51 protein-coding genes and 2 pseudogenes are annotated in these 52603 nt (G+C 30.2%); 38 read left to right on the top strand and 15 right to left on the bottom strand.

Annotated elements, in window-relative coordinates:
• Window positions 1-196 precede the first annotated feature (196 nt).
• The 5 genes and pseudogenes from kdpF to AJ887_RS06615 all read left to right on the top strand — a co-directional run bounded on the left by kdpF (window position 197) and on the right by AJ887_RS06615 (window position 6684).
• A pseudogene (gene kdpF / locus AJ887_RS09920) lies at window positions 197-384 on the top strand (K(+)-transporting ATPase subunit F).
• 9 nt (window positions 385-393) lie between these two features.
• Window positions 394-2085 (top strand): potassium-transporting ATPase subunit KdpA, encoded by a 1692-nt coding sequence (gene kdpA, locus AJ887_RS06630; RefSeq protein WP_070210739.1) that lies wholly within the window; start codon window positions 394-396, stop codon window positions 2083-2085.
• 9 nt (window positions 2086-2094) lie between these two features.
• A complete protein-coding gene (kdpB, locus tag AJ887_RS06625; RefSeq protein ID WP_070240534.1) occupies window positions 2095-4140 on the top strand; it encodes a potassium-transporting ATPase subunit KdpB in 2046 nt (681 codons plus the stop codon).
• Window position 4141: 1 nt separating this feature from the next.
• On the top strand, window positions 4142-4750 hold the full coding sequence (kdpC, locus tag AJ887_RS06620; RefSeq protein ID WP_070240533.1) for a potassium-transporting ATPase subunit KdpC: 609 nt from the start codon (window positions 4142-4144) through the stop codon (window positions 4748-4750).
• Window positions 4751-4752: 2 nt separating this feature from the next.
• Window positions 4753-6684 carry a sensor histidine kinase gene (locus AJ887_RS06615; RefSeq protein WP_070240532.1) on the top strand — a complete coding sequence of 644 codons (1932 nt, stop codon included), beginning with the start codon at window positions 4753-4755 and terminating at the stop codon, window positions 6682-6684.
• Here the strand turns inward: AJ887_RS06615 and uvrB are convergent.
• Window positions 6679-8652: an excinuclease ABC subunit UvrB gene (uvrB, locus tag AJ887_RS06610; RefSeq protein ID WP_070240531.1), complete on the bottom strand. Its 1974-nt coding sequence runs from the start codon at window positions 8650-8652 to the stop codon at window positions 6679-6681. The genes AJ887_RS06615 and uvrB overlap by 6 nt on opposite strands.
• Before the next feature lie 153 nt (window positions 8653-8805).
• On the opposite strand from uvrB, the gene AJ887_RS06605 reads away from it, so the two are divergent.
• The 4 genes from AJ887_RS06605 to AJ887_RS06590 are packed head-to-tail and all read left to right on the top strand — an operon-like array spanning window position 8806 to window position 11537.
• A complete protein-coding gene (locus tag AJ887_RS06605; RefSeq protein ID WP_002852327.1) occupies window positions 8806-9036 on the top strand; it encodes a hypothetical protein in 231 nt (76 codons plus the stop codon).
• Complete coding sequence (locus AJ887_RS06600; RefSeq protein ID WP_002854947.1) at window positions 9026-9268, top strand: hypothetical protein; 243 nt, start codon at window positions 9026-9028, stop codon at window positions 9266-9268. The genes AJ887_RS06605 and AJ887_RS06600 overlap by 11 nt, the downstream gene beginning before the upstream one ends.
• Entirely contained in the window at window positions 9265-9702 is a 438-nt protein-coding gene (locus AJ887_RS06595) for a type II secretion system protein (RefSeq protein ID WP_070240530.1), read from the top strand. Before AJ887_RS06600 ends, AJ887_RS06595 begins: the two co-directional genes overlap by 4 nt.
• Window positions 9684-11537 carry a primosomal protein N' gene (locus AJ887_RS06590; RefSeq protein WP_079860895.1) on the top strand — a complete coding sequence of 618 codons (1854 nt, stop codon included), beginning with the start codon at window positions 9684-9686 and terminating at the stop codon, window positions 11535-11537. The genes AJ887_RS06595 and AJ887_RS06590 overlap by 19 nt, the downstream gene beginning before the upstream one ends.
• Before the next feature lie 9 nt (window positions 11538-11546).
• Here AJ887_RS06590 and AJ887_RS06585 read toward each other — a convergent pair.
• Window positions 11547-12942, bottom strand: a pseudogene (locus tag AJ887_RS06585) (DUF2972 domain-containing protein).
• Between the two features lie 145 nt (window positions 12943-13087).
• Between AJ887_RS06585 and ispG the strand changes: the two are divergent.
• Window positions 13088-14161 carry a flavodoxin-dependent (E)-4-hydroxy-3-methylbut-2-enyl-diphosphate synthase gene (ispG, locus tag AJ887_RS06580; RefSeq protein ID WP_070240528.1) on the top strand — a complete coding sequence of 358 codons (1074 nt, stop codon included), beginning with the start codon at window positions 13088-13090 and terminating at the stop codon, window positions 14159-14161.
• Between the two features lie 29 nt (window positions 14162-14190).
• Here ispG and flgH read toward each other — a convergent pair whose 3' ends face one another.
• Window positions 14191-14889, bottom strand: coding sequence for a flagellar basal body L-ring protein FlgH (gene flgH, locus AJ887_RS06575; RefSeq protein ID WP_002876962.1), 699 nt, complete (start codon window positions 14887-14889; stop codon window positions 14191-14193).
• Between the two features lie 89 nt (window positions 14890-14978).
• On the opposite strand from flgH, the gene pta reads away from it, so the two are divergent.
• The 3 genes from pta to AJ887_RS06560 all read left to right on the top strand — a co-directional run bounded on the left by pta (window position 14979) and on the right by AJ887_RS06560 (window position 18246).
• Window positions 14979-16484: a phosphate acetyltransferase gene (gene pta, locus AJ887_RS06570; protein WP_074497387.1), complete on the top strand. Its 1506-nt coding sequence runs from the start codon at window positions 14979-14981 to the stop codon at window positions 16482-16484.
• A 13-nt stretch (window positions 16485-16497) separates the two neighbouring features.
• Window positions 16498-17685: an acetate kinase gene (locus AJ887_RS06565; protein ID WP_070240526.1), complete on the top strand. Its 1188-nt coding sequence runs from the start codon at window positions 16498-16500 to the stop codon at window positions 17683-17685.
• Between the two features lie 69 nt (window positions 17686-17754).
• Window positions 17755-18246: a hypothetical protein gene (locus AJ887_RS06560; RefSeq protein ID WP_070240525.1), complete on the top strand. Its 492-nt coding sequence runs from the start codon at window positions 17755-17757 to the stop codon at window positions 18244-18246.
• On the opposite strand, the gene AJ887_RS06555 is transcribed toward AJ887_RS06560, so the two are convergent.
• Window positions 18234-19154 carry a hypothetical protein gene (locus AJ887_RS06555; protein WP_052949662.1) on the bottom strand — a complete coding sequence of 307 codons (921 nt, stop codon included), beginning with the start codon at window positions 19152-19154 and terminating at the stop codon, window positions 18234-18236. The two genes, AJ887_RS06560 and AJ887_RS06555, sit on opposite strands and share 13 nt — an antisense overlap.
• Window positions 19154-20086 carry a 16S rRNA (cytosine(1402)-N(4))-methyltransferase RsmH gene (gene rsmH / locus AJ887_RS06550; protein WP_044780523.1) on the bottom strand — a complete coding sequence of 311 codons (933 nt, stop codon included), beginning with the start codon at window positions 20084-20086 and terminating at the stop codon, window positions 19154-19156. The genes AJ887_RS06555 and rsmH overlap by 1 nt, the downstream gene beginning before the upstream one ends.
• A 164-nt stretch (window positions 20087-20250) precedes the next feature.
• Between rsmH and AJ887_RS06545 the strand changes: the two genes are divergently transcribed.
• The 5 genes from AJ887_RS06545 (at window position 20251) to flgG (ending at window position 26043) form a co-directional block, all read left to right on the top strand.
• Window positions 20251-21741 (top strand): peptidylprolyl isomerase, encoded by a 1491-nt coding sequence (locus tag AJ887_RS06545; RefSeq protein WP_070240524.1) that lies wholly within the window; start codon window positions 20251-20253, stop codon window positions 21739-21741.
• A complete protein-coding gene (gene ftsA, locus AJ887_RS06540) occupies window positions 21738-23126 on the top strand; it encodes a cell division protein FtsA (RefSeq protein WP_079860894.1) in 1389 nt (462 codons plus the stop codon). Before AJ887_RS06545 ends, ftsA begins: the two co-directional genes overlap by 4 nt.
• A gap of 15 nt (window positions 23127-23141) precedes the next feature.
• Window positions 23142-24254, top strand: coding sequence for a cell division protein FtsZ (gene ftsZ, locus AJ887_RS06535; protein ID WP_002921956.1), 1113 nt, complete (start codon window positions 23142-23144; stop codon window positions 24252-24254).
• Between the two features lie 155 nt (window positions 24255-24409).
• Window positions 24410-25222 carry a flagellar hook-basal body protein gene (locus tag AJ887_RS06530; RefSeq protein ID WP_070240522.1) on the top strand — a complete coding sequence of 271 codons (813 nt, stop codon included), beginning with the start codon at window positions 24410-24412 and terminating at the stop codon, window positions 25220-25222.
• Window positions 25223-25251: 29 nt separating this feature from the next.
• Window positions 25252-26043 (top strand): flagellar basal-body rod protein FlgG, encoded by a 792-nt coding sequence (flgG, locus tag AJ887_RS06525; protein WP_002852142.1) that lies wholly within the window; start codon window positions 25252-25254, stop codon window positions 26041-26043.
• Between the two features lie 65 nt (window positions 26044-26108).
• On the opposite strand, the gene glnA is transcribed toward flgG, so the two are convergent.
• Window positions 26109-27539, bottom strand: a complete 1431-nt coding sequence (glnA, locus tag AJ887_RS06520) for a type I glutamate--ammonia ligase (RefSeq protein WP_002854995.1) — start codon at window positions 27537-27539, stop codon at window positions 26109-26111.
• Between the two features lie 202 nt (window positions 27540-27741).
• Here glnA and AJ887_RS06515 point away from each other — a divergent pair, with 202 nt between their 5' ends.
• From AJ887_RS06515 to AJ887_RS06430, 18 genes are all read left to right on the top strand, one after another.
• Window positions 27742-28437 carry a chemotaxis protein gene (locus AJ887_RS06515; RefSeq protein ID WP_044794184.1) on the top strand — a complete coding sequence of 232 codons (696 nt, stop codon included), beginning with the start codon at window positions 27742-27744 and terminating at the stop codon, window positions 28435-28437.
• Window positions 28434-29687, top strand: coding sequence for a peptidase U32 family protein (locus AJ887_RS06510; RefSeq protein ID WP_002855167.1), 1254 nt, complete (start codon window positions 28434-28436; stop codon window positions 29685-29687). Before AJ887_RS06515 ends, AJ887_RS06510 begins: the two co-directional genes overlap by 4 nt.
• Complete coding sequence (gene purE / locus AJ887_RS06505; RefSeq protein ID WP_070240521.1) at window positions 29688-30182, top strand: 5-(carboxyamino)imidazole ribonucleotide mutase; 495 nt, start codon at window positions 29688-29690, stop codon at window positions 30180-30182.
• A 9-nt stretch (window positions 30183-30191) separates the two neighbouring features.
• Window positions 30192-30728 carry a DUF3972 domain-containing protein gene (locus tag AJ887_RS06500; protein WP_002852251.1) on the top strand — a complete coding sequence of 179 codons (537 nt, stop codon included), beginning with the start codon at window positions 30192-30194 and terminating at the stop codon, window positions 30726-30728.
• An 11-nt stretch (window positions 30729-30739) separates the two neighbouring features.
• Entirely contained in the window at window positions 30740-31603 is an 864-nt protein-coding gene (gene glyQ, locus AJ887_RS06495; protein ID WP_070240520.1) for a glycine--tRNA ligase subunit alpha, read from the top strand.
• The gene (locus tag AJ887_RS06490) at window positions 31590-32315 is read left to right on the top strand and encodes a Nif3-like dinuclear metal center hexameric protein (RefSeq protein ID WP_070240519.1); all 726 of its coding nucleotides are present in this window, start codon (window positions 31590-31592) and stop codon (window positions 32313-32315) included. Before glyQ ends, AJ887_RS06490 begins: the two co-directional genes overlap by 14 nt.
• A gap of 9 nt (window positions 32316-32324) precedes the next feature.
• On the top strand, window positions 32325-33041 hold the full coding sequence (locus tag AJ887_RS06485; RefSeq protein WP_044778942.1) for a zinc ribbon domain-containing protein: 717 nt from the start codon (window positions 32325-32327) through the stop codon (window positions 33039-33041).
• Window positions 33038-34195, top strand: a complete 1158-nt coding sequence (gene waaA, locus AJ887_RS06480; RefSeq protein ID WP_070240518.1) for a lipid IV(A) 3-deoxy-D-manno-octulosonic acid transferase — start codon at window positions 33038-33040, stop codon at window positions 34193-34195. Before AJ887_RS06485 ends, waaA begins: the two co-directional genes overlap by 4 nt.
• The gene (locus tag AJ887_RS06475) at window positions 34176-34928 is read left to right on the top strand and encodes an RluA family pseudouridine synthase (RefSeq protein ID WP_070240517.1); all 753 of its coding nucleotides are present in this window, start codon (window positions 34176-34178) and stop codon (window positions 34926-34928) included. Before waaA ends, AJ887_RS06475 begins: the two co-directional genes overlap by 20 nt.
• A gap of 67 nt (window positions 34929-34995) precedes the next feature.
• The gene (gene ffh, locus AJ887_RS06470) at window positions 34996-36333 is read left to right on the top strand and encodes a signal recognition particle protein (RefSeq protein ID WP_044778940.1); all 1338 of its coding nucleotides are present in this window, start codon (window positions 34996-34998) and stop codon (window positions 36331-36333) included.
• A gap of 64 nt (window positions 36334-36397) precedes the next feature.
• Window positions 36398-36625 (top strand): 30S ribosomal protein S16, encoded by a 228-nt coding sequence (gene rpsP / locus AJ887_RS06465; protein ID WP_070240516.1) that lies wholly within the window; start codon window positions 36398-36400, stop codon window positions 36623-36625.
• A 2-nt stretch (window positions 36626-36627) separates the two neighbouring features.
• On the top strand, window positions 36628-36870 hold the full coding sequence (locus AJ887_RS06460) for a KH domain-containing protein (RefSeq protein ID WP_002852144.1): 243 nt from the start codon (window positions 36628-36630) through the stop codon (window positions 36868-36870).
• A complete protein-coding gene (gene rimM / locus AJ887_RS06455; RefSeq protein ID WP_052859035.1) occupies window positions 36863-37402 on the top strand; it encodes a ribosome maturation factor RimM in 540 nt (179 codons plus the stop codon). Before AJ887_RS06460 ends, rimM begins: the two co-directional genes overlap by 8 nt.
• On the top strand, window positions 37399-38103 hold the full coding sequence (gene trmD / locus AJ887_RS06450; protein ID WP_070240515.1) for a tRNA (guanosine(37)-N1)-methyltransferase TrmD: 705 nt from the start codon (window positions 37399-37401) through the stop codon (window positions 38101-38103). Before rimM ends, trmD begins: the two co-directional genes overlap by 4 nt.
• Before the next feature lie 9 nt (window positions 38104-38112).
• Window positions 38113-38469, top strand: coding sequence for a 50S ribosomal protein L19 (gene rplS / locus AJ887_RS06445; RefSeq protein ID WP_002861395.1), 357 nt, complete (start codon window positions 38113-38115; stop codon window positions 38467-38469).
• A 132-nt stretch (window positions 38470-38601) separates the two neighbouring features.
• Window positions 38602-39015, top strand: coding sequence for a hydroxyisourate hydrolase (gene uraH, locus AJ887_RS06440; RefSeq protein WP_070240514.1), 414 nt, complete (start codon window positions 38602-38604; stop codon window positions 39013-39015).
• A 22-nt stretch (window positions 39016-39037) separates the two neighbouring features.
• Window positions 39038-40378, top strand: coding sequence for a class II 3-deoxy-7-phosphoheptulonate synthase (locus AJ887_RS06435; RefSeq protein ID WP_070233229.1), 1341 nt, complete (start codon window positions 39038-39040; stop codon window positions 40376-40378).
• Window positions 40375-40704 carry an ArsC/Spx/MgsR family protein gene (locus AJ887_RS06430; protein WP_070240513.1) on the top strand — a complete coding sequence of 110 codons (330 nt, stop codon included), beginning with the start codon at window positions 40375-40377 and terminating at the stop codon, window positions 40702-40704. Before AJ887_RS06435 ends, AJ887_RS06430 begins: the two co-directional genes overlap by 4 nt.
• Window positions 40705-40716: 12 nt before the next feature.
• Here AJ887_RS06430 and AJ887_RS09915 read toward each other — a convergent pair whose 3' ends face one another.
• Window positions 40717-40959, bottom strand: coding sequence for a SelT/SelW/SelH family (seleno)protein (locus AJ887_RS09915; protein WP_261008339.1), 243 nt, complete (start codon window positions 40957-40959; stop codon window positions 40717-40719).
• Between the two features lie 194 nt (window positions 40960-41153).
• Here AJ887_RS09915 and dnaE point away from each other — a divergent pair, with 194 nt between their 5' ends.
• Window positions 41154-44756, top strand: a complete 3603-nt coding sequence (gene dnaE / locus AJ887_RS06425; protein ID WP_070285011.1) for a DNA polymerase III subunit alpha — start codon at window positions 41154-41156, stop codon at window positions 44754-44756.
• A 12-nt stretch (window positions 44757-44768) separates the two neighbouring features.
• Here the strand turns inward: dnaE and AJ887_RS06420 are convergent, their stop codons facing one another.
• The 5 genes from AJ887_RS06420 to AJ887_RS06400 are packed head-to-tail and all read right to left on the bottom strand — an operon-like array spanning window position 44769 to window position 48708.
• Window positions 44769-45401, bottom strand: coding sequence for a YggS family pyridoxal phosphate-dependent enzyme (locus tag AJ887_RS06420; protein WP_002855231.1), 633 nt, complete (start codon window positions 45399-45401; stop codon window positions 44769-44771).
• 35 nt (window positions 45402-45436) lie between these two features.
• On the bottom strand, window positions 45437-46186 hold the full coding sequence (flaC, locus tag AJ887_RS06415) for a flagellin C (protein ID WP_070240511.1): 750 nt from the start codon (window positions 46184-46186) through the stop codon (window positions 45437-45439).
• A 39-nt stretch (window positions 46187-46225) separates the two neighbouring features.
• Window positions 46226-46696: a DUF4149 domain-containing protein gene (locus AJ887_RS06410; RefSeq protein WP_070240510.1), complete on the bottom strand. Its 471-nt coding sequence runs from the start codon at window positions 46694-46696 to the stop codon at window positions 46226-46228.
• A 12-nt stretch (window positions 46697-46708) separates the two neighbouring features.
• Window positions 46709-47524 carry a HemK/PrmC family methyltransferase gene (locus AJ887_RS06405; protein WP_070240509.1) on the bottom strand — a complete coding sequence of 272 codons (816 nt, stop codon included), beginning with the start codon at window positions 47522-47524 and terminating at the stop codon, window positions 46709-46711.
• Window positions 47521-48708: a M48 family metallopeptidase gene (locus AJ887_RS06400; RefSeq protein WP_070240508.1), complete on the bottom strand. Its 1188-nt coding sequence runs from the start codon at window positions 48706-48708 to the stop codon at window positions 47521-47523. Before AJ887_RS06400 ends, AJ887_RS06405 begins: the two co-directional genes overlap by 4 nt.
• Before the next feature lie 125 nt (window positions 48709-48833).
• Between AJ887_RS06400 and AJ887_RS06395 the strand changes: the two genes are divergently transcribed.
• Complete coding sequence (locus tag AJ887_RS06395; RefSeq protein ID WP_070240507.1) at window positions 48834-49019, top strand: molybdenum cofactor biosynthesis protein; 186 nt, start codon at window positions 48834-48836, stop codon at window positions 49017-49019.
• On the opposite strand, the gene mog is transcribed toward AJ887_RS06395, so the two are convergent.
• The 3 genes from mog to AJ887_RS06380 form a co-directional block, all read right to left on the bottom strand.
• Window positions 49016-49558 (bottom strand): molybdopterin adenylyltransferase, encoded by a 543-nt coding sequence (mog, locus tag AJ887_RS06390; RefSeq protein WP_044778931.1) that lies wholly within the window; start codon window positions 49556-49558, stop codon window positions 49016-49018. The two genes, AJ887_RS06395 and mog, sit on opposite strands and share 4 nt — an antisense overlap.
• 20 nt (window positions 49559-49578) lie before the next feature.
• Window positions 49579-50562, bottom strand: a complete 984-nt coding sequence (gene corA, locus AJ887_RS06385; protein ID WP_002861405.1) for a magnesium/cobalt transporter CorA — start codon at window positions 50560-50562, stop codon at window positions 49579-49581.
• 113 nt (window positions 50563-50675) lie between these two features.
• Complete coding sequence (locus tag AJ887_RS06380; RefSeq protein WP_070284955.1) at window positions 50676-52433, bottom strand: hypothetical protein; 1758 nt, start codon at window positions 52431-52433, stop codon at window positions 50676-50678.
• Window positions 52434-52603: the final 170 nt, after the last annotated feature.

Here is a 52603-nt window from a genome sequence, read left to right as displayed (position 1 = left end):
TAAATCATAAAATTAGTATTAATCAAAATATAAGCTTAACAAGGATAGAATAAATCCTATTTTAGCAGGATTTTTCCTGCTAAATTTTTCATTTGTCTTTTTATTTAATATAGATAAAAATTATAAATAAATCATAAAATTAGTATTAATCAAAATATAAGCTTAACAAGGATAGAATAAATCCTATTTTGAATCAATGAGAAAGGGCTATCCTATGGATGTTATCTTTGCTTTGCTTCTGCTTTTAGCTTTTGGTAGTTTATGGTTTTTTATCCGTTTTTGTGAAATTCAAATTAGGACACGCGGATGATATTTTTACTAGTTTTAAGCTTAATACTTGCTCTTTATTTATTTTATGCTCTATTATATCCTGAAAAATTTTAAAGGAAAAATATGCTAGAAATTTTAATAACACTGATTATAGCTTTTATATTGGCTTTAATTTTTGGAAATTATCTTTATAAAATTGCAAGCTGTAAAAAAACTATTTTTGATTTTATTTTTAATCCAATTGATAACTTAATTTATAAAATTTGTGCAATTGATAGAAAAAATATGACTTGGCAAAAATATTCTTTGCATTTAATTGCTTTTAATGCCTTAGTGGCTATTTTTTCTTTCGTGATTTTTTATTTACAAGATAAACTTTTTTTAAATCCCAATTCGATAAATTCTATGAAAGGGGATTTGAATTTAAATACTGTAATTAGTTTTATTACAAATACAAACCTTCAGCATTATAGTGGAGAGAGTGCTTTAAGTTTGCTTTCGCAAAATACAGGTATTTTACTTGCTATGTTTGTTTCAAGTGCAAGTGGATATTCTGCTTGTATGGCTTTTTGTCGTGCTTTATGTGGCATGCAAATGGGAAATTTTTATGAAGATTTTACGCGTATTATTACGCGTTTGATGTTGCCTTTAAGTTTTATTTTGGCTGTAATTTTTATCTCTGAAGGCGTAGTGCAAAACTATCACGCAAATTTTAGCGTGCTTACTTTAGAAAATAAATTTCAAAGTATTGCCACAGGTCCTGTTGCAGCTCTTGAGTCTATAAAACATTTAGGGACAAATGGGGGTGGTTTTTTTGGTGCTAATTCAAGTATGCCTTTTGAAAATCCTACTTCACTTACAAATTTTTTACAAATTTTATCCATGATGCTTATTCCTAGCGCCTGTGTTGTAGCTTTTGGATTGATGGTTTATCATAGAAAAGAAAGACAAGGTTTTGCTCTTATGGGAAAAGAAGGGGGAGTTATTTTTGGTGCAATGGGGATTATTTTTATCATTTCTTTGCTTTTAATTTATTTTAGCGAAAAAATGTCAAATCCAAATTTGGATTCTTTGGGTTTAAATGCAAATTTGGGAAATTTAGAAGGTAAAGAAATAAGATTTGGCACAGATGGTTCGAGTTTATTTAGTGCTGTAACTACTGCTTTTACTACAGGAAGCGTCAATAATATGCACGATAGTTTAAATCCTTTAAGCATCAGTGCTACTTTGTTAAATATGATGTTAAATGTAGCTTTTGGTGGCGAAGGAGTAGGGCTTATGAATATGATTATTTATGTGCTTTTAACCGTGTTTATTTGTGCATTAATGATAGGCAGAACTCCAGAATTCTTGGGTAAAAAAATAGAAAGCGCACAAATGAAGCTTATAGCTTTGGTAATTCTTATCCATCCTTTATTAATCCTTGTTTTAAGTGCATTAGCTGTTGTTTTTGCAAAAGATAGTATAAGCAATCCTAGCTTTCATGGCTTGGCTCAAATTTTGTATGAATTTAGTTCTTCGGCAGCAAATAATGGTTCAGGACTTGAAGGTTTAAAAGATGATAATTTATTTTGGAATTTAAGTACAGCTTTTGCTATGTTTTGTGGGCGTTATTTGGTTTTAATAGCTCAGCTTGCTATAGCTGGATCGCTTTTGGCTAAAAATACACAAGAAAATACTGCAAATTCTTTAAAAACGGATAATTTAACTTTTATGTTTGTGCTTGTTTGTATTATATATATTTTTGCTGCACTTACTTTTTTTCCGGTGCTTACTTTATCAAGCATTGCAGAATATTTATCTTTATGGCATTAAGGAGAGTCAATGTCTAAAAAACAAAATAAACTCATTACAAAAGAAATTTTAAATAATGCCATAAAAGGAGTATTTTTAAAATTTGATCCACGCTTTATGGTAAAAAATCCTGTTATGTTTATGGTGGAAGTTGGATTCATTCTTACTTTGATTTTAAGTATTTTTCCTACTTTGTTTAATGGAAATTCTGATGAAAGAATTTATAACATCTTAATCACTTTTATTTTATTTATAACCTTGCTTTTTGCAAATTTTGCAGAAAGTATTGCAGAAGGAAGGGGTAAAGCCCAAGCAGCTACTTTAAGACAAAGCAAAAAGGATTCTAAAGCTAGACGCATAAAAAGTGATGGCAGTGAAGAAATGCTTAATTCTAGCGAGTTAAAAATAGGTGATATAGTTTTAGTTAAAGCAGGTGAACTTATACCTAATGATGGAGAAATTATAGAAGGCGCTGCAAGTGTTGATGAATCAGCTATTACAGGTGAAAGTGCTCCTGTTATGCGTGAAGCGGGCGGTGATTTTTCTTCTGTTACAGGTGGGACTACGGTTTTAACTGATTTTTTAAAGATTAAAATTTTAGTTGGAGCTGGGGAAAGTTTTTTAGATAAAATGATCAATCTTGTAGAAGGTGCTGCGCGTCAAAAAACTCCAAATGAAATTGCTCTTAATACTCTTTTAATTGTTCTTAGTTTGAGTTTTTTGGTGGTGGTTGTAAGTTTATATCCTTTTATGCAATTTTTAGGCGTGAGTTTGCCTATTTCGTGGTTAGTAGCATTGCTTGTATGTCTTATTCCTACAACTATAGGGGGGCTTTTATCAGCTATAGGAATAGCAGGTATGGACAGGGTAACGCGTTTTAATGTGATCGCACTTTCAGGCAAAGCTGTTGAAAGTTGTGGTGATGTTGATACTATGATTTTGGATAAAACAGGAACGATTACTTTTGGAAACCGTTTGGCAAATGAATTTTATGAAGTCCAAGGTATAAGTAAAGAAGAAATGATTAAAGCTTGTGTTTTATCCTCTTTAAAAGATGAAACTCCAGAGGGTAAAAGCATAGTTGCATTGGCTCAAAAAATGGATTATGAATTAGAAGGTAATGATATTAAAGAATTTATCGAATTTAGCGCTCAAAATAGAATGAGCGGTGTGGATTTACAAGATAATACAAAAATTCGTAAAGGTGCTTTTGATGCTATAAGGGCTTATATAAGCGAAATGAATGGAAAAATTCCTAGTGATTTAGAAACTAAGGTAATGGAAATTTCAAATCTTGGTGGCACTCCTTTGGTAGTGTGTAAAAATGAAAAAATTTTAGGAGTAATTTATCTAAAGGATACAGTAAAACCAGGACTTAAAGAGCGCTTTGATGAGCTTAGAAAAATGGGCATAAAAACTTTAATGTGTACCGGAGATAATCCTTTAACAGCAGCTACTATAGCTAAAGAAGCAGGGCTTGATGGATTTATAGCAGAATGCAAGCCTGAAGATAAAATAGAAGCCATTAAAAAAGAACAAGCTCAAGGTAAGATAGTAGCCATGACAGGAGATGGAACCAATGATGCTCCAGCTCTTGCGCAAGCTGATGTAGGTATAGCTATGAACTCAGGAACTCAAGCAGCCAAAGAAGCAGCCAATATGATAGATCTTGATTCTAATCCTACTAAAATTTTAGAAGTAGTTGAAATAGGAAAAGGTTTGCTTATTACTAGAGGCAGTCTTACAACTTTTAGTATGGCAAATGATATTGCTAAGTATTTTGCTATTTTACCTGCTATGTTTAGTGTGGTTTTACCTCAAATGCAAATTTTAAATATTATGCATTTGGCTACCCCGCAAAGCGCTATTTTATCAGCACTTATTTTTAATGCTATTATTATACCTTTGCTCATACCTATTGCTATGCGTGGAGTTAAATTTAAGCCTATGAAAAGTGAGTATTTGCTTTTAAGAAATTTGAGTATTTATGGTTTAGGTGGTATGATAGCACCTTTTATAGGGATAAAAATAATTGATATTCCTACAGCTTGGATACTTAGAATTTTAGGAGTGTGATATGCTTAGAACTTTGCTTAGTTTTTTTGTGGTAATGCTAATATTGTGTACTCTTATTTATCCTTTTGCTTTAAATACAGTTGCAAAATTTATTTTTCCTTATCAATCAAGTGGAAGTTTAGTGGATAAAGAAGGTCGTCCGACTTTGGATATAAGCAAAGCGGTAGGTTCAAAGCTTTTGGGTCAAGATTTTAATAAGCCTTATTTTCTACATTCAAGAACATCTGTGTCAAATTACAATACAAGTGATACAAATGAAAGCAGTGTAAGTTCAGGTGGATTTAATTATGCTATGTCAAATCCTGCTTTAAAAGAGCGTGTGCAAAAAGATTTGCAAAAATTTTTAGATGAAAATCCGCAAATTACAAAAGAACAAATTCCTTTGGATTTGTTAAGCGCTTCAGGATCAGGACTTGATCCTCATATCAGTCTTCAAGCAGCCCTAGTGCAAATTCCTAGGATAAGTCAATCTTCAAAAATTACCAAAGAAAAACTAGAAAAAATCATTCAAGAAAATACCGAGTCTAAATTTTTAGGGATTTTTGGGGAAGAAAAGGTTAATGTTTTAGTTGTTAATATAGCTATTGCTAAAGCCATGAAAAAAGAATAAACATGCAAAGACAAAGTCCTGAACAAATTCTTAAAAAACTTGAGGTTAAAGCCAAGGAAGAAGAAAAAAACAAACTTGCAAAATTAAAAATCTTCTTAGGTTATGCTGCAGGTTCTGGAAAAACTTATGCTATGTTAAGTGAAGCTAGAACTTTAAGGGATAATGGAGTTGATGTTGTTTTAGGCTATATAGAGCCTCACGATAGACCTGAAACAATGGCTTTAACACAAGGTTTTGAAAGTATAGCTAATCTTGAAATTTCTTATAAAAATATAGTATTAAAAGAATTTGATTTAGACGCTACCCTTAAGAGGAAACCTGCTTTGGTTTTAGTAGATGAGCTTGCACACACTAATGCTAAAGGCTTGCGTAATGAAAAGCGTTTTCAAGATATAGAAGAACTTCTAAAAGCAGGGATTGATGTTTATACTACTTTAAATATACAACATTTAGAAAGTTTAAATGATTTAGTCGCTAATATCAGTAAGATAGAAGTTAAAGAGCGTATTCCTGATCGTATTTTTGATGAGGCTGATCAGGTTGAACTTGTTGATATTGAACCTAATAAGCTTTTAAAAAGAATGCAAGATGGCAAAATTTATAAGGAAAAACAAGCTAAACTAGCACTTGAAAATTTCTTTCGTCAAGAAAGACTTATAGCTTTGCGTGAGATTGCCTTAAGAAGACTTGCTTCAAGAGTGAATTTAAGAGCAAGTGAACAGAGGCTTATTAATGATGATTTAGCTTATCATACTGGAGAGCATATTTTAGTTTGTATTAATGCTTCAAATGCAAAGGTTATTCGTGCAGCTGCAAGACTTGCTTTAGCTTTTCATGCTAAATTGAGTGCGCTTTATATAAAAAATCCCAATATTAAAGAAGAAAAAGCCTTAGAAGAAAATATAGCATTAGCTAAAAGTTTTGATGCTGAAATCATTAGCGTATATGATGATGATATAGCAAGACAAATTGCAGAGTATTCAAGCCTTAGCAATGTTTCTAAAATTGTTTTAGGTAAAAATAAAGATAAAAAAAAGTTTAAAGAAGAGATTTTTGAAGCTGTTGCTAAAAAAGCACCCAATATTGATTTATATCTTGTTAATGAAAATCAAATTTCTACTCCTAAAATACGAAGTAAAAAAGGTTTTGATTTTTTAGGTTTTTTAAAAATCACAGGAGTTTTGCTTTTAGCAACTTTTATAGCTTTTGTGTTTCATAAATTTAATACTCAGCCAAGTAATATAGTTATGATTTTTATTTTAGCAGTTTTTGCTTCTTCTTTTATTTCTGATAATAAAATTTTCGCCTTTTATTCTTCTTTGGTAAGTGTCTTGATTTATAATTTTTTCTTTTTAGAACCTATTTTTAGTCTTAAAGTTCATGATAGTGGAAATATTATTACTTTTACAACTATGTTTATAGTTGGATTTTTAACAGCTGTTTTTACTAGAAGATTAAAATTGCAATCTAAAGAACTCACTAAAAGAGCTTATAGAACAGCTATTTTGCTTGAAAATAGTGAAAAGTTAGCAAGAGTAAAAAGCAAACAAGAGCTTTGGGAACAACTTGGAAATCAAGCTTTAAAATTATTAAATTTACCTATTATTATTTATCCTATAAATAAAAACAATATTTTATCGAAACCTTTGTTGTTTTTTAACGATGATAAGCAAATGTTAAAAAATTGTTTTAGTGCTGATGAGATTGCTATTGCTCAATGGGTTGCAACAAATAAAGAAAGAGCAGGTGTTTGTACAAATACCCTACCTAATGCTAATGCTATGTATTTACCTATAGAAGATGGGGAAAAAACTAAAGGGGTTATAGGTATAGTTTTAAAAGAAAAACGTCCCTTGCAAGACTTTCAGTATGAAATTTTAAGTGCTTTACTTAATGAGGCGGGAGTTAGAACAAGAGATATATTTTTATTATAAATCCCTTAATTTATTAATCTCATCTCTAATTGCGGCAGCTTTTTCAAATTCAAGTGCTTTAGCTGCTTCAAGCATTTGCTTTCTTAATTCTTTGACAAGTTTTGCTCTTTCGCTAGCTGGCATTTTTTCTAGTTTTTTACCTTTGCGATAAATTTCGCCTAAATCCTCTTCATTTTTCAAACTTTCTTCAATATGGCGTTTGACTGAAGTTGGGGTAATATTGTATTTTTTATTATAAGCCATTTGAAGTTTGCGGCGTTCATTGGTGGTATCCATAGCTTCTTGCATGGATTTTGTGATTTTTTTGCAAAAAAGCAAAACCTTACCATTGACATTTCTAGCTGCTCTTCCCATGGTTTGGATTAAACTTGTAGTACTTCTTAAAAAACCTTCCTTATCTGCATCCATAATGGCAATGAGTGAAACTTCAGGCAAATCAAGTCCTTCTCTAAGTAAGTTAATGCCAATTAGCATATCAAAAGCACCGCTTCTTAAACCTCTTATGATTTCATTGCGTTCTATAGCATCGATATCTGAGTGCATGTATTTGACTTTTATACCAAGTTCTAAATAATACCTTGTAAGTTCTTCAGCGAGTTTTTTAGTCAGCACGGTTACTAAAACCCGTTCGTTTCTTTGTATGACTTTTTTAGCCTCATCAAATAAAATTTCAACCTGATTATCACTATCTTTTAACTCTATCAAAGGATCAAGCAGTCCTGTAGGACGCATGATTTGATGAAAGATATTTTCTTTACTCAGTTCAAGTTCTAAAGGTGCAGGTGTGGCTGAAACAAAAAGAAATTGACAATTTTTATGGATAAATTCATCAAACATTAAAGGACGGTTATCCAAGGCTGAAGGCAAACGAAAACCATAATCAACCAAGGTTTGTTTTCTGCTTCTATCTCCTGCAAACATACCTCTAAATTGTGGTAAAGATACATGGCTTTCATCGACTATAACAAGAAATTTTCTATCTTTAATCGCAAAATAATCAAAAAGCGTATAAGGAGTATCACCTTCTTTAAGTCCTGTTAAATGCCTTGCATAATTTTCAACACCTTTACACATTCCTGTGCTTGTAAGCATTTCAAGATCAAATTCAACCCTTTGTTTAAGGCGTTGATATTCTACGAGTTTATTTTCATGTTCAAAATAAGCAAGGCGTTCGTTAAGTTCTGTTTTTATGTCTTTTATCGCTTGTTTTAATCTTGTTTCGCCCACGCTAAACTGGCTTGTAGGATAGAGTATGAAGCGTTTTAAATCTTTGCCTTTTTTATTTTCTAAAACATTGTAATGATACATAGCATCAAGCTCATCGCCAAAAAATTCAAGTCTTACTACTTCATCTTCATAATAAGCTGGATAAATGTCTATAATATCTCCTTGAACTCTAAAATCTGCACGATCAAAAAAATTATCATTTCTTTTATAACCCATATCTACAAGTTTTTTTAAAAGTTCTTTTTGTGAAATTTGCATACCTAGTTCAAAGATTAAAACCATGCCTATGTATTCATTTGGATTACCAAGTCCATAATTTGCCGAAACACTAGCTATGCAAACTACATCTTCATAACTTAAAAGAGAAGCAGTAGCGCTCAGTCTTAAACGCTCTAAGTCTTCATTGGTTGAGCTGTCTTTTTCTATGAAAACATCAGTGCGTGGGATATAGGCTTCAGGTTGATAATAATCATAATAAGATATAAAATATTCCACATGATTTTTAGAAAAAAAGCCTTTAAATTCGCTATAAAGTTGAGCGCAAAGGCTTTTGTTGTGACTCATGATAAGAGTAGGTATATTAAGTTCTTTAATGATATTTGCCATGGTAAAGGTTTTTCCACTTCCTGTAACGCCTAGTAAGGTTTGATATTTGTTGCCTTTTTTTATACTTTTTACTATGCCTTTTATGGCTTCTTGTTGATCAGAACTGGGTTTAAATTCGCTGGTAAGTTCTAACATTTTTCTACTTTATTTTTATTTTTGAAAAAATTTTAAAAGAAAATGCTTTAATTAAAAATTAATTGACAATAAAAACCTAAATTTAAATTTTTTTCTGCTACAATATCAAATAATATTTTCCATAAATTACAAATTTCTTAAGAAGGCAAAAATATGTTTGATGAAAAAATAATCAATACTATGACAGATAAAGTAAATGAATTAATTGAAAAGTATAACGAAGTTTGCGAAGCCAATGAGGCTTTAAGAAATGAGCTTGTAAGCGTTAAAGCGCAAAATGAAGCAAAAAGTAATCAAATCATGCGTTTAGAAGAAGAACTTAAATCTCGCAATATAGAAAGCGAAGATATTTATAAGAAAATAGAGGCTGTTCTTGGCAGATAATCTAAAACAAGTCATTGTTAATGTCAATGCAAAAGATTTCATTGTTAAGTGCAGTGAAGAATTTGCAAATTTTTTAGAAGATGATATCGCTTTGATTTCTGGCGGTACTAAAAAAATAGAACTTAAACGCTTTGTAGATGCGTTTGTTAAAAAAAGTTATGAAAATTATATTTTAGAAAGAGAACTTAAGAAACTAATAAAAGCAATCAATGAAGAACTCCCGACAAAATGAATAAAGCTTTTACTTTGCTTGAGCTTGTTTTTGTGATTTTGATTTTGGGAATTTTATCAAGCTTATTTTTATCTTTTATCGATACTACAAAAGATGAGGTTAAAATTTTAAAATTAAAAATGGACTATGAAATGCTAAGCTCAGCTCTTGCTTTAATGCGTAGTCAAATGAGACTTAAAAATTTAAATTTTCCAGAAATTTTAGATAATGCGCAAAACAATCAAGCCAAAGAAAAACTCTTTTATTGTTTAAATGATTGTGATTATTCTTTGCTTGATACGCCTATTTATTCTGATTTTAAATCTTGGATAAAAATAGGTAAAAATCACTATAGATTTGCATTAAACGCCAAAGAGATGATTGAATTTATTTATGATTCTAAAGAAGGTTTGTTAAAGTGTATAGGAAGTTCTAGATGCAAAGATTTGATATAAGATATTATGAACTTGCAATTTGTGGTTTGTATTTGGATAATTTAACTTTTCATAGTTTTGATGAAATCAAACCTTTAACACAAGTATTAGTGGATTTAAAAACTAAAAAAAACCTTAAAGCTATCGTGCTTAAAGAATGTCAAAAACCTGATTTTAAAACCGTAGAAATTAAAGAAATTACAGGGTATTTTCTAACTCCTTTGCAGTTTGAATTGGTAAATTTTATTGTTTATTATTATGCTTCAAAACTTGGTTTTGTTTTGGGATTTTTTGAAACTAGTCCTAAGTATGAATGTCAAAAAATGTTTTTTAAAGATACCCCTAAGCTAAGCAATCAACAACAAAATGCCTTAAGTTTTCTTCAAAAAGAAAATAATTCCTTGCTTTTTGCTGATACGGGTAGTGGCAAGACTGAAATTTATATTTCTTTGATAAAAGAGTGTTTAGAACAGGGTAAACAAGCTTTGCTTTTGATGCCAGAAATCGCACTCACTCCACAAATGCAAAAGCGTTTGGAAGTGTATTTTAAGGATAATTTTTTCCTGTGGCATTCTAAAATTTCAAAGAAAAAAAAGCAAGAATATTTAGAGCGTTTTTGCAAGGGAGAAGTGCTTTTAGTAGCGGGTGCAAGATCGGCTTTGTTTTTGCCTTTTAGAAATTTAGGACTTATTGTAGTAGATGAAGAACACGATAATTCTTATAAGGCTTCTAATCAGCCTTTTATCAATGCAAGAGATTTAGCACTTTTTTTGGGTCAAAAAAATAATATTAAAGTGGTTTTAGGTTCTGCAACTCCATCTTTAACGAGCTTTTATAAACAAAAAAGTTTTAGATTAAAAGGAACTTTTTTTGACAGTAAAAAACATTTTTTATATGATGAAAATGAGCTTGGTATAACACCTATGCTTTTAAGCGAATTAGAAAAAAGTTTAAAACATCAAAAACAAGCTATAGTGTTTTTACCTACAAGGGCTAATTTTAGACAAATCATTTGCAAGGATTGTGGGGAAACGATAAAATGTCCTTTTTGTTCTATCGCTATGAGTATGCATAAAAAGAAAAATGTTTTAAAATGTCATTATTGTAATTATACTTCTTTGATAGAGCAAAATTGTCCAAGTTGTAAAGGAGAAATGTTAGAAGCTAGAAAAATGGGGACTGCTGAACTTTTAGAGCTTTTGCAAAATGCTTTGCCTTTAGCAAAAATAGTAAAATTTGATAGCGATGAAATCACAAGCGTTAAAAGGCTTAATACTATTTTAAAAGACTTTAATGAAAATAAGATCGATATACTTATTGGCACCTCTATGCTTGCTAAAGGGCATGATTATCATAGTGTGGATTTGAGTGTGATTTTAGGGCTTGATGAGTATTTGTTTCGTCCTAGTTTTAGAGCGAGTGAAGAAACTTTAGCTTTAGCTATGCAAGTTGCAGGTAGGGCAGGGCGTAAAGGCGAAGCAAGAGTACTTTTGCAAACAAAAAATAGAGCTTTTTTTGAAAGGTATATAGAGGATTATGATGCTTTTTTAAAAGATGAGTTAGAAAATAGAAAAGATCTTTATCCTCCATTTAAACGCCTTTTAAGAGTTCTTATAGAAGATAAAGATCAAAAAAGTGCACAAAAACTTTGTGAAAAATTTGCTTCTCAATTTAAAAATATCAAACAGGTAGAATTGGTAGGCTATGGAATTTGTGGAGTTGAAATGCTGCATGGAAAATATCGTTTTTATTTATTACTTAGAAGTGAAAATTATAAAGCTTTAGTGGCAATTGAAAATTATATTTTGCAATTTAAAAATGTAAGCGCGGATATTGACCCTATTGATTTTGTGTAAGTAAGATAATTATTTATCTTTGTATATCTTTTCAAATTCTTTATAATATTTCCAAGAATCAATAATATGAGGATGTGTTTGTTTTAAATGATTTAGTTCATTTTCAAATATATTAAAAAAAGTGTAAATAAGTGATTTATTTTTTATAAAATAATCTATTACATCTTTTTCTTTCATCATTTTTGATTCTGTTTCATCTATGGTTATTTTAATTTGATATAAAAAATCATACAAATAATGTTTAATTGTTGAAAATAAAAGATTGTTTTGTTCTAATTGCTTAAAATCATTTTTATCAATATATACACCCATATCATTACATAGGTCGTTTTTTATAATTTCTTGTATTATGTCTATTTTTTCATGATTGATATGTTTTCTGTCTAAAATTATGGGAATGCTAGAAGTTCTATCAATATTGAAATTTTTATTATTTTTAGGAGCATTAAGATAAAAGGTGTTATTAATATCTTTAGAATTTGCATAAAGTGTAATAGGAAAAAGATAGCGAATATAACCTCTAAATTCTTTAATTTTAAATAAATCTAATTTATCTTTATGGGGGGGGGGTAAAATTAAAATTTATAGCAAGTAAATTCATAGTATCGTAGGCCTTTGATTGACGGATTTCTTCCATATCAAGATAGTATACTTTGTCTTTGTTAAAATATTTTAATAAATAAGAGATGATAAAAACTCCTTGTTGTAGTTCGTTTATATCGATTTTAATTTTATGATTTTGATGAGCAAGATAGTCAATATAATAACGCCAATCATAAGTTAGATTAAATTCAGAGGGATAGTTTCTTGAAACTTTATTCCAATCTCTTCCCCAGTTATGCTTTAAAATTCCTATTGGATCGCGAACTCCGCAAATAATTTTAGAGTTAAAATCCAATAAAGATAGATATTTATCAAAATAAGGTAGATTAATTTCTGATATATTAATAGCATATTGAGTAATCGTATTGTCATTTAGACACATGTAATTAAGACAATATCTTTCTTTGGCATCAGGCGGTAAAACCCAGGAGGCAAAACAAGTTACATCGCAACATTGATTAAGGTATCTTAAAAATGCTGCTGCTCCAACGCCATGTGGAGAAATATAGATAAATTTATAGTGTTTAGGTAGGGGTAAATTTAAATCCCAAGCTAATTCTGCACAATGTCGACTAGCATCTATTTCTATAAAATTAGGATTGATTAAAGGTGGATAAGGATGTTTTATTGATAAATATCTATCCCTAAATTCGTTAGAATTGAGCCAAGTGCAAATTGTTTCAATATTTTCCAAAACAAAGGTAAAAAATTTTTCATTATTCGAATTTTTTAAAGCTTGTAAAAGAATTTGAGCTAGGGTTGGAGTTAGGTTATTTTTTATATAGAGTAAAAGATTTTGCATATAACCTCTTTTAATTGTATTTAATTTATATATAATTCATAAATATTTAAATGTCATGAAATTTAAATATATTATCAAAAATAAACTTTAATTAAAGCAATAAAAAGTTAAAATTTGATATTAAAATTTTTCAAAGAGTGAAGTTATGGAGTATAAAAGATTTAAAACCAGACAAATCAAAGTAGGAGATGTTTTAATAGGCGGTGATGCACCCATTTCAGTTCAATCTATGCTTTTTACTAAGACAAGAGACATAGAAGCTTCTTTAGAGCAAATCAATCGTCTTTATTTTGCAGGAGCAAATATAGTGCGTTTGGCGTGCTTGGATATGGCTGATGCAAGGGCTTTAAAAGAGATTAAAGCTAAAAGTCCTTTGCCTTTAATTGTAGATATTCATTTTAATCATAATTTGGCTGTATATTGTGCTGAATTTATCGATGGAGTGCGTATAAATCCTGGTAATATAGGTTCTAAAGAAAATATCAAAGAAGTAGTAAAAGCATGTAAAGAACGGGGTATCCCTATACGCATCGGTGTAAATCACGGCTCCATAGAAAAACAATTTAGCAATAAATTTGGCTATGGTGTCGATGCTATGCTAGAAAGTGCGATGTATAATATCAAGCTTTTAGAGGATTTAGACTTTTTTGATATTAAAATTTCCATGAAGACTTCAGATGCTCAAAAAACTATAGAAGCTTATGAGAGATTAAGACCGCTTTGTGATTATCCTTTTCACTTAGGGGTAACTGAAGCAGGAACTAAATTTCATAGCACTGTAAAAAGTTCTATAGCTTTAGGAAATTTACTTCTTAAAGGTATAGGCGATACTATGCGTGTTTCTATGACGGGCGAACTTGAAGAAGAAATTCGTGTAGCAAGGGCGATTTTACAAGATAGCGGAGTGCAAAAAAGCGGAGTAAATATCATCTCTTGTCCAACTTGCGGTAGGATTCAAAGTGATTTGTTAAGTGCGATTAAAATCGTAGAGGAAAAAACCAAGCATATAAAAGAACCTTTAAATATCAGTGTCATGGGTTGTGTGGTAAATGCTTTAGGTGAAGCTAAGGGCGCTGATGTGGCTATAGCCTTTGGGAAAAATCAAGGACTTGTTATAAGACATGGTGAAGTTGTAGCTAAACTGAAAGAAAGTGAACTTGTAGATAGATTTTTAGCTGAAGTTGAAGATGAGGTTAAAAGTAGGGCTGTAAAAGAATAAAAGCCAAGAAGCAAGGTTTAACCTTGCTTTTAGAATGGCCATATCGCTTCTATAACTTTGCTACCCCAAGGTTTTCTTGTGCTTCTATCCACTTCACCTTCTGTTTTATAAAGAATTTTAGCATCTGCTATATATTTACTATCTATAGTATTGTCTTGACCGATGTCATAAGGACGAATAACACCGCTTAATTGTATGATTTGTTTCTCTCCGTTGATTAAAAGCTCTCTTGAGCCTTCGATAAAATAATTACCATTTGATAAAATTTTAATTACACGCGTTGAAATTGTAGTCTTGAAACTTTCATTTCTGCTTTGTGAGCCTGTTCCTGTGTACTTGTTTGAACTATTGGTTTGAAAGCCTATATTAGAATAAGCATTGACTTTATTAAGAGCATTAGCTACCACTCCTGAACTTCCTGTTAAAGCACCTCCGCCTAAATTTGAGGTATTAGTTCTACTTGTTGCTTTATTAGCTTGTGTGCTTTGAGTGGTACTTTCTTGTATAACAACTGTAACTAAATCATTTACATTCATAGCTTTTTTATCTGAAAATAAAGGATTATCCCCTTTGCCAAAAAGCGATCCTGGTGCACTTTCTACATTATTACTTTGTTTTGGTGCAAGTTCTTCTACATAAGCAGGTGGTTTCATTGAAATTTGCGGATCAACCGTTGCAGAACAACCAAAAAATGCAAACGGTAACACATAAAATAAAACTTTTTTCATTTTCGTCCTTTAAAATATGAATTTTTATTTTTCTTTGTTAAAATTAGAAAAAGCAAAGAGTGTTCCACATTTATAAATTCAAGGAGAAAATGATGGCAAATCTTTATTTGATGAGATCTAGAAGTGATGAGTTAAATACTATTATTAGTACAAATTTGCTTAAAAATTATAGCAAAATTTACAAAAATATCGCAATTTATTGCCCTGTAATATACATACATCGCGTCCCTGTTTTGCAAGGTTGGTTGGAAGAATTTAATATCAATCAAACTGTAAAAAGCGCTTATGGTTTTACCTTTAGAGAGGCAATGGAGGAATTTAGCAAAGATCCTCATAATTTTTTTAATGTTATTTTAGAAGAATACGAAGAGTTAAAACGCAAATACGATTTTGTGCTTGTAAATAGCTTTTGCGAATTTGGAATACTTGATGGATTTGATCTTAGTATAAAATTGGCTAAAAATCTTAATACCCCTATCGCTGCTATTATTAACGATGAAGATAAACTTATAGCTCAAAAATATTTCGATCATGCCCTAGATGGTCGTAATTATGTTTTGATTAATGAAAATTTTAATTTTGAAGAAGTGCAAAAGCTTGAAGAGTATGATTTTATAACTCCGCATCGTTTTAAATATGAATTGATTAAACAAAGCGTAAAAAATAAAAAAACTGTTGTTTTGCCAGAAAGTAATGATGAGAGAATTTTAAAAGCTGCTGAAATTTTATTAAAAAGTAAAGTTGTTGATCTTATTTTATTAGGCAATGAAGAAAAAATCAAACAAGATGCTGCTAGATTAAGTCTTGATTTAAGTACTATACAAATTATGAATCCGCTCAATTCAGAATATAATCAAGAATTTACTTCCATTCTTTACGAGGCAAGAAAATCTAAAGGATTGAGTTTAGAAGAGGCTAAGATGCTAGTTCAGGATAAAACTTATTTTGGAACTTTGCTTATACATACTGGAAAAGCTGATGCTATGGTTAGTGGAGCATCAACTACTACAGCTGAAACGATTCGCCCTGCATTGCAGCTTATTAAAACTAAAGAAGGTATTAGTTCTGTTTCGGGAATTTTCTTTATGGGGCTTGAAGATCAAGTTTTAGCTTTTGCTGATTGTGCTGTAAATCCAAGTCCAACTGCTGAACAGCTTGCAACTAGTGCTTATGTAAGTGCTATGACTGCTAAGTCTTTTGGACTTGAACCAAAAATAGCTTTGCTTTCTTATTCTAGTGGTGATAGCGGTAAAGGGGAAAGTGTAGATCTTGTAAAAGAAGCATTAAAAATTGCTAAAGAAAAATACCCTGAGTTAAATATAGATGGTCCTATGCAGTTTGATTGCGCTTATGATCTAAAGACTGCGGCAAAGAAAATGCCAAATTCTAAGATAGCAGGCCATGCAAATGTATATATTTTTCCTGATCTTAATGCAGCAAATATTTGTTACAAAGCAGTTCAAAGAACCGCTAATGCTTTAGCAATCGGTCCTATTTTACAAGGTCTTAAAAAACCTGTTAATGATTTAAGTCGTGGATGTTTGGTAGATGATATTGTAGATACTGTTATTTTAAGTGCTATACAAGCTCAATAGAAAGGAATAATAAATGAAAATTTTAGTTTTAAATTCAGGTTCTTCATCGATTAAATTTAAATTTTTTGATAATAAAATCGTTAAAGCCAGTGGCTTAGTAGAGAAAATCGGAGAGCAAAATTCAAAAGTTATATTAAAAAATGTTTTAAATAGTGAAAGTTTTGAAAGAGAATTAACAATAAATAATCACGAAGAAGGACTTAGTATAGTCAATGAGCTTTTTAAAGAATCAGGAATTTTAGCGGATTTAAATGCTCTTGATGGCTGTGGTCATCGTATAGTTCATGGGGGAAGAAATTTAAGTGAGCATTGTTTAGTAGATGACTATGTTCTTAAAGAGATAGATAGGGTTAGTATTTTTGCTCCTTTGCATAATCCTGCCCATTTAGCAGGTATAAAAACAATGATTAAAGCTGCACCTAGTGTTGCTAATGCAGCTATTTTTGATACAGCTTTTCATCGCACTATGCCTGATTTTGCTTATATGTATGCTTTGCCTTATGATTTTTATGATAAGCATAATATTAGAAGATATGGTTTTCATGGGACTTCTCATGCTTATATTAGTTCTAGAGCGGCAAAATTTCTTCAAAAAGATCAAAATGAATTAAATGTCATCTCTGCTCATCTTGGAAATGGCGCAAGTGTATGTGCTATAGAAAAAGGTAAGAGTGTAGATACTTCTATGGGCTTTACTCCACTTGAAGGACTTATTATGGGAACGCGTTGTGGAGATTTAGACCCTGCTATTTTACCTTTTATAAGTCATATCAAAGGTTTAACTATAGAAGAAATAGATACACTGATGAATAAAAAAAGTGGAGTATATGGAATTTGCGGTTATAATGATTTTAGAGATATAGAAAGAGAGATAGAACAAGGTAATGATAAAGCACGCTTGGCTCTTGATATGTTTTGTTATCGTCTTGTTAAATATATAGGATCCTACTTTGCCGTGTTGCCAAAAACCGATGCTATTATTTTTACAGGTGGTATAGGAGAAAATGATAGTTTGGTTCGACAAAAAGTATGTGAGAGATTAGCTCATCTTGGTATCGAGTTAGATTTTGAACTTAACAAACAAAGGATTTCGGGCGAAAGAATGATAAATCATGCAAATTCTAAAGTTAAAGTGCTTGTTATTCCTACAGATGAAGAATTAGAAATCGCTAGAATTACAGAAGAATTAATAAGCAATTGAAAGAGGTTTATATTTAGTAAAAATTAATTTTCTTTAGATAAAATTTTAATTAAAAATAAAGCATGGATTATGAAAAAATTTAAAGAATTTAGCCTTCGTTTTTTATTTAAAGTATCAGAACAACCTGTTTTAGTGAAGGATTTATTAGAGGCAAATGCACTTTTTAATGACGGTATGCTTGTAGATCCTTCTAAGCTAAATTTTAATTTCAAAATTCTAAATTCTTATATTTATTTTGGTGTTTTTTGTGCTGTGGTTTTGTTACCATTGCTTTTAATTACTCATTATTTTTTAACAAAACTTGACTTTCATATAAGCATAGTGAGTGCTGTTATGGTTACTGCTTGTGTATTTATAGGATATGATATTTTTAAAGTTTATATTCGCAAAATAATCTCAAAAAAAATAATACAAAAAGCCTGGGCTTTGCATTTCCCTTATTTTGCTTATGAAAAATACTCTATAATGGCAGGTGAAATTTATAAGGAAGCCTTAAAAGAAGAAATTCCAAAAGCAAATTTAGAGCAGTATGTTTTAGATAAGATTATTCATTCTAAATAATCTAAAATTTGATTTTGGAATCGCATATTTTCAAGTCTTCTTTTTAAATCTTTATTTTCTTCGTTTAAAACGCTTTCTTCTGTTCTTAATGTAGCAATTTCTCTACTAAGATAATAAATTTGATTTCTAATATAAATTTGTGGAGCAAATAAAAATAACGCAAAACTAACAAGTAAAGCCGCAAAAAGAAGATGATTGAAATTTAGGTTTCTATCTTCTTTGGTGGCATTAGAGAAGCCTTCTAGTAAAACATTTTTTGCCTTTTGAGCATCTTCATCATTTTGTTGTTTTTCTTGGGCTTGATTAGATGGTTTTGGAAGTTCTTGTTTATTTTCTTGTGGTGTTATCTTTTTTTGTAAATTTTCCAAACTTTGTTTAATATCGGGTTGTTTTTCTATAGTTTGGGAATTTTGTATTTTAGGTTCAGTTTTTTGAATTTTTTCTATAGATTTTATAGATTCTTTTTTTTCCTTTTTATCTTGGATAGGATTTTGATCATTTTTTGTTTGAATTTTTGGTTTAGTTTGAATATTTTTTATCTCGTTTATTTTTTTTCTTCCAAATGAAAAAATTTTTTTAGTTTTTTTATTTTCTTCTTTTTTTCTTTCTTTCATTTTGGAAAAAATTTTTTTAGCAAGAGATTGCTTTTCTTCTAATTTAACATTGATCAGATCTTCTTTTAAATATATATTTGATTTTTTAGTATGTTTTGACTCATACTCTTCATCGAGTTCTTCTAAGAATTTATTAGGAGTCTTTTTTTTAAAACGACGTCTTAAAATATCATCGCTAGAAATTTCATTTCTTAAGTCATCATCAAGCGGTTTGCCTTGATTTATGGCGCGAGAAAATTTCAGCATTTTTTGGCGTATGTTTTGGCGTTCTTTTATAAAATCATCTTCTAGCATTATTTATTGTCCAAATTATTAAAATAAAAAGCCCGCATTTTAGCACAACTAGAGCGAGAATTTTTTAAAAGTTCTTCCTTGCTTGCACTTATAGCTTTTTTGGTTATTATTTGCCCTAGGCTATGGTTATTTCCACATTCGCAACGCATTATTTTTTCATCACAAATGCAGTTTTTTGACCATTTTTTGAAAAAATTTTTTACTATTCTATCTTCCAAAGAATGAAAACTAATGATTGCTAAAATGCAATTTTTTGGTTTTAAATTTTCTAAATGTCCAAGAAAATCTTTAAGCACTTTAAGTTCTTGATTTACTTCTATTCTAATGGCTTGAAATGCTAAAGTGGCTTTGGAAATTTTTCTATGATTTTGTTTGCCTTTTCCTATGATTTGATAAAGTTCCTTGGCGCTTTTGATTGGATTTTTACTTCTTTCTAGGCAAATTTTTTCAGCAATAAAATGTGCATCGTGCAATTCTCCATAATCTTTAAAAATGGAAGTTAATTGCTCTTTTGTATAAGTATTAATAATCTCATAAGCCGATATTTTGGAGTTTTGATTCATTCTCATATCCAAAAAGTCAGAATTTACACTAAAACCTCTTTCGTTATTATCGAGTTGAAATGAAGAAACTCCAATGTCTGCTAAAATGCCTCTTAATTCTTCTTTATGTGAAATTTTTTCTAAAACTTCACTAAAATTACTTTGTATAAAAGTTATCCTATTGTGAAAATCTTTAAGACGTTTTTTAGAAAATTCTAAAGCTTGTTGATCTTGATCACAAGCAATGAATTTAAGATCAGGATGATTTTTAAGCAAAGCTTCACTATGTCCGCCAAATCCTAAAGTGCAGTCTAAAAAATAACCTGTTTTAAGATTTTTAAAAATCTCTTGAACTTCATTAAGCAAAACTGGGATATGAGGAATTTCCAAAATTAATCCTAATAAATTTTTATAAACTATAATTATAACTAAATTTCATTGTAAAAATCATAAAATTTAAAGAACAAATATTTTTTGGTAAAAATTTTATAATTAAACTCCACTTAAACACTTCTACGATACAATATCTAGTTTAAATTTAATCAAGGAATGATATGCTTACTTGGATGCAACATCACAAAAAATATCTTGTTGTTACTATATGGGTTAGTACTATAGCTTTTGTTGGCGCTGGCTTTTTAGGTTGGGGTGCTTATGATTTTAATCTCAATAGAAGTTCGAGTGTTGCAACCGTAGGAAATGAAAAGATAGGTTTTAGCGAATTTGATACTAGATATAGACAAATTTTAAGTTATTATAATCAAATTAGCAATGGTGCTTTAACTCCAGAAAATGCTGAGCAACTAGGCATTAAAAATATAGCTTTAAGCTCTCTTGTTGAAGATAAGCTTTTGTTAAATTTTGCCAAAGATTTGGGTATTGGCGTAAACGAGAATGAAATTTTACAAAAACTTGCAAATACTAGAGAATTTCAAGATCCTACAGGGGATTTTAACAAAACGATTTATTATGAACTTTTAAATGCCAATAATTTAACTCCAAAAGATTATGAAACACAACTTGCAAATGAAGTAATTACCGATAAACTTAATCAAATTTTTAATATTCCTAGCAAAGATGAAGAATTAAAAATGTTAGCTTCTAGTTATTTCATGCAAGATGCTTTAAGTATTGCAAAAATTGATTATGACAAAAAAAATATTGAGATTAACGAAGAGGATTTAAAAAAGCTTTGGAATAAACATAAAGAAGATTATAAAACTAAAAAAATATATGAAATTTCAACTTATTTTTTGCCAGTTAACAATGAGAAAATTGACGACAAAGAATTAGAAAAATTTTATAATCAAGATGAAAATAAACTAAAATATAAAGATTTTGCAGGTAAAGTAATGGATTTTCAGTCTGCTAAAAATGAAGTTGCTAAAGATTATGCTTTAACACAACTAAAGAATGTGGCTAATGCTAAATTTTTAGATTTAAAAAATGGGAAAGATAATTTTCAAAAAGATCAAAATATTAGTGAATCTGATGTTTATTATCCAATTGATCTTTTGAATAAAGCTAAAAATGGAGATGTTTTACGACCAGCGCCTTATAATAACGGATATATCATAGTTAAACTAAATAAAGTAGATCCTATAAGAAATAAAACTTTTGAAGAAGCTAGAGAAGAAGTTTTACCTATATATTTAAGCGAACAAGCTAGAAAAAATTTAGAAGAAAAAGCTAAAAATAGTTTAGTAAATTTTAAAGGCGATGATATAGGCTTTGTAAGTCGAGATAGTTCTCGCGTGAGTGTAAAGCTTAGTGATAAGATATTAAATGATTCTGAATTTGCTTATTTTTTAATGAATGTATTTAATGCTGATCAAAATACTTCTTATGTGGTCATTAACGAAAATAAAGCAATATTATATAAAATAAATAAACAAAAATTAGATATGAACTCCGATAAATTTAAACAATACAAAACTATGCTTGAGCAAAATTTGCAAAATTTAAAAGCAAATGAGCTTAAGCAAGAACTTGTTGATGAACTTAAAAAGATATATCCAATAAAAATTTATTATAAAGGGAATTGATTTTGAATATATTAGGAATTGACTTAGGCTCAACCCAGACTTGTGCCATTATTGCTCAAAAAGATGAAGATGGATTAAAAATTATTGGTTTTTCCAAGTCGAAAACCAATGGGGTTAAAAAAGGTGCCATTACCAATATAGAGCTTGCTTCTAAATCTATTGAAGAGGCTGTTAGAAGTGCTGAGATGATGAGTGGAGTTCATTATGATAAGGTTGTGGTGTCTATATCAGGTGCTTATACTAAAAGCGTTGATAGCATAGGTGTTGTTAATATTCCAAATCATGAAATAGGCATTAAAGAAATTCATCGTGCTGTAAGTACAGCTAAGCATACTGCCAATCTACCAAGTGGTTATGAAATTATCCATGTTTTGCCTTATAATTTTAAGGTTAATGATCTTGAACATGTTGATGATCCTTTGGGAATGAGTGGCAATCGTTTGGAAGTTTCAACCCATATAGTGATTTCACAAGAATCTCATATTAAAAATCTTAAGAAAGCAGTTGAATTAGCTGATTTAAGAGTGGATAATATAGTTCTTTCAGGATATGCTTCAGCTATAGCTTGTTTAGATGATAGCGAAAAGGAATTAGGTGCTGTTTTGATTGATATGGGTGGAGCGATTTGTGATATGGTTGTTCATACTGGAAATTCAATTAGATGCAATGATTGTTTGCAAATTGGCTCGATTAATATCACCCAAGATTTATCAATGGCATTGCATACACCTTTAAAAGAAGCAGAAAAAATCAAGCTTAATTATGCAGCTCTTTCACAACAGCCTAATACCCTTATACAAATTCCTTCAATGGGTGATGAAAGAAAGGTTAATGAAGTTTCTTTGGATATTATTTCAAACGTAATTTATGCAAGAGCGGAAGAAACTTTGATGATTTTGGCAAAAATCTTAAGTGATAATCGTCATGCCAATACTATAGGCGGTGGAGTTGTTTTAACAGGCGGAATGACTAAATTAGCAGGTATTGATGAGCTAGCTCCTGCAACATTTGATAATCGCTCAGTTAGACTGGCTACTGCAAGAAAAGATTTGATTACTGGTTTTAGTGAAATTTTTAATGATCCTGAAAATACTTGTGCTATAGGACTTTGTTTATACGGAGCGGGGTATTTTACGCCTTATGAACTTGATTCTAATGAGAAATTAAGATATAAAGGGGAAATTGAAAATTTTAATCGTCAAATTAAACAAGATATTGTTTTGCAAAAAGATACAGAAAGTGAAATAAAATCTGATTTTTTTGATGAAAATTTGCAAGAAAATGATACAATTGCAATACAAGAACAATTAGATTTTAAAGAGCCAAAAGAAAAAAAACCTAGCGTTTTTTCAAATATCTGGCATAAAATTATGAATCAATTTTAACAAGGAGAAATTTTTATGAGCGAATTTTTAGTAGAAGAAATGCAACATAATAAAGGTGCAAAAATTAAGGTTATAGGCTGCGGTGGCGGTGGCGGTAATATGATTAACCATATGGTTAAAATGGGATTAAACGATCTTGATTTAATTGCAGCGAATACTGATGCACAAGCTATTTCAATTTCATTAGCAAAAACTAAAATTCAACTTGGCGAGAAAAAAACTAAAGGTTTAGGCGCTGGTATGCTTCCTGAAGTAGGTGCAGAAAGCGCTAGAGAAAGTTTTGAGGAAATAAAAGCAAGTCTTAGTCAAAGTGATATTGTATTTATTGCTTCAGGTTTTGGTGGAGGTACTGGAACGGGTGCCACTCCAGTTATTGCACAAGCAGCTAAAGAGATTGGAGCTTTAACTGTTTCTGTTGTAACTATGCCTTTTGCATTCGAAGGAAAACAAAGAAAAAAACTTGCTGAAAGCGGTCTCCTTGAGCTTAAAAAAGAAAGTGATTCTATTCTTGTAATTCAAAATGAAAAATTATTGAGCATTATTGATAAAAAAGCAGGCATTAAAGATGCTTTTAGATTGGTTGATGATATTTTAGCTCGTGCTGTAAAAGGTATGGTGTCTATCTTGCTTGATAATGGAGATATTAATGTTGACTTTGCGGATGTAAGAACCATCATGAGTCATCGCGGACTCGCGCTTATGGGTGTTGGTAGTGCTAGTGGTGAAAATGCTATAGAAGAGGCCCTTTCAAACGCTATAGAATCTCCTTTGCTTGATGGAATGGATATTAAGGGTGCCAAGGGAGTTATTTTACATTTTAAAACAAGTTCTAATTGCTCTTTGTTTGAAATTTCAGCAGCAGCAAATAGTATACAAGAAATTGTTGATGAAAATGCTAAGATTATTTTTGGTTCTACCACAGATGATAGCATGGAAGATAGAGTTGAAGTTACTATTATTGCAACAGGGTTTGAAGACAAAGATACAGTAGCTAAAAAATCTACCGAAGAAGCTCAAGCTTCTAGGAAAAATCCTTATTTAAGTCTTAAAAAGGTAAGCGGTGGTTACGATGAAGAGATAATGGCGCAAATTGAAACACCAACTTTCTTGCGTCGTCAAATGGATTAAAATTGATTTTTAAAGCAAGATTGAGTCAAATCTTGCTTTTTATAGTTTAAAATTCTCTCCTAATAATCTTTCAAATATTTATTTTTCTTTGTTTTTAAAAGTTGGAACACTCTTTGCTTTTATAGCTATAAAATCTTAATTTTATAGGTGAAAATATGCAAAATGGATATTATCAAGCAACTGGCGGAATGGTAACTCAGTTTAATAAACTTGATGTGATTACTAATAATCTTGCCAATATTAATACAAGCGGATATAAAAGAGATGATGTGGTTATTGCAGATTTTAAAAGGATTTTTAAAGAAACTCAGGATGAGTTGCCTATAGAAAATCACACAAGAGATGCATCTCGTTTTGTAAATACTACAATAGATGGAATCCCACAAGTTTCTCAAGAATATACGGATTTTAGCCTAGGTTCTTTAAAGGCCACAAACAATCCTTTGGATTTGGCAATGACTAGAGAAGATGCTTTTTATTTGGTTCAAACCAAAGATGGAGAAGTAAGATTAACTAAAGATGGAAATTTTCAACTTGATGATGAGGGTTATTTGGTAAATAAGCAAGGATACAAGGTATTAAGTAGTGATTATTTTAATAATCCTCAGAATGCTGGCATACGCATTCCTAATGGTACTGTTCAAATTAGCGTTGATAAAAACGGAAGCATTGAGGTTGATGGAGCTCAAAATGCAAGATTATTTGTAGCACAAGTAGATGATATAAGAGCTTTGCAAAAAGATGGGGATAATGTCTATAAAATAGATGATCTAACCCGCATTAGAGATTTGGAAAACTCCAATGCTATTCGCCAAGGTTTTTCTCAGGGATCAAATGTTAATCCAGTTACTGAAATGGTAGGACTGATTGAAGCAAACAGAATGGTAGAAATGTATCAAAAAGTTATGACAGCTCATATGGATGACTTAAATCAAGAAGCTATCAATAAGCTTGCAGCTGTTAAATAATTTAAAATAAAATAAAAAAAGGATTAAAAATGATGAGATCACTTCATACTGCTGCTACGGGAATGGTAGCGCAGCAAACACAAATTGATGTTACTTCAAATAACATCGCCAATGTTAATACAGCAGGTTTTAAGAAAAGTCGCGCAGAATTTGCTGATCTTATGTATCAAGTTATGAAGTATGCAGGAACTTCAACTTCAGCTACTACTCTTTCTCCTTCGGGTATAGAAGTGGGTGTGGGTGTGCGTCCAACAGCGGTAACTAAAGTTTTTACTGAAGGAAATTTAAAATCAACAAGTACCGATGGTCTTGATATGGCTATTGCAGGTAATGGTTTTTTTCAAATACAACTTCCTGATGGCACTATAGGATATACTAGAAATGGGCAATTTACAAAAGATAATGAAGGCAATATTGTAAATTCAGATGGTTATAGACTTTTACCTGAAATGACAATACCTGAAGGCGCAACAGCAATTAATGTTGCTACAGATGGAACCGTTTCTGTAATGCTACCAGGGGAGCAACAAGAAACTCAAATTGGCCAAGTGGAGCTAGTTCAGTTTATAAATCCAGCGGGTCTTCATTCTATGGGTGATAATCTTTATCTTGAAACAGGAGCAAGTGGTGCACCTGTTGCGGGTATAGCAGGACAAGATGGGCTTGGAACAATAAGACATGGATTTATAGAACTTAGTAATGTTCAGCTTGTTGAAGAAATGACAGATCTTATCACAGGACAAAGAGCTTATGAAGCGGGTTCTAAGGCAATTACAACAAGTGATGATATGCTAGGAATTGTAAATCAGCTTAAGCGATAGTTGATATAAAATAAATAATTTTTAATTCTTTTTTGTTTAATGGCGTGTTAAACGCCATTAAATTTTTAGCAAGAGTAGCAAGTTTTAAATTCATAAGCAGTTGGACGAGCTTCTACTGGCCAAACTTGTGTTTCAAATTTTAAATGCTGATAGTCATCGATAAAAATATCGCTCATTACAGGTTTTAAATAAGAATTATGTCGGATTAAAGCTTCTAAACTTCCTCTTAGAGTATGTGGTAATTGCTCTATCCCTTTTTCACGTATTTCATCCAAAGTAAGATCAAATAAATTTTCATCCATAGGACCCACAGGAATGGTTTTATTTTTGATTCCATCAAGACCTGCCATTAAAAGACTAACAAAAGCTAAATAAGGATTAGCAGTGCTATCAGGGAAGCGAATTTCTATACGAGCTGAATTTTTACCTATGCCATAAGGAACGCGACAACTTGCTGATCTGTTTTGACAAGAATAAGTTAAAATACAAGGAGCTTCAAAGCCAGGAACTATTCTTTTGTAAGAGTTGGAACTTGGATTTGTAAAAGCTGCAACACTTCTAGCATTTTTTAAAATTCCACCTATATAATTTATAGCAGTTTGACTAAGTCCACTGTATCCATCTTTATCGTAAAATAAATTTACTCCATCTTTCCATAAGCTCATATGAACATGCATACCATTGCCATTATCTCCGTATAAAGGTTTTGGCATAAAAGTGGCAGTTTTGCCATTTAAATGAGCTACCATTTTTACAACATATTTATAAATTTGAACATTGTCAGCTGCTTCTACAAGCGTGCCAAAATTTACTCCTATTTCAGCTTGTCCTTGTGCAACTTCATGATGATGAACAAAAGTTTTAAGACCTACTTTTTCAAGGGTTTGAACCATTTCAGAACGAATATCTACTAAAGAATCAATTGGCTGAACTGGAAAATATCCACCTTTGTTTCTTGGCCTGTGTCCAGTATTGTAGCTATCGGTAAATTCTCTATCATCATTCCACTCTCCTTCTTCGGTATCAACTTCATACTTAGAACAATGAGTAGTATCAACTATTTTTACACTATCAAAAACAAAGAATTCATTTTCTGGTCCAAAGTAAGCAGTATCAGCTATGCCACTATTTTTAAGGTGTTCCATTGCTTTTTTTGCTATGCTTCTTGGACATTTTTCATACATTTGTCCTTTGTAAATATCATACACATCACAAAATACTATGATAGTAGGATCAGCTGTAAAAGGATCTAAAAAAGCACTTTGAGCATCAGGTTTTAAAATCATATCTGATTTTTCTATAGGTTGCCATCCATGGATTGAGCTTCCATCAAATGGAATGCCAGTTTGAAATGTTTCTTCATTGATTGCATGAAGATTATAGGTAATATGATGCCAAGTTCCTATCATATCTGTAAAACGAAAATCAACAAAAAGCACTTCATTTTGTTTGCAAAATTTGAAAAAATCATCTATATTATTAACAAATTTTCCCATATTTTTACTCCTTTATGTAATTAAATTCATAAAATTATATCATAAAATTTTTAATTAAGATTTAATTAATATATTTTTTTTAATAAATTTAAAAATTTAATTTAAAAAGATTAAAAAATAAAAATTTATATTTTTGTTTTAGATAAAATTGATTATAATTTTGAGAAATTATTGAAAATCTAGATTTAAAAAAAGGAAAAAAATGACTCAAGAAGAGCTTGATGCTTTGATGAACGGTGATGTTGATCTTGATTCAGAGACAGAAGCAGAGGTAAAAACCGAAGAATCGAATACCGAAGAAGATGCTTTGATGTTAGAAGATGTCAAAATAGCTGATTACAAACCTAATCCTAGTGTAGTATGGCCACCACCCCCACCAAATCAGGAGCATAAAGTTGTGCATCAGTTAGATGATGTTACAAAAGATAGCGAGCTTAAAGCAACGGAAATGATGGATAAGCTTGAAAGTATTAATAATTTTTTTGCGGATTCTGAAAGTTTACTCAAAGAAATAAATAAAGCAATAGAAAAAAATATTGATATTTTTTCCAAACTTAATGAAAAATTTCCTAATGTAGAAAGTTTCAGTGAAGCTTTAGAATTAAACAATCAAGCTAAAAAAAGTTCTAGGGAGATTGTCGGAAATCTTCAAAGCGGACAAGATGAAGTGATGATGGCAATGGATGCAATGCAATATCAAGATATACATCGTCAAAAAATCGAACGTGTTATTAATGTAATGCGTGCTTTAAGTCGTTATATGAGTTCTTTATTTGAAGGTAAAATTGATGATAAAAAACGTGTAAGTTCTGCAGTGCATATTGAAGGTGATAGCACTACTGATGTTGTAAGTAATGATGATATAGAAGCTTTAATTGCAAGTTTAGGGCAAAAATGATCATTCCTGAAATAGTAGCTCCTGCAGGAAATTTCACAAAATTAAAAATTGCTTTAGCTTATGGCGCAGATGCGGTTTATGCGGGTGTGAATAATTTTTCTTTAAGATCACGCACTGCAAGAGAATTTAATTATGAAAGTTTTGAAGAAGCTATCAAATATACCCATGAGCGTGGTAAAAAAATTTATGTTACTTTAAATGGTTTTCATTTAAGCTCTCAAATTGAAGGCTTAAAAAGACATATATTAAAATTACGTGAGATGAAACCCGATGCATTTATTGTAGCTTCTGTTGGAGCTATGCGTCTTGTTAAAGAACTTGCACCTGAAATTTCTTTACATGTTTCTACTCAGGCAAATATTTTAAATTATTTAGATGCTCAAGTTTATAAGGATATGGGTGCTAAAAGGGTTGTAATTGCCAGAGAATTAGGGCTTAAAGACGCTAAAGCTTTAAAGGAAAATTGTGATATTGAACTCGAAGCCTTTGTGCATGGTTCTATGTGTTTTGCTTATTCAGGGCGTTGTTTAATAAGCTCTGTGCAAAGTGGAAGAATGAGCAATCGTGGATCTTGTGCAAATGATTGCAGATTTAATTATGAGCTTTATGCTAAAAATCCAGAAAATGGTACTTTATTTCGTTTAGAAGAAGATGAAAATGGTACTCATGTGTTTAATTCTAAGGATTTAAATCTTTGTTCTTATATAGAAAAAATCATGCAAGAAAATTGTATCAGTGCTTTTAAAATAGAAGGGCGTACTAAAAGTGAATATTATGTTGCACTTACAACAAGGACTTATAAAATGGCCATACAAGATGCTTTAGAGGGTAAATTTGAGTCAAGTAAGTATGAAAAAGAGATTGCTACACTTAAAAATCGTGGTTTTACAGATGGCTATCTTGTTTCGCGTCCTTTGGAAAAAACCGACACGCAAAATCATAATACAAGCATAGAAGAAGGTTCTCATCAAGTGCATGCTATAAGCGAAGATGGAAGCTTTTTTAAATGTAAAGGGAAAATCGTTTTAAACACGCCTTATGAAATTTTAGCTCCTTTAGGCGATGTGATTCAAACTTGCGATAATGAACTAGGTAAAATTTATCAAAAAGAGGATAAATATTTTATAGAGTTTAAAAAACTCATTGCTAAAAACAATAAAGAATTTAGCGAAATTCATAGTGGCAATGAACATGAAATCCAATTACCAAATAAAATCAGTGCATTAAGTTTTTTAAGAAAGGAAATATAGATGAATTTTGTTTCTATTTTAATGGGAAGCAAGAGTGATTATGAGACTATGAAAGAGGCTGCTAAAACTTTAGAAAGTTTTGGGATAAAGTATGAACTTATTATCTCATCAGCTCATCGTAGTCCAAAAAGAACAAAAGAGTATATTGCAAATGCTGAAGAAAAGGGTGCGAAGGTTTTTATAGCAGCAGCTGGAATGGCGGCGCATTTGGCTGGAGCTGTTGCAGCTTATACCACAAAACCTGTTTTGGGGGTGCCTATGCCAGGAAGCAATCTTGCAAGTATGGATTCTTTGTTTTCTACGGTGCAAATGCCTAGTGGAATTCCTGTAGGAACTTTAGCTATTGGCAAGGCTGGAGCAATCAATGCTGCTTATTTGGCTATGCAAATTTTAGCTATTTATGATGTTGATTTAGCACAAAAGCTTAAAGAAGATCGTCTTGAAAAAGAAAAAAAACTTGTATCTGATTCAAAAGAAGTAGAAGTTTTATTATAAGGGATAAAAATGCAAACCTATCTTGAACTTGAAGAATTTTGTAAACTTGTGCATTTAAATGAAGATGTGGTTAAGGGTATGATGGCCAATGGGGCTTTAAATTTTAAAGAAGAAGAGGGTAAAATTTACATCGAAGCTCATCAAGGTACTTTTAGTGTAGTACCTAGTTCTGCAAAATCTCAAACTGCAATGGTAAATTCAATGACTTTAGCAGGAGAAAGTTTTGTTGAAAAAACAATAGGAACTATTTTAAATTTACATGAAAAAGTTTTAGATGCTAAAGATGAAACACTTGAAGCATTAAAAAATGAAAATAAATTTTTAAAAGATGCCCTTTATTCTATGCAAGAGCTTTATGATGAAGATAGAAAAACTATAGAAACCTTAAACAATGAGTTAAAACATGCGCGTGAAGAGATAGAATTTCTCAAGCGTAAATATAAATTAATGTGGAGTAAAACTGCAGAAATTTTTGGAGCTAAGACAGAGCCTGATTTGGAAATGAATAAAAATTTAGAAAAACCTATTGAAAATATGGAACAATAAAGAGAGATACAATGACTTTTTCACAAATGATACTTAATTTACAAAATTATTGGCAAGAGCAAGGTTGTGCGGTTATGCAACCTTATGATATGCCAGCAGGTGCAGGAACCTTTCATCCAGCAACTTTTTTAAGAAGTTTAGGAAAAAAACCTTGGGCAGCTGCTTATGTGGCTCCAAGTAGAAGGCCTACTGATGGACGTTATGGTGAAAATCCTAATCGCTTAGGTGCTTATTATCAATTTCAAGTTTTGATTAAACCTAGTCCTGATAATATCCAAGAATTATATCTTAAAAGTCTTGAAAATTTGGGTTTTGATTTAAAAAGTCATGATATTCGTTTTGTTGAAGATAATTGGGAGAGTCCAAGTTTAGGTGCTTGGGGTTTAGGCTGGGAAGTATGGCTTGATGGTATGGAAGTTACTCAATTTACTTATTTTCAGCAAGTTGGAGGTATAGCAGTAGATTTAGTAAGTGCTGAAATTACCTATGGTCTTGAAAGAATAGCCATGTATCTTCAAAATGTTGATAATGTTTATGATATAGTTTGGAGTGAATTTAATGGAGAAAAAATTAAATACGCAGATGTGCATAAGCAAAGTGAATATGAATTTAGTAAATACAATTTTGAAGTAAGTGATGTTAAAATCTTGAATGAGCAGTTTGAAAATTCTTATAAGGAATGTAAAAATATTTTAGAACAAGGACTAGCTTTACCTGCTTATGATTATTGTATGCTTGCTGCACATACTTTTAATCTTTTAGATGCAAGAGGAGCAATTTCTGTAGCACAAAGACAAGATTATATGTTAAAAATTCGTGAGCTTTCAAAAAATTGTGCTGAAATTTATAAGAAAAATTTAAATGAAGCTGAGTGAAATTTATAATTTTTTAGATCAATTAAGTCCCTTTAATATCCAAGAGTCATGGGATAATAGTGGAATTTTGCTTGGAGATAAGGATAGTGAAATTTCAACTGTTTATTTAAGCTTAGATATTGATGAAAATATCATTAAAGAAGCGAGTGAAAATTCTTTAATTATCACACACCATCCTTTGATATTTAAAGGTCTAAAAGATTTATATGACAAGACTTATCCTAGGGCTTTTATCAAAGAAATGATTTGTAAAAATATTTCTTTGATCAGTATGCATACAAATTACGATTTGAGTCATTTAAATACTTATTTTACGGAAGAAATTTTAGGTTTTAAAATTTCTTTTAAAGATGAATTTTTAATTTATGTGGAAAATTCTATGTCTTTTGAAGCTTTGTGTGACTGGGTGAAAAAAAAGTTAAATTTGCAAATTTTACGTGCAAGTGATTGTGGCAAAAAAGATATTAAGCGCATTGCTATATGTACTGGAAGTGGCGGGGATTTAATTTCTAAAGTAGATGCGGATTGTTTTTTAAGTGGAGATTTTAAATATCATCAAGCTTTAGAGGCGCTTAGTAATCAAATCAGTCTTATTGATTTGGGTCATTTTGAAAGTGAGAGATATTTTTCTCAATGTTTAGCAAAAGACTTGAAAAATTTGCCGCTACAAGTTATAATAACAGTTTCAAAAAATCCATTTCAATATTTTTAAGGAAAATAAATGAATAAATATCTCGAACAATTAGTGCTTTTATCAAAAATAGATCAAGAAATTGATAGTTATGAACCAAAAATAGACAGTATTAATAAGACTTTAAAAGATGCTGAGTTAAAAATAGGAAAAATCAACGCAGATTTAGAAAAAATCGATGAAGAAATCAAAGATATAGAAAATCAAAAAATACAAAATAATGCTCATATTTCCGAGTTTTCAGCAAAAATTAAAGAGCTTTCCAAAAAAAGCGGTGCGGTAAAAACAGAAAAAGAAGCTAATGCTTTAAAAATTGAAGAAGATATTGCAAAAGAACAATTAGACGCTGCAAATGATGAGATTGTAAGACTAGATAAAATTTTAGAGAATAAAGAAACTTATAAAAAAGAACTTGAAGAAGAAAAAATCAAACAAGAGCAAAATATTAACGAGATTAGAGTAAGCATTAAATCTGAAATGGAAGTTCTTGAAAAAGATAGAATGAGTGTTTATGATAAAAAAACTAAACTTGTGAGTGAGATGAATCAAAAAGTTTTAAGTTTTTATGAGAAAATTCGCAAATGGGCGAAGAATACTGCTGTAGTTCCTGTTAAAAAACAAGCATGCTATGGATGTTTTATGAAAATTTACGATAAGACTTATCTGTCCGTTGTAAAAGGTGAAGAGATTGTAACTTGTCCTCATTGCGGAAGAATTCTTTATAAAGAGCAAGAAGAACAAAATTGATCTTTTTTTATTATTTTTTAACTTGGACGGCATTTTTATTTTGTGCCGTCTTTATTCTTTTGCTTTCTTTTTTAAAATCCAAATACAAAATTAGTTTAAAATCTCGATTTTTTCTTTATAAAAATTTACATCAAGAAAAAGCTGATGTACATTTTCATGCTTGTTCTTACGGGGAGGTAAGAAGTATTAAAGCTTTGGTTTTGAAATTTGATTCAAGAATAACTACTATTACTCAAACAGGTTTTGAGTGTGCAAAAGAATTTTGTAAAAAGGTAAATTATCTTGCTTTTGAAAATTTTTTGCCTTTTTGGTTTAATCCTTGTAAGGTTTTGGTAATTTTTGAAGCAGAATATTGGCTTATGCTTGTTTTTATGGCACGTATTTATAAGGCTAAGATTATTTTGCTTAATGCGAGAATATCTGATAAATCTCATCATTCTTATCAAAAATTTTCTTTTTTTTATAAAAAAATTTTTTCTTATATTGATGAAGTTTTTGCTCAAAGTGAATTAGATAAAGTAAGACTTGAAAGTTTGGGAGCTAAAAATGTTAAAATTTTTAAAAATATTAAGGCAAATTTAGAGATTAAAAATAATAAATTTTATATCAAACCTAAGGAAAAACTTATCATTTTTGCCAGTACGCATAAGGACGAAGAAGAGCTTTTGCTTGATCATTTTAAACTAGAAGAAAATGAAAAACTCATTATCGCCCCACGACACCCTGAGCGTTTTAAAGAAGTTGAAAATTTGCTTTTAAACAAAGGTTTAGAATTTGAAAAATTTAGCTCTTTAAAAGATGAAAATAAGAAATTTTCTAAAAAAATTTTACTTTTAGATACTTTAGGGGAGCTTGTAAATTTTTATGCAATTTCTGATGTTGTTGTACTTGGAGGTTCTTTCATAGAAGGCATAGGAGGACACAATCCTATAGAAGTGGCATATTTTGACAATGTATTAATCAGCGGGAAATTTATTCACAATCAAAAGGCTTTGTTTGAAGAAGTGGAAAATGTATATTTTTGTGAAAATTTAAAAGATTTAAATGATAAAATCCATTATTTAAATTTAAAAGCTAAAATTTCCAAAAAAGAAAATTTAGATCTTATCATACAAGCTATACAAAAGGGAATTGATGCAAGAAAAAGCTTATAAACTCTTAGCTTTGCAAGAAAAAATTTCAAATCGTGAAGCTAAAGATTTGATTGATAAGGGTTGTGTTTTTTCACATGGAAAAAAAGTTGTGGTTGCTAGAGCTTTGATGAGCGATAAGGCAAGATTTAATGTGATAAAAGCTAAAAATCCTCAAATTATTTTTGAAGATGATAAGATTATTGCTATTAATAAACCTTATGCTTATGTGAGTGAAGACTTGGAGAAAAAATTTAATGCCAAGCTTTTAAATCGTTTAGACAAAGAAACAAGCGGTGTGATTTTGCTTTGCAAAGATGAAGATTTTAGAAAGCTTTGTATAGAAGAATTTAAAAAACACAGAGTTTATAAAAGTTATATTGCGGTTTTAGATGGGGTTTTGGCTGAAGAGGTTGAAGTGAATGAGCCTATTTTTACCATAAAAGCAAAATATGGAGCATTAAGTAAAGTTTCAAAAGATGGTTTAAGTGCTTTAAGTATCATTACTCCTATTATGTTGCAGTCAAAAAAAACCTTAGCAAAAATAGTCATTCAAACAGGTAGAACTCATCAAATCAGAGTACATGCTAAATTTATAAAACATGGTGTTATAGGCGATGAAAAATATGCTAAAATTTCAAGCGATAGAATGTATTTACACAGCTATGAAATTAAAATTTTTAATTATCATTTTAAGGCTAATTTAGATAGTGGTTTTACAAAATTTGGCTTTGAGATAAAAAATTTAGATTTTTAAAGCCATTTAAGAAAAAATTTTGTATAATGCAAGATTTAATTTAAAAATTTTATAGAAAGGTGATAAAGTGTTTGAGTTAGTTAGCGAATCTTTTAAATCGGCGATCAATAAATTACGTTTTGTTGATGATGAAAAAGCACTTAAGAACGCTTTAGAAACCTTAAAAAAAGCTCTTTTAAAAGCGGATGTTCACCATAAGGTAACTAAAGAGCTTTTGACTTTAATAGAAGAAGATGTAAAGCAAAACGGAATAGGTCAAAAACAATTTTTAAATGCCATTAAAGTAAATTTAGAAAATATTTTAAGTGTCAATGGCAAAAATCAAGGTTTTGTTTTTGCTTCTAAACCCCCAACAGTAGTTCTAATGGCAGGTTTGCAAGGGGGCGGTAAGACTACAAGCACTATCAAACTTGCAAATTATTTAAAATTACGCAATAAAAAAGTTTTAGTTGCAGCTTGTGATTTACAGCGTTTAGCGGCAGTGGAGCAGCTAAGACAACTTTGTGAAGCTAATGAAATTGAACTTTTCTTCATAGAAAATGAAAAAGATCCTATTAGGGTTGCTAAAGAGGCTTTAAAAAAGGCTGAAAGTTCTATGGTGGATGTTTTGCTTGTGGATACTGCTGGGCGTTTGGCTATAGATGAGACTTTGATGAATGAATTAAAAGCAGTTAAGGATGTTTTAAATCCTGATGAGATTTTCTATGTTGCTGATGCAATGAGTGGTCAAGATGGGGTTAAGACTGCGGCTAGTTTTAATGAAGTTTTAGGTATCAGCGGGGTAATTTTATCAAAATTTGATGCAGATACTAAAGGTGGAGTAGCCTTAGGTATAGCAAAACAAATCGGTATTCCTTTAAGATTTATTGGTGTAGGTGAAAAAGTAGCAGATTTAGAAGTTTTTATACCAGATCGCATAGTAAGTCGTATCATGGGCGAGGGTGATTTGGCTACTTTAGCTGAAAAAACTGCTGCAGTGATTGATGAAAAAGAAGCTAAAAAACTCAATCAAAAAATCAAAAAAGGTGAATTTAATTTTAATGATTTTCTTAACCAAATGGAAAGTATTAAAAAATTAGGAAGTATGAAGTCTTTAATCGGTATGATACCAGGGCTTGGCGGAATGGCAAATGCGGTAAAAGATATAGATTTGGATAATTCTAAAGAGATTATACATATTAAGGCAATGATTTCTTCAATGACTCCAAAAGAAAGAGAAAATCCTGATTTGTTAAATAATGCTAGAAAACGTCGTATAGCAGAGGGAGCAGGTCTTTCTCAGGTAGAAGTCAATCGTTTTTTAAAACAATTTAGTAATGCAGCAAAACTTGCAAAAAGATTTTCAGGCAAAAAAGGAATGGAGAATTTGACACAAATGATGAGCCAAGCTAGAAGACAATTTTAAATTTTATTTATAAATACTTTTTATAGTATCTATAAATAAAATTTTTAATTTTTAAGGAGTATAAATGACAGTTATTAGACTTACAAGAATGGGTAGAACTAAAAGACCATTTTATCGTATTGTGGTTACAGACAGTAGAAAACGTCGCGATGGTGGTTGGATAGAATGTATTGGATATTATAATCCTATGGTAGAACCTGAGGTAATTAAAGTTGATGCAGAGCGTTTAGCTTATTGGAAAAGTGTTGGTGCAAAACTTAGCGATAAAGTTGCTTCTATCACTAGCAAATAATCATGGTAGAGAATTTTCTTAGAGAATACGCAAAATTAATTGCAGATTATCCTGAACAGATTGACACTCAAAAAATTGAATTAAGTGAAAATTTTTTTGAGATTGTTCTTTTTGCACATAAGGTTGATACAGGTAAGCTTATAGGTAAAAATGGAAAAATGATCAATGCTATAAAAACCGTAATCTCTGCTTATAAGAGTAAGGATGCAAGTTCTTATAGAGTAACGGTAAAAGCACTTGAGTGAAAAAGATTTTGTTCAAGTTGCAAAACTTGGTAAAACTGTGGGTCTTAAGGGTTATGTAAAATTGCATAACCTGAGCGACTTTTCTTCTCAATTTAAAAAAGATGCTACTTTTTTTATAAAAAACACCAAAGAAATGTTAAAGATTAAGCATTATAATGCAAGCAATTCTACTGTTTTATTTGAAAATTATGAAGATATAGAAAAGGCCAAAGAATTAACTAATCTTATTCTTTTTCAGAGTATCGAGAAAAGCAGACAAACTTGTAAATTAAAAAAAGATGAGTTTTTTTATTTTGATATTTTAGAGTGTGAAGTTTTTGAAGAAGATAAAAGATTAGGTAAAGTTGTTGATATCTTGGAAACTGGAGCTTCTTATTTATTTGAAATTCAAAGTGATGAAAAATGGGTGAATAAAAAATATTCTAAAATATTTTTTATTCCATATCTAGATAAATTTGTTAAAAATATAGATATAGAAAAACGACAGATTTTTTGCACGCAAGATGCTTTTTTAATTTTAGAAAATTCATGAAATTTAGTTTCGTTTCTTTATTCCCTAATCTTATGGAATTTTACTTTCAGGATTCTATACTTGCAAGAGCAAAAGAAAAAAAACTTTTCAAACTTAATTTTTATAACCCAAGAGATTTTTCTAAAAATCCTTATCATAAAGTCGATGATTATAAAATAGGTGGTGGAGCTGGACTTTTGATGCAAGCTGAACCTATGTATGAGGTGTTAAAAAGTATTCAAGAAAAAAAAGAAAATCCCTATTTTATTTTTTTAAATCCAAGTGGTAAAACCTTTAATCAAAAAGATGCCAAACGCTTAAGTAAAAAAGAACACATAGTTTTTGTATGTGGGCGCTATGAAGGCGTAGATGAAAGAGTGCTTGAAATTTTTGCGAATGAAGTTTTTAGCATAGGGGATTTTATTTTAACAGGAGGAGAATTACCTGCGCTTGTAATGTGTGATGCGATTTTAAGAAATGTTAACGGGGTTTTAGGGAATATGGAAAGTTTGGAAGAAGAAAGCTTTGAAAATAATTTACTCGAAGCACCTGCTTTTTCAAAACCTTTTATTTTTGAGAAAAAAAATCAAAAATTTTATACTCCTTCAGAGTTTTTAAAGGGTAATCACGCTAGAATTGCAAGTTTAAAAACTACTTTGGCGTCTTGCAAAACGAAATTTTTTCGTCCAGATTTATTTTTAGAGCATGAACGCAAAAAATAAGGGATTTTTATGAAAAATAAATATATAGAACAATTTGAAGCAAAACAAATTGAAGGTAAAAATGTTCCAGATTTTCGTGCTGGTGATACTTTAAAGCTTGCAATTCGTATCAAAGAAGGGGATAAAACAAGAATCCAAAATTTTGAGGGTATTTGTATTGCTAGAAGAGGTAATGGCGTAAGTGAAACTTTTATCGTACGTAAAATGGGTGCTAATAATGTTGGCGTTGAGAGAATTTTCCCTATTTATAGTGAAAGTTTGGAAAGTATTATTGTTTTGCGTCGTGGTCGTGTACGCCGTGCAAGATTATTCTACTTAAGAGATAGACGCGGTAAAGCAGCACGTATTAAAGAGCTTAAAAAATAATTTATAATTATTTTTTATTATAAGTCTAACAATTAAGTAATTATAATTAATTTATAATTTTTATTATTTGATTTTAATTATTAATAATGCTCTTATATAATATTCCTTGTAAATATTATATAAGGAGAGAAAATGTTTTCTATTAAAAAAACTTTATTAATATTAGCAAGCGTGCCAATGTTTTTGAGTGCTACTGAATATCAATTAAGCACTCATGTCTTGGATATTACTTCTGGACAACCTGCTCCTAAAGTAAAAGTTGAGCTTTATAAGTTGGAAGCAAATCAACAGTGGAAAAAAGTAAGTGAAGAATTTACCGAAGAAAATGGTAGAATAGGGGATTTATTACCATATGAAAAAACTGAAAATAGGGCTTTTGGAATTTATAAGCTTAAATTTTTTACAAAAGACTATTACACATCACACAAAATAAATACTTTTTATCCTTTTGTAGAGGTAAGTTTTGAGCTTTCTAAAGATCAAAAACATTATCATGTTCCAATAACCCTTTCTCCTTTTGGTTATTCAACTTATAGAGGAAGCTGATCAATAAAACGAAAGAAAAACCATGTGGACTAAGAATTCTTGGAAAAACTATCCCATAAAACAGCAACCTATCTATCCAGATCAAGAGGAAATGAATAGAGTTTTAGCAAGACTTGAGAAACTTCCTCCTTTGGTTTTTGCTGGAGAAGTGAGAAATCTTCAAAAGTCTTTAGCAAGAGTTTGTAAAAAAGAAGCTTTTTTACTTCAAGGTGGAGATTGTGCTGAAAGCTTTGAAAATTTTGGTGCTGTAAATATCCGTGATATGTTTAAAATTTTACTTCAAATGGCTATAGTGCTTACATTTGCCGGTGGATGTCCTGTTGTAAAAATTGGTCGTATTGCAGGGCAGTTTGCCAAGCCAAGAAGTAGTGATTTTGAAGAGTTAAATGGTATAAGTCTTCCTAGTTATCGTGGTGATATTATTAATGGTTTTGAATTTAGCGAACAAGCACGCATTCCTGATCCACGTAGAATGCTTGAAGCTTATTATCAAAGTGCAACAACGCTAAATTTGTTGCGCGGATTTGCTAAGGGTGGTTTAGCAGATTTGCATGAAGTACATCGTTGGAATTTGGGCTTTTTAAAAAAGAGTGAACTCCATAAGCAATATACTAATATCAGTGAAAAAATTTCACAAGCTTTAGCTTTTATGGAAGCTTGTGGGATTAATACAAGTAATACCCCAAGTCTAAGAGAAGTTAGTGTTTATACTTCACATGAAGCTTTACTTTTGCCTTATGAAGAAGCTTTAACTAGAGTGGATAGTTTAAGTGGAGAAATTTACGATTGTTCAGCTCACATGCTTTGGATAGGTGAAAGAACAAGGGCGCTTGATGAAGCTCATGTACATTTTTTAAGAGGAGTAAAAAATCCTTTAGGGGTTAAAATAGGACCTAGTGCAAGTGCTGATGATATCATAGCTTTAGCAAATGTTTTAAATCCAAATAATGAAGAAGGAAGATTAAATATTATTATCCGCATGGGTGCAGATAAAATTATCAATAATTTGCCAAAAATTTTCTCTAAACTTAAAAGCGAAGGTTTAAATTTGGTATATAGTATAGATCCTATGCATGGAAATACAGTAAAAGCAGGTAATTTTAAAACACGTGAGTTTGATAAAATCATGCAAGAAGTGAGATCTTTTTTTGAGATTGCAATAAGCGAAGGAGTTTATCCAGGTGGGGTGCATCTTGAAATGACTGGGAAAGATGTAACAGAATGTACAGGTGGTGCAAGCAATGTTACTGCTCAAAGCTTGGAAGATCGTTATGAGACTCAATGCGATCCAAGGCTTAATGCGGATCAAGCATTAGAGCTTGCTTTTTTAATTGCAGATTTAGTAAAAAAGGCTAGAAAATGAAACTTTATGGTATTAAAAATTGCAATTCTGTAAAGAAAGCTATGGATGCTTTAACACAAAAAGGTGTTGTATTTGATTTTATGGATATTAAAAAGATTAATCAAGATATTTTATACACATGGTTAAAACAAAAATCTTTTGAAGATCTTATCAATACTGCTGGATTAACTTCTAAAAAACTTGGTTTAAACAAAGAAAAAGTTAAAAGTTTAAATGAAAAAGAACTTGAGAAAATTGTATTAGAAAATCCAAGCTGTATTAAGCGTCCTATTATCGAGTATGAGCAAAACATATATATTGGCAAGGAATATGAGAAAATGTTATGATAGAGTGTTTGATTACACTCTATTTTTTATCAATTGATTAATTTCATTTTGATGTGGAAATCTTTCGCTTTCGCAATTAATAAGTTGTGTTTTAGAGAAGATAACTTTTCCGTCTACTTCAACGACAAAATCACCTCTACCGCCAATTTCAAATTCTACTTCAATATCTTTGAAATCGCTTTGTAGTTCTTCTGCAACCCTTGCAGCTTGTGGGCGATAATTTCAAAGATTACAATAAGTAATTTTTACTTTCATTATTTCATCCTTTGAAAAGTTTATTTTATTTAAGATTAAAATCTTAAATTTTTATTATAGTTTATTTTGGCTGAATTTTTGCCTTTTTGTAAAATTTAAGTTGAAATTTAGGGCCAATTTCTTTCAAATTCAGCGAGAAAAATTTATAATTTTTATCAAAATTAAAATAAGCCTTAAAAAATTAAAGGAAGAAAATGAGTCAATTTACACACTTGCATTTACATACAGAATATTCTTTGCTTGATGGAGCCAATAAGCTTAAAGAATTAGCTTTGACTTTAAAAGAGCAGGGTGCTACAAGTGTGGCTATGACAGATCATGGAAATATGTTTGGGGCAATTGATTTTTATCAAACAATGAAAGCACAAGGTTTAAAACCTATCATTGGTATGGAAGCGTATTTGCATAATCACGATGAATTAGATGATAAAAGTTCTCGTCAGCGTTTTCACCTTTGTTTGTATGCAAAAAATGAGATCGGATATCAAAATTTAATGTATTTAAGTTCTCAAAGTTATATTAAAGGTTTGTATTATTATCCGCGTATCAATAAAAAGCTTTTGGAAGATTATAGCGAAGGTCTTATTTGTTCTTCTGCTTGCTTGCAAGGTGAAGTAAATTGGCACTTAAATACTTATAGTGAAAGAAATGTGCGTTTTGGTGCAAAAGGCTATGAAGTAGCAAAAGAAGCAGCATTATGGTATAAAAAAGTTTTTAAAGATGATTTTTATTTTGAAATCATGCGTCATGGTATAAGCGATCAAAGAATGATAGATGATGATATTATCAGACTCTCTAAAGAATTAAATATAAAAATCATTGCTACAAATGATACGCATTATACTTTTAAAGAAAGAGCGGCTGCCCATGAGGTTTTTATGTGTATAGCTATGGGAAAAAAACTTAATGATCCTGATAGAATGCGTCATAGTGTGCATGAATTTTATGTTAAAAGTCCTGAGCAAATGAGTGAGCTTTTTGCAGATATTCCAGAAGCTATAGAAAATACACAAGAAATCGCACAAAAATGTAATTTAGAGCTTAATCTTGGCAATCCCACTCCACCGAATTTCAAATTTACAAGAGAATATGCTAAAGATCATAATATTACCTTACCTGAAGAAACAAAAGAATTTAGCTTTGATAATGATGACATAGTTTTTGAAGAGCTTTGTAAAAAGGGACTTGAAGAGAGATTAAAATTTATCGATGAAAGTAAGCATAAAGAATATAAACAAAGACTTGAAGTAGAAATTAATATCATTAAAAATATGAAATTTTCAGGTTATATGCTTATTGTTCATGATTTTATTAAAGTGGCTAAAGATAAAGGCATTCCAGTAGGTCCTGGAAGAGGATCAGCTGCAGGAAGTTTGGTTTCTTATTGTTTGAGGATTACGGATTTAGATCCTATTCCTTATAGTCTACTTTTTGAGCGTTTTTTAAATCCTGAGCGTGTGAGCATGCCTGATATTGATGTGGATTTTTGTCAAGACAGACGTGCTGAAGTGATTGATTATGTGATTGATAAATATGGAGCAGATAAGGTTGCACAGGTTATTACCTTTGGTAAGCTTTTAGCTAAAGGGGTGATTCGTGATGTGGCTAGAGTTTGTGATATGAGTATTCAAGATGCTGATGAGCTTGCTAAACTTGTGCCTGAAGAGCTTAAAATCACTCTTGATGCTGCTTATGAAAAAGAACCTAAAATCAAAGAATTTATTGAACGTCATCCTAAGGGTCCTGAAGTTTGGGAATATGCAAGAGCTTTAGAAGGATTAAATCGCAATGCCGGTATGCACGCAGCAGGTGTTGTAATTTCTAATGAAAGTTTATGGAAGAAAACTCCGCTTTTTAGACAAAGTAAAAATGATGAAAGACATTTAGTAACGCAGTATTCTAAAGATCATTTAGAAGATGTGGATTTGATAAAATTTGACTTTTTAGGTCTAAAAACTTTAACAGTAATCAATAATGCAATCAAGCTTATTAAAAAGCGTTATAATAAAGACATTATTTGGGAAACTATAGATGTAAATGATAGCAAAGTTTATAAAACCATACAAAGTGGAAATACTTTAGGGATTTTTCAAATTGAATCAGGCGGTATGCAAAGCTTAAATGCACGCTTAAAACCAGAGCGTTTTGAAGATATCATTGCGGTTCTTGCACTTTATCGTCCAGGCCCTATGGAATCAGGAATGCTTGATGATTTTATCGATAGAAAGCACGGTTTAAAAAGTATAGAATATCCTTTTGACAGCTTAGAAAAGGTTTTAGAACCTACTTATGGGGTTATTGTTTATCAAGAACAGGTTATGCAAATTGTTCAAATTATAGGTGGCTTTTCTTTAGGAGGTGCTGATGTAGTGCGTCGTGCTATGGGTAAAAAAGATCCTGAGAAGATGAAAAAGCTTAAAACTGATTTTGCAGATGGAGCAGAAAAGCAAGGATATGATAGAGCAAAAGCTGAGGATTTATGGGAGCTTATCGTAAAATTTGCAGGATATGGTTTTAATAAATCTCACTCTGCGGCTTATGCGTTGGTTACTTTTCAAACAGCTTATTTAAAAACTTATTATCCTAGTGAATTTATGGCAGCGCTTTTAACAAGCGAAGAAAACAATGTGGATAAAATTGCTGTTTATATTGATGAGATGAAAAAAATGAATATTAAACTTTTACCTCCATCGATTAACAAAGCGATCCGTGAATTTAGTGCTTTAGAGCAAGATGGCAAGGATGCTATTATATACGGACTTGGGGCTATAAAAAGTGTGGGTATTCCTGCAGTTGAAAATTTACTTGAAGCAAGACAAGATGGTGAATTTAAGGATATTAATGATTTCTTAGGTAAGATAGATCCTACCAAAATAAACCGTAGAACATTAGAAAGTCTTATTAAGGCAGGGGCTTTTGATGAGTTTGGTTTTACTAGAAAAGCTTTGTTTGATAATATGGAAAATCTTAGCGAAGCATCGCGTAAAATGGCTGAAGTAAGAAAAAATGCTGCAAGTTCTCTTTTTGGTGAAGAGGAATTAACTTCAGGTGTTCAAGTAAATTTTACTCCCAAAAATGAAGAATTTGAAGTGATGGAAAAATTAGGATATGAAAAAGAAATTTTAGGAATTTATGTTTCGGGCCATCCTTTAGATCGATTTTATGAGCAAATTAATGCCATAGATTATGTTAAAAGTTTAGATTTTGAAAGTTTAAAAAATAATGGAGAAATTTTAAGTATAGGTAAAATTGAAGATTTCAAATCCATGATGAGTAAAAATAATAAGCGTTATGGTAGAATTGAAATTTTGGATTATTATTCTTCGTTTGATGCTACTGTATTTGAAAGCAATGTAGAAGAAATAGAAAACATCATCAAAGATGAAAATTTAAAAAATAATGCCTATGGTTTTGTATTGGGATTTAAAGCTGAGGGAGGGGAGAAGCCTAGCTTTTTTTTAAAAGCAATTAAAGATTTACAAAGTCTTGAAGATGGCGAGATTAAAGCTATAAAAAAATTTGGAGCAAAAAAAGATTTCAAAAATAAAGAAGAAAATCATTTTACCGCAGAACCTAAGGAATTTGAAAAAAATATCATAGAGCTAGATTTGACAAGGTTAAATAGAGAATTAATCTATGAAATTCATGAAATTGCTAGAAATGCACATAATCCTAATGAAAAAAACAATAAAAAACTTGTTTTAAAAGTTATTAGCGCGGGATCTTGCTTGCTTTATCATACAGATTTTATTATCTCTGATAGTATAGTAGAGGAAATTTCTAATAAATATGCTTAAGTAAGATTGTTCTTACTTAAGATTTTTAAATAAAATGCTTCCAAGTCTTACTAAGTTGGATCCGCATTTTATAGCAATTTCAAAATCATTACTCATCCCCATAGAGCAAATTTTAGCCCCATGTTTTTGAAGAATTTCATAAATTTTAAATGTAGTTTCAAAGCTTTTGATAATACTTTCTTTATCTTGGCTGTGTGATCCTATGCTCATTACGCCACAAAGATTTAGATTAGAGCATTCTTCTTGTATTTGTAAATATTCTTCTACAGCTTGATTTGGATCTAGACCGCTTTTGCTATTTTCATTTGCACTATTGATTTCTAATAAAGTATTTAATTTATAATCAAGTCTTTTGTCCATAGCTTTAGCTATTTTAATACCATTACAAGAGTGCCATAATATAGGTTTTTGTTTGATTAAGAGATTGATTTTGTTGCTTTGTAGAGTTCCTATAAAATGCCACTTTATGTCTAATTTTTTTTCATCAAGATTTTCTTTTTTTTGTGCTAGAGCTTGGACTTGATTTTCTCCAAATTCTACTATACCTTGATCAAAAAGCTTTTCAATTATACTTGCATCGACATACTTGCTTGCGGCTACAAGACGAACGTTTTTGGTTTTTTCTAAAATTTGCTCTAAAGTCATTTTGATAAAGAAATAAGCCCTATTTAGGGCTTATATTATTGTAATAAATTAGCAATTTTGCTTTGAAGCTGCATGTTGGATTGCACAGCAATAAAAGCAGCAGCATTTTCTTTTAGATAATTGGCATTAAAATCATTAACATTTTTTGCCATGTCATTATTTAGTAAATTATTTTCAGCTGCTTTTGAGTTGATGCTATTTTGAACACTTGCATTAATATTTGATGTGATGGCATTGATACCTGAGCCTATTTCACTTCTTAAACTTCCAAGTTGATCCATAAAATTTGTAATACTATCTTGATTATCTATGCTTAGTCCACCTGTTGCTAATGGATTTAAATTTGTAGTTTCAGTTCCGCTACCTACTACAAAATTCATAGTTTGAAAGACATTTTTTCCATTATAAGTTGCATTATTAAAAGAATCATTGATGGATTCTTGTATGCGTGTTGCTTCTGTTCTTAGCATTCCTTTTTGAGAATCATTAAGTGCAGCATTGTTCATTTTTACTGAAAGTTCATTAAGTCTATCTGCACTTTGAGAGATATTAGTAAGGCTAGCATCTGCAATTTGTAAAACCCCTATAGCATCATAAGCATTTGCGATACCTTGATCTATAGTGCTTGATTGAGATCTTAAAGAGTCAGCAATAGCTAAATTGGCACTATCAACTCCACTTATTGCGCGAACAGCTGCAATATTTTCTAAAGCTTTATCGCTAGCTTTTTGTGCATTGTTTAAATAGTAATTTTGTTGCATCATAGTTGCATCAGAGATCATCATGGCCTACTCCTTCTCTTTTTGGATTTATTTAATATTCTATCATTTTTTTGCTATTTTAAAGCTTAAGAAATACAAAAAAACTTGCATTATCAAGATGATTTTAATCACCACTTCACTTGCATTATGGATACTGATAAATTCTTGAGTTTTTGTAGCGTTTTCACCTAAGTTTTGGAGTTCAATCATGGTATTAGTAAAATAAAAAACAAATATTAAGCTTAAAATCAAAATAAGCAAACTCAGCATAAATTTTGAAAATTTTATTTGAAATTTTATTTCATTTTTTATAAGAGAATAAATTTCATATAAAAAATTAACCACTGAAACAAAAATCAGTAAATATCCCATTTTAATAAAAATTTGCGTCATCATTAAGCCACTTTGAAAATGGCTCAACACTCCTTCCCCTATAAGATTCTGAGGAAAAAAAATTGTTGGTGCAACAACTATTCCTAGTATGAGTTCAACCCCTATGATGGAGGCAAGTAAAAATAAATTAACAGCTTTCAAAAGTTTCTCCTTTTATTTTTTATCATAACGCATATTTGTAAATTTAGCTATAAAAGCACGATTATAACCTTGTTCATCTTTGAAAAAATCAACAATGAAATTATTTTGATATAAAATTTTTTCCAAAATTTCTTTTTGATCATAGCCAAATTCACAAGCTAAAAATTTAACTTTTTTATCGAGGGAAAAATGTATGATTTCTTCTAGAATTTCATATCCTTTTTCTCCGCCAAATAAAGCTTCTTTGGGTTCTTTTTGTACCCAAATATCTATAGGATATGAATTTTTAATATAAGGTGGATTTGAAAAAATAAAATCATAATTTTCTTTAATTTGCTTAAAATTACAAAGCTTAAAGTCAATCAAATGTTCGACTTTGTGTAATTTGGCATTCTCTAAAGCTAATTCTAAGGCTTTAGGATTGATATCACAGGCTGTGATTTTTAACCCAAGTTCTTTGGCTAAAACAATGCTTAAAATTCCGCTTCCAAATCCTATTTCTAAAATCTTATTAAAAGTATTTTTTTTGCATAAATTTAAAATTTGAAAAAGTAAAATTTCACTATCGTAACGAGGGATTAGAACGCCTTTTTTTATCTTAAATTCTAAGCCCCAAAAATCCACTTTTTCAAATATATATTCAAAAGGTTCTCCAGATTTAAAACGTCTTATAAGCTCAAAATAAGGTTTGTGATCTATTTTTATATCTTGGTTTAAAAATAACCAAGCTTTATCTTTTTTTAGATATTCACAGAGTATAAATACTGCTTCATTTTCATAACCTTTTAAGCTAGATTTAGCTTCTATAAGAGCATTTTTTATAGTCAAGAAAGAGCCTTGATTCTATCGCTAATACTTGGATGACTGAGATAAAAAAATGTATATATTTTACTTGTTTTGATAAAAGCTTTATTTTCTCTTGCTAGAGCTATCAACGCATTTTTCATATCTTCTTTGCTTGTAACTTTAGCTCCGTGTTGATCAGCTGCAAATTCATTTTTTCTACTTAAGGCATTAAGTATAGGAGAGATTAAAAAGCTAAAAATATTTGCAAAGATAAATAAAAGAGCAAATACACCGCCATTTACTCCTTCTAGATGACTTTCTAAGTAAACAAATTCAGGTAAATTTGCAAAAACAAAAAAAAGTAAAAACATAGTTATAGCACCGTTAAATAAAGCTTTGATAATATCCTTATGAACAAAATGTCCAAGCTCGTGTCCTAAAACAGCTAAAAGTTCTTTTTCATTTAAAGCTTTTAATAATGTATCAAAAAGAACCACTCTTTTGCTTTTAAAAAGTCCACCAAAATAAGCATTTAAACGTTTATCTCTTTTGCTTGCATCAATAACATAAACCCCATTTGCATTAAACCCACATTGTTTCATTAAAGAGCTGATTTTTTTCAGCAAATTTTCATCGTTTAGTTTTTCCATTTTATTAAAAATAGGTGCTATCAAGGTAGGGTAAATAAGATTTATAATCACTATAATACAAAAGGCAAAAATAAAGGCCACAATCCACCAAAAAGTTCCAAAAAAACCATAGCAAAAAAGCAAAGCATAAAGGATTAAAAATCCAAATATTAAAGTTAAAATAAGACTTTTTACAGTGTCTTTGATAAAAAGTTTTACAGTCATATTTGAAAAACCATGTGCTTTATCTTTGATAAAACTTTCATAAATACTTAAAGGTAGATTTAAAATACTTGTGATTATTAAAAAAGATAATAAAAATAAAGTATTTTCAAAACGAGTGTTATTTGAGATAAGTAATTCTTTAAGATATAAAAATCCAAAACCTATCCATGCAATATTGATGATTAAATTATAAAAATTGGAAAATAGTTTAAATTTTTCATTTTCGATGGCAATGTCTGCTGCATTTTGATAGTCTTTTTCGCTTAAAATTTGAGCTTGTTTGTCTTTTTCTCTTTCTAAGAAACGAATTTGAGTATAGGAAATCCAAGATAAAAGTGCTGTGTAAAGACATAAAATTGCAATTAAAGTCATTATTTTTCCTTGATTAGTTTTTGCGAATTTTAGCTTAAAATAATGAAATAAAGTTAATAGCTTAAAATCTAAAATAATATTCTTTTCAACTAAGTTGATGTATATTTATAAAAAAGGATTAAAGAATGTTTTTTAAGAAAAAGATTTCACAAAAGCAAAAAGAAAAGCCTAAAATTCCAATCAATAATGTGATTTTAGATGACAGACTTTGTAAGTTTAAAAATAAAGTGCAAAAGATAAGCAATGATGAAGCTTCGGCAAGTCTGCTTGCTAGACAATTAAGCAGACTTATCAGAGCTAGTAAATTTTAATTTTGACATTTTTTCTTAGGGCGAAAAACCTTAATAACTTCATCATTTGCTTCTATATAAGCACCTTCTATTAAATCAATACAATAAGGTATAGCTGGAAAAACAGGCTCTAGACATTCTTTTATAGCTTTAGGATTTCCTGGTAAATTAATGATAAAAGATTTATTGCGAATTCCTGCGCTCTGTCTTGAAAGTATAGCTGTTGGGACATATTTTAAACTTTCTAAGCGCATAAGCTCTCCAAAACCTGGCATCATTTTATCACACACGGCTTCCGTGGCTTCTGGGGTTACATCACGAAGTGCTGGACCTGTACCTCCGCTTGTAACAATCAAATCGCATTTTTTTTCATCTACTAGATAAAGTAATTTTTTAATGATTAAATCATAATCATCAGGGATTAATTCTTTATGATAAATAATATCATTTTTTATATATGAATTTAACACTCTTTCAATTTCAGCAGTAGCTTTATCTTCGTATATACCACTACTTGCTCTATCGCTTAGGGTTAAAATTCCTATGTTTATCGTATCCATTGTTCCTCCTTAATAAATTTTTATAACCATCCTTTTTTCTTGAAAACAACCAAAGGTAAAATGATAGAAATTACCATCACGCCAAGCACTATGGGATAAGCATAGTGAAGTTCAAGTTCTGGCATGAATTTAAAATTCATACCATAAACAGTTCCTATTAAAGTAGGAGGCATCATGGCAACAGTTGCAACGGTAAAAATTTTAATGATTTTGTTTTGCTCTATGTTGATTTGGCTGGCTAAAATGGTTTGAATATTGTCTAAGATATTAAGTTGCGAAACACTAAATTCAACCAAAGAATTTAAGTCTTTTAAAACTATAGTGAGATTTTGTTTTATATCTTTATCGATTTTATCGCTTTTTAGCAAAGAAGTCATAGCACGACGTTTATCAAATAAAGAATCTCTTACACGCATATTAAGCTCTTGTAAGCTTGAAATATCCTTTAGCATTTCATCATAACTATATTCATCTTTTTTTTCTAAAACACTTGTTCTTAAGCGTCTTGCTTCTTTGTCTATCCATTCTAGTAAATCCGCATCTTTTTCAACGCGCACTTCAAACATTTTATCAATAATATCAAAACCATCTTCAAAATTCTTCGGACTAGCTAAAATCCTTGCTTGAATTTCTTCAAAAGTGCTAAATTCGTTATATCTTATAGTAAATAAGATATTTTTAGCTGTAGCAAAAGTAACAATTTCTGTGCGAAGCTTGATTAAATTCCTATCTTCTTCATCGCTTTTAAGATCTCTTACTAAAAAATGAGCATTGATGGTTATTGTCGCATTGTCTTCCCAATATTTTGCGCTAAGTTCTATTTCTTCTCTTTCTTCTTTTGTAGGAAACTCAAGATTAAATTCGCTTGATATAAAAGCAATTTCCGCTGCACTTGGATGAAGTAAATCAATCCATAAAATATTTTGTGGTAGTTCTTGACTATCGAGATTAAAGTTGATTCTTTGAACTAAAGCATTTTGAGTTTTGATATAAACATAGAGCATAGTTATTCCTTATTTTTAACTTTAAAATTATACCTTGATTAGTTTAAAAATCAATTTTTTAATTTTTGCAAATCAAAAACCAAATTTTCCACCTAAAGCTCTTAAACTAAGCTTTAGTTTAAAATATCTTTAATCAGTTTTTGCAAATTCCTTTTTGTTTCTTCTTGTTCTTTTATGATAAAACATTTTGCTTTTGGCCAAAAATAACTTTTAGGATTTTCAAATTTTCCCCAACGCCAATCAAATCTAGGATGTAAAAGAACTATAGTAGGAATATCCATAGCTAAACTTAAATGCGCTATAGCACTATCAATACTAAGCATACAGTCAATATCATATAAATAATTTAGAGTATCATTCCAATTTTTTATAAGCTTACTTCTATCTTCTATTACCTTAGGTAATTCTTCTTTTAATTGCATTTGAAAAGAAATGATTTCATAATCTAAGTCTTTTAATATATCAAATAAAAATTCAAATTTTACATTTCTTAATAAATCAGAATTTTCAGCATTAGGAGTAGCATAAAAAATACCAAGTTTTTTTCTTTTATTATGTGGTTTTTTCTGTGGCAATATAGGTGTTTTTAATCGTGAAATCTCATCAAGCTTAATATCAATAAAAAAAGGCAAAGAACAAATAGGAATAGCATAATCAAAATTTGTAGGTAGATTTTTTAAAACCTTTACATTTTTAAAAATATCATCATTTTGATTTAAAAATTTGATTTGATTTTTAAACATTTCATACATGGCACTTTGAGGAGCAAATAAAACCTTTGAAGCGATTTTGCAAAGTTTTTCTAAGCATCTTGCATACATTATAGTATCGCCAAAGCCTTGCTCGCAAAATACTAAAACTTCTTTATTTTTAAAAGCATCAACGCCAAATTTATTAAAAGCTTTTAGGCTTTCATTATAATGATAAGTAGAAAAAGTTTCATTATGAGCATAAAATAATCTGCTTTCATAATACTTCTTGCCCTCTTCAAAATTATCATCCACTCCCATACGCATCAAAAGATAAGCCAAATCAAATTGATAGGTTGCATGAGAATCCAAACTAAGACATTTTTTATAAGCATGATAAGCTTCTTGATAGTTTGAGTTAAATTCTAATACCTTAGCATAGTTTTGCCAAAACTGTGCATGGTGTTGATTGGCTTCTTGTAGTGATTGAAAAAGTTCTAAAGAATCAGATATTCTAAAAAGCTTAAAAAGTAAGTATGCTTTTTGGGGTAAAATTTGATGAGTTAAAAAATCTTCTATTTTAGAAATGGTAAGATTTTCTTTGGTTTTACTATGAAGCCTATCTTCAAGTTTGACTAAATTAAGATTGGTTTGTTCAGCAATGATTCCTTTTTGTAGTTTATCAATCAAATCTTGCATAAAATGACATAAGTGTTCATGTGCATTTAATGCCTTGGTAAAATCATGTTTAAAATAAATTTCTGCATAATTTTTCCATAGATTAAGATTATACATATCTTTAGAAAGTAATTCTTTGAAAATTTGTTCAGATTCTTCTAGTTTATTACTCAGTTTATAAATAAAAGCCAATTCTAACTTAAGTTCATCTTCTAAATCATCTTTGCGAGTTAAAAGTGTTTGTAATAAATTCAAGGCTTCATCAAATCTTAAATTTTCAATATAGCTTTTAGCAAGTATAAGACCATTAAAACTTGTAGGATTTAAAGAAAAAAGCTCTTGAGCATAATATAAAGCTTTTTGAAAAAGAGAAAGTTTATAAGAAGAAAGCATAGCAAATTCTAAAGCAAATTTTGGACTTTCTTTTAAAAATTGCTCACTCAAGTTTAAACATTTTTCATAATTAGCATTAAAATAATAATAATAATGAATTTTATCAAACATGATCTTCCTAGATAATAAAATTAAAATCCTATATTATCCTATAAGTTGCATAAAAAGATAATTATATTTTTATAAAATTAAATAATAAAACAAAAATAAAAAAATAAATCCAAAAAAACATCCATCCCAATAATTTTAAAATTATCAGGATGAAATTTTAATAAGTAGGA

Source organism: Campylobacter sp. BCW_6466 (assembly GCF_001762835.1).
Taxonomy (GTDB): domain Bacteria; phylum Campylobacterota; class Campylobacteria; order Campylobacterales; family Campylobacteraceae; genus Campylobacter_D; species Campylobacter_D jejuni.
Note: the sequence above shows the minus strand (reverse complement) of the source record. Positions and strands in the feature narration are given on the sequence as shown.

What these genes read in the sequence shown, in the direction of transcription:
- kdpA (WP_070210739.1), top strand. Translation starts at nt 394, where the DNA reads ATGCTAGAAATTTTAATAACACTGATTATAGCTTTTATATTGGCTTTA.
- kdpB (WP_070240534.1), top strand. Translation starts at nt 2,095, where the DNA reads ATGTCTAAAAAACAAAATAAACTCATTACAAAAGAAATTTTAAATAAT.
- kdpC (WP_070240533.1), top strand. Translation starts at nt 4,142, where the DNA reads ATGCTTAGAACTTTGCTTAGTTTTTTTGTGGTAATGCTAATATTGTGT.
- AJ887_RS06615 (WP_070240532.1), top strand. Translation starts at nt 4,753, where the DNA reads ATGCAAAGACAAAGTCCTGAACAAATTCTTAAAAAACTTGAGGTTAAA.
- uvrB (WP_070240531.1), bottom strand. Translation starts at nt 8,652, where the DNA reads ATGTTAGAACTTACCAGCGAATTTAAACCCAGTTCTGATCAACAAGAA.
- AJ887_RS06605 (WP_002852327.1), top strand. Translation starts at nt 8,806, where the DNA reads ATGTTTGATGAAAAAATAATCAATACTATGACAGATAAAGTAAATGAA.
- AJ887_RS06595 (WP_070240530.1), top strand. Translation starts at nt 9,265, where the DNA reads ATGAATAAAGCTTTTACTTTGCTTGAGCTTGTTTTTGTGATTTTGATT.
- AJ887_RS06590 (WP_079860895.1), top strand. Translation starts at nt 9,684, where the DNA reads ATGCAAAGATTTGATATAAGATATTATGAACTTGCAATTTGTGGTTTG.
- ispG (WP_070240528.1), top strand. Translation starts at nt 13,088, where the DNA reads ATGGAGTATAAAAGATTTAAAACCAGACAAATCAAAGTAGGAGATGTT.
- flgH (WP_002876962.1), bottom strand. Translation starts at nt 14,889, where the DNA reads ATGAAAAAAGTTTTATTTTATGTGTTACCGTTTGCATTTTTTGGTTGT.
- pta (WP_074497387.1), top strand. Translation starts at nt 14,979, where the DNA reads ATGATGGCAAATCTTTATTTGATGAGATCTAGAAGTGATGAGTTAAAT.
- AJ887_RS06565 (WP_070240526.1), top strand. Translation starts at nt 16,498, where the DNA reads ATGAAAATTTTAGTTTTAAATTCAGGTTCTTCATCGATTAAATTTAAA.
- AJ887_RS06560 (WP_070240525.1), top strand. Translation starts at nt 17,755, where the DNA reads ATGAAAAAATTTAAAGAATTTAGCCTTCGTTTTTTATTTAAAGTATCA.
- AJ887_RS06555 (WP_052949662.1), bottom strand. Translation starts at nt 19,154, where the DNA reads ATGCTAGAAGATGATTTTATAAAAGAACGCCAAAACATACGCCAAAAA.
- AJ887_RS06545 (WP_070240524.1), top strand. Translation starts at nt 20,251, where the DNA reads ATGCTTACTTGGATGCAACATCACAAAAAATATCTTGTTGTTACTATA.
- ftsZ (WP_002921956.1), top strand. Translation starts at nt 23,142, where the DNA reads ATGAGCGAATTTTTAGTAGAAGAAATGCAACATAATAAAGGTGCAAAA.
- AJ887_RS06530 (WP_070240522.1), top strand. Translation starts at nt 24,410, where the DNA reads ATGCAAAATGGATATTATCAAGCAACTGGCGGAATGGTAACTCAGTTT.
- flgG (WP_002852142.1), top strand. Translation starts at nt 25,252, where the DNA reads ATGATGAGATCACTTCATACTGCTGCTACGGGAATGGTAGCGCAGCAA.
- glnA (WP_002854995.1), bottom strand. Translation starts at nt 27,539, where the DNA reads ATGGGAAAATTTGTTAATAATATAGATGATTTTTTCAAATTTTGCAAA.
- AJ887_RS06515 (WP_044794184.1), top strand. Translation starts at nt 27,742, where the DNA reads ATGACTCAAGAAGAGCTTGATGCTTTGATGAACGGTGATGTTGATCTT.
- AJ887_RS06510 (WP_002855167.1), top strand. Translation starts at nt 28,434, where the DNA reads ATGATCATTCCTGAAATAGTAGCTCCTGCAGGAAATTTCACAAAATTA.
- purE (WP_070240521.1), top strand. Translation starts at nt 29,688, where the DNA reads ATGAATTTTGTTTCTATTTTAATGGGAAGCAAGAGTGATTATGAGACT.
- AJ887_RS06500 (WP_002852251.1), top strand. Translation starts at nt 30,192, where the DNA reads ATGCAAACCTATCTTGAACTTGAAGAATTTTGTAAACTTGTGCATTTA.
- glyQ (WP_070240520.1), top strand. Translation starts at nt 30,740, where the DNA reads ATGACTTTTTCACAAATGATACTTAATTTACAAAATTATTGGCAAGAG.
- AJ887_RS06490 (WP_070240519.1), top strand. Translation starts at nt 31,590, where the DNA reads ATGAAGCTGAGTGAAATTTATAATTTTTTAGATCAATTAAGTCCCTTT.
- AJ887_RS06485 (WP_044778942.1), top strand. Translation starts at nt 32,325, where the DNA reads ATGAATAAATATCTCGAACAATTAGTGCTTTTATCAAAAATAGATCAA.
- AJ887_RS06475 (WP_070240517.1), top strand. Translation starts at nt 34,176, where the DNA reads ATGCAAGAAAAAGCTTATAAACTCTTAGCTTTGCAAGAAAAAATTTCA.
- rpsP (WP_070240516.1), top strand. Translation starts at nt 36,398, where the DNA reads ATGACAGTTATTAGACTTACAAGAATGGGTAGAACTAAAAGACCATTT.
- AJ887_RS06460 (WP_002852144.1), top strand. Translation starts at nt 36,628, where the DNA reads ATGGTAGAGAATTTTCTTAGAGAATACGCAAAATTAATTGCAGATTAT.
- trmD (WP_070240515.1), top strand. Translation starts at nt 37,399, where the DNA reads ATGAAATTTAGTTTCGTTTCTTTATTCCCTAATCTTATGGAATTTTAC.
- rplS (WP_002861395.1), top strand. Translation starts at nt 38,113, where the DNA reads ATGAAAAATAAATATATAGAACAATTTGAAGCAAAACAAATTGAAGGT.
- uraH (WP_070240514.1), top strand. Translation starts at nt 38,602, where the DNA reads ATGTTTTCTATTAAAAAAACTTTATTAATATTAGCAAGCGTGCCAATG.
- AJ887_RS06435 (WP_070233229.1), top strand. Translation starts at nt 39,038, where the DNA reads ATGTGGACTAAGAATTCTTGGAAAAACTATCCCATAAAACAGCAACCT.
- AJ887_RS06430 (WP_070240513.1), top strand. Translation starts at nt 40,375, where the DNA reads ATGAAACTTTATGGTATTAAAAATTGCAATTCTGTAAAGAAAGCTATG.
- dnaE (WP_070285011.1), top strand. Translation starts at nt 41,154, where the DNA reads ATGAGTCAATTTACACACTTGCATTTACATACAGAATATTCTTTGCTT.
- AJ887_RS06420 (WP_002855231.1), bottom strand. Translation starts at nt 45,401, where the DNA reads ATGACTTTAGAGCAAATTTTAGAAAAAACCAAAAACGTTCGTCTTGTA.
- flaC (WP_070240511.1), bottom strand. Translation starts at nt 46,186, where the DNA reads ATGATGATCTCTGATGCAACTATGATGCAACAAAATTACTATTTAAAC.
- AJ887_RS06400 (WP_070240508.1), bottom strand. Translation starts at nt 48,708, where the DNA reads ATGACTTTAATTGCAATTTTATGTCTTTACACAGCACTTTTATCTTGG.
- AJ887_RS06395 (WP_070240507.1), top strand. Translation starts at nt 48,834, where the DNA reads ATGTTTTTTAAGAAAAAGATTTCACAAAAGCAAAAAGAAAAGCCTAAA.
- mog (WP_044778931.1), bottom strand. Translation starts at nt 49,558, where the DNA reads ATGGATACGATAAACATAGGAATTTTAACCCTAAGCGATAGAGCAAGT.
- corA (WP_002861405.1), bottom strand. Translation starts at nt 50,562, where the DNA reads ATGCTCTATGTTTATATCAAAACTCAAAATGCTTTAGTTCAAAGAATC.
- AJ887_RS06380 (WP_070284955.1), bottom strand. Translation starts at nt 52,433, where the DNA reads ATGTTTGATAAAATTCATTATTATTATTATTTTAATGCTAATTATGAA.